Consider the following 55,078-nt stretch of genomic DNA (forward strand, 5'->3'; position numbering starts at 1 on the left):
ACCCGGACCTCGCCGCCACGCGCCCCTACTGGGACCAGCACCTCGCCTCCGAGAACCCCGCCGTCTACCGCGCCGAACACCTCGACGCCCTCCCCCTCACCCTCACCCAGTCAGGCCCCGCGACTCCCGCCGGGTCTGGCTGCGCTTGAGTCGCCTGCCGGCGATGCGCCGGTCGTGCCGGCTGTCGCGCGCGACCCTGCCGTCAGATCCGCGACGGGGTGCGGGTCGTCCACGCGCCGGGCCAGGAAGCGCGTCACCGCGTCCACGTGCCGTCGGCAGAACTCCTCGAAGAGTGCGGGATCCCGGGCCGTCGCGGCGGGCCGCCCGTATCCGTTCCGCTCGGTGTCTCCTTCGTCCGGCTCGGCCTGCTCACCGGCTCTTCACCGTTACGTGGGCCGGGCGGCGGGAAGCGTGACGGGTGAACCTCAGGGGCGGTGCGTCCGTGGGAACGGATACCGGAAGCCGATCGGCCACACACCCCGCAACAGGTCTAAACCATTTTTACGACGGCCCTTGTCAGCAGGGGTCGCCGTCTGATGAGCTGTGGCCTGGGACACAACGGACACCCTGGGAATGGGAGAAGCGTCGTGAGCAACGAAAGCCTGGCCAACCTCTTGAAGGAGGAGCGACGTTTCGCGCCGCCGGCTGACCTGGCCGCGAGCGCCAACGTCACGGCGGAGGCGTACGAGCAGGCCAAGGCTGACCGGCTCGGTTTCTGGGCCGAGCAGGCCCGCCGCCTGACCTGGGCCACGGAGCCGACCGAGACGCTGGACTGGTCGAACCCGCCGTTCGCCAAGTGGTTCAAGGACGGCAAGCTGAACGTCGCGTACAACTGCGTCGACCGGCACGTCGAGGCGGGCAACGGCGACCGGGTCGCGATCCACTTCGAGGGCGAGCCGGGCGACAGCCGCGCCATCACCTACGCCGAGCTGAAGGACGAGGTCAGCCGGGCCGCGAACGCGCTGACCGAGCTGGGCGTGCAGGCCGGTGACCGGGTCGCCGTCTACCTGCCGATGATCCCCGAGGCCGTCGTCTCGATGCTGGCCTGCGCCCGCATCGGCGCCGCGCACTCCGTGGTCTTCGGCGGCTTCTCCGCCGACGCCATCGCCAAGCGCATCGAGGACGCCGACGCCAAGGTCGTCATCACAGCCGACGGCGGCTACCGCCGCGGCAAGCCCTCCGCCCTCAAGCCCGCCGTCGACGACGCCCTCACCCGCGTATCCGGCGTGGAGAAGGTTCTCGTCGTCCGGCGCACCGAGCAGGACGTGGCGTGGACCGAGGGCCGCGACGTGTGGTGGCACGACGTCGTCGCCCAGCAGTCGGCCGAGCACACCCCGCAGGCGTTCGACGCCGAGCAGCCGCTCTTCATCCTCTACACGTCGGGCACGACGGGTAAGCCGAAGGGCATCCTGCACACCTCCGGCGGCTACCTCACCCAGGCCAGCTACACCCACCACGCGGTCTTCGACCTCAAGCCGGAGAGCGACGTCTACTGGTGCACCGCCGACATCGGCTGGGTCACCGGGCACTCGTACATCACGTACGGGCCGCTCTCGAACGGTGCGACGCAGGTCATCTACGAGGGCACCCCGGACACCCCGCACCAGGGCCGGTTCTGGGAGATCGTGCAGAAGTACGGCGTCACGATCCTCTACACGGCGCCGACCGCGATCCGTACGTTCATGAAGTGGGGCGACGACATCCCCGCGAAGTTCGACCTGTCCAGCCTGCGGGTGCTCGGCTCGGTCGGTGAGCCGATCAACCCCGAGGCCTGGATGTGGTACCGGAAGAACATCGGCGCCGACAAGTGCCCCGTCGTGGACACCTGGTGGCAGACCGAGACCGGCGCGATCATGATCTCGCCGCTGCCGGGCGTCACCGAGGCCAAGCCGGGCTCCGCCCAGCGCGCGCTGCCCGGCATCTCCGCGACCGTCCTGGACGACGAGGCCAACGAGGTGCCGAACGGCGGGGGCGGCTATCTGGCCCTCACCGAACCGTGGCCGTCGATGCTGCGCACCATCTGGGGCGACGACCAGCGGTTCATCGACACGTACTGGTCCCGCTTCGAGGGCAAGTACTTCGCCGGTGACGGTGCCAAGAAGGACGAGGACGGCGACATCTGGCTGCTCGGCCGGGTCGACGACGTCATGCTCGTCTCCGGGCACAACATCTCGACGACCGAGGTCGAGTCGGCGCTCGTCGCCCACCCGGCGGTCGCCGAGGCGGCGGTGGTCGGCGCGGCCGACGAGACGACCGGTCAGGCGATCGTCGCCTTCGTGATCCTGCGCGGCAGCGCGAACGCGGACGACGAGAACCTGGTGGCCGACCTGCGCAACCACGTGGGCGCCGTGCTCGGCCCGATCGCCAAGCCCAAGCGGGTCCTGCCGGTCGCCGAGCTGCCCAAGACCCGGTCCGGCAAGATCATGCGCCGACTGCTCCGCGATGTCGCGGAGAACCGGGAGCTGGGTGACGTGACCACGCTCACCGACTCCTCCGTCATGGACCTCATCCAGACGAAGCTGCCGGCCGCGCCCAGCGAGGACTGACCCCCCGCGAACACTGGGGAACGGGCATCCGGCGAGCGCGCCGGGTGCCCGTTTCGTGCGTATCGTGATGATCGCCAAGTGACGTCCCGCACGCACCCTGTAGGGTCTAGGTCAAAGTCAAGGTCACGTCAAAGCCGTGACAGGGATCCGCAGTGATCCACAGGGTGCGCCGGGAAGTCTGGTCGGCAGAGCAGTCAGCCGTACCCGACCGGAGGTCCCTCGCGTGAGCGCGCCCAGCAAGAACGACCACAAAGCACTCGGCCGTCTCTCCCTGCCCGAGCGCAATTTCGTGGCCGACGCCCTGCGTACGGAGACCGTCGGCGGCGTGCTCCTGCTCATCGCCGCGATCACCGCACTGGTCTGGGCGAACGTCCCGGCCCTCAGCCACAGCTACGAGACCGTCAGCGACTTCCACATAGGCCCCGCCGCGCTCGGCCTGAACCTCTCCGTCGAGCACTGGGCCGCGGACGGTTTCCTCGCCCTGTTCTTCTTCGTCGCCGGTATCGAGCTCAAGCGCGAACTCGTCGCCGGTGACCTGCGCGACCCCAAGGCCGCCGCGCTCCCGGTCGTCGCCGCGCTCTGCGGCATGGCCGTCCCCGCCCTCGTGTACGTCGCCGAGAACACGATCTTCGGCGGGTCCATGGACGGCTGGGCCGTGCCCACCGCCACCGACATCGCGTTCGCGCTCGCGGTCCTCGCCGTCATCGGTACGTCGCTGCCGAGCGCCCTGCGCGCCTTCCTGCTGACGCTCGCCGTCGTCGACGACCTCTTCGCGATCCTGATCATCGCGATCTTCTTCACCAGCGAGATCAACTTCGCCGCGCTCGCCGGGTCCGTCGTCGGCCTCGCCGTCTTCTGGCTGCTGCTCAGGAAGCGCGTACGCGGCTGGTACATCTACGTGCCGCTCGCCCTCGTCATCTGGGGGCTCATGTACAACAGCGGCATCCACGCCACCATCGCCGGTGTCGCCATGGGCCTGATGCTGCGCTGCACCAAGGAGGACGGCGAGGAGCACTCCCCCGGCGAGCACATCGAGCACCTCGTACGTCCGGTCTCGGCCGGGCTCGCGGTGCCGCTGTTCGCGCTGTTCAGCGCCGGGGTCGCGGTGTCGGGCGGCGCGGTGGGCGACGTGTTCACCAAGCCGGAGACGCTCGGTGTCGTGCTGGGACTCGTCGTCGGCAAGGCCGTTGGCATCTTCGGCGGTACGTGGCTGACGGCACGGTTCACCAAGGCCTCCCTGTCGGAGGAGCTGGCCTGGCCGGACGTCTTCGCGGTCGCCTCGCTCGCCGGCATCGGCTTCACGGTCTCGCTGCTCATCGGCGAACTCGCCTTCACCGGCGACGCCCTGATGACCGACGAGATCAAGGCCTCGGTCCTGATGGGCTCCCTGATCGCGGCCGTGTTCAGCAGCGTCCTGCTGAAGATCCGGAACGCCAAGTACCGCGCGCTGTGGGAGGAAGAGGAGCGCGACGACGACGCCGACGGCATTCCGGACGTCTACGAGAAGGACAAGCCGGAGTACCACCTGCGGATGGCCGCGATCTACGAGAAGAAGGCCGCGGAGCACCGCAGGCTTGCCGAAGTGGCGGCCGGGGCAGGCGACGAGGACGAGCGTCCGGCATGATCTGACACCCAGACATTTACAGAAGAAGACAGAAGACGAGGGAGTACGCGATGAGCGCACCCGACGGCAGCCCGGTCGGCGCCGAACGCAGCATCGGCCAGCTGTTCGCCTCGGCGACGACCGAGATGTCCGCGCTGGTGCACGACGAGATCGCCCTGGCGAAGGCGCAGCTGAAACAGGACGTGAAGCGCGGGGCGACCAGTGGTGGCCTGTTCACGGTGGGCGCCGCCGTGCTCGTCTTCTCGCTGCCCATGCTCAGCTTCGCCCTGGCGTACGGCATCCAGGCCTGGACCGGCGGGCACAACGGCGAGGGCGGCTGGAACCTCGGCTGGTGCTTCCTGCTCTCCTTCGCGGCGAACGTGCTGCTCGCGCTGCTGCTGTTCGCCGTCGGCGCCGTCTTCGCGAAGAAGGCCAAGAAGGGCAAGGGCCCGCAGAAGGTCGCGGCGTCGTTCAAGGAGTCGGCCGGCGTACTCCAGAACGCCAAGCCGCACCCCCGGCCGGTGACGGCGGGCGACCGTGTCCCCGAGAGCATCGAGGCTGTGGCACGCTCGTCCTCATGACGGACCCCGCCACCCCATCGGCCCAGCCGCCCGCCTCTCTCGTACGACTCGACGTCCCCGGCGGGATCGAGGTGCTCCACCGGGACGTCGCGGCGAACGGGGCGCGGTTCCACATCGCCGAGCTGGGTGACGGGCCGCTGGTCCTGCTCCTGCACGGGTTCCCGCAGTTCTGGTGGTCGTGGCGGCATCAGCTCGTGGCGCTCGCCGACGCGGGGTTCCGGGCGGTCGCGATGGACCTGCGCGGGGTGGGCGGCAGTGACCGTACGCCGCGCGGTTACGACCCGGCGAACCTCGCGCTCGACGTCACCGGCGTGATCCGCTCGCTCGGCGAGCCCGACGCGGCGCTCGTCGGGCACGATCTGGGCGGGTATCTCGCCTGGACGGCGGCCGTGATGCGGCCGAAGCTGGTGCGCCGGCTCGCGGTGTCCTCGATGCCGCACCCGCGGCGCTGGCGCTCGGCGATGGTGGCGGACTACCGGCAGTCGCGCTCGGGGTCGTTCGTCTGGGGCCTTCAGCGGCCCTGGCTGCCGGAGCGTCAACTGGTCGCCGACGACGGCGCGTTGGTCGGCAAGCTGATCCGCGACTGGTCGGGGCCGCAGCAGCCCGACGACAAGGCCGTGGAGACGTACCAGCGCGCGATGTGCATCCCGTCGACGGCGCACTGCTCGGTCGAGCCGTACCGGTGGATGGTGCGCTCGCTGGCGCGCCCCGACGGGATCCAGTTCAACCGGCGGATGAAGCGGCCCGTACGGGTGCCGACGCTGCATCTGCACGGGGCGCTCGACCCGGTGATGCGCACGCGCAGCGCGGCGGGATCCGGCGAGTACGTCGAAGCTCCGTACCGCTGGCGGCTGTTCGAGGGCCTCGGCCACTTCCCGCACGAAGAAGACCCGGCGGCCTTCTCCAGCGAGCTCGTCAACTGGCTGAAGGACCCCGAGCCCGATCGGTGAAGCCCGGCACCGGCCGGCGAAGACACCGCCCCCGGCCGGGGGTCCGGGGGTTGCCCCCGGGCAGACACAGTCCGCACGAAGAAGACCCGGCGGCCTTCTCCAGCGAACTCGTCAACTGGCTGAAGGACCCCGAGCCCGATCGGTGACCGCTTTCGCGGGCGCTGTGTGACGGGTCGTGAGCACCCGGTATGCGGGCGGGAACGTCTGTCCTACGAACAGCCAAATGCCCGGCGCATAGGCCAATTTGAGGGCTGTGAGGGCGGTTACCGACCATGGGGCACGGGCACACGTCGGGGTATGGGCTGGACGCACGACTACAGTGACGCAGCACGCAACCGCCGCCCCGCGATGACGCTGGGCTCACCCCAGAGGGGGGCGCCGCAGGAGACTGTGGCGCACGATCCCCGGCTGGGCATTCCGCGGATCCTGCGGCGCCGGGCCCGGTGGGTCTCGGCGCGGATCCGGCACACGGGCCGCGAGTGACCTAGGGGCCGGCCCTCACAGCGCGCAGGCGTCGGTGTCCACCTGCTGGACCGCCGAACGGCCCTGCGCGATGTCGGGGCGGATCTCGTCCTCGGACAGGGCGTAACCGGTGTCCGCGTCATCGAGGGACTTGGCGAAGACCACGCCGTACACCTTGCCCTCGGGCGTCAGGAGCGGGCCTCCCGAGTTGCCCTGACGGACCGTCGCGTACAGCGAGTACACGTCGCGCTTGACCGTGCCGCGGTGGTAGATGTCCGGGCCGTTGGCCGTGATGCGGCCGCGGACGCGCGCGGGCCGCACGTCGTACGCGCCGTTCTCCGGGAAGCCCGCGACGATCGCGCCGCCGCCGCGCTGCGCGTCGGTGGACGTGAACTGGAGCGGGGGTGCCTTCAGCGACGGCACGTCCAGGACGGCGATGTCGCGCTTCCAGTCGTAGAGGACGACCTTCGCGTCGTACCTGACGCCCTCGCCGCCTATCTGCACGGTGGGTTCGTCGACGCCGCCGACCACGTGGGCGTTCGTCATGACGCGGCGGTCGGCGAAGACGAAGCCGGTGCCTTCGAGGACCTTGCCGCAACGGGGCGCCTGGCCCACGACCTTGACGATGGAACGCTTGGCGTTCAGCGCCACCCGGCTGTGGGCCAGGGCCGGGTCGGGCGGCCTGACCTCGGTGATCGGCTCGTTCGCGAACGGGCTGAAGACCTGCGGGAACCCGTTCTGCGCGAGCGTGGAGGAGAAGTCGGCGAACCAGGTGTCCGCCTGGGTGGGCAGCGCCCGGGAGACGCCGAGCAGCACCTTGGAGCTGCGGACCTCCTTGCCGAGCGTGGGCAGGGTGGTGCCGGCGAGCGCGGAACCTATCAGCCAGGCGACCAGCAGCATCGCCGCTACGTTGACCAGGGCGCCGCCCGTCGCGTCGAGCGCGCGGGCCGGTGACCAGGTGATGTATCTGCGCAGTTTGTTGCCGAGGTGGGTGGTGAAGGCCTGGCCGACCGAGGCGCAGATGATCACTACGACCACCGCGACGACCGCGGCCGTCGTCGTGACCTCCGCGTCGCTGGTGACGGCGCCCCAGATGACGGGCAGCGTGTAGACCGCGACGAGGCCGCCGCCGAGGAAACCGATCACCGACAGGACGCCGACGACGAACCCCTGGCGGTAGCCGACGACCGCGAACCACACGGCGGCCGCGAGCAGCAGGATGTCCAGCACGTTCACCGATTCATGCCTCGCCTTGTGTCTCGCTGCCCTGTATCTCGCCGCTGCGCGTCGTGCCGCGGTGCGCCGTCCTGCCGCTTTGTGTCCCGATCACCCTGTCATGCGCGCCAGTCGAGTGGGACCGTCTTCGCTCGGTCCCAGGGCCTCTCCCACCCCGCGAAGTGCAGCAGCCGGTCGATCACGCCCGCCGTGAAACCCCACACCAGAGCCGATTCCACGAGGAACGCGGGGCCTTGGTGGCCGCTGGGATGCACCGTCGTCGCCCTGTTCGCCGGGTCCGTGAGATCCGCCACGGGGACCGTGAAGACGCGGGCCGTCTCCGCCGGGTCGACCGCGGCGACGGGTGTCGGCACCCGCCACCATCCCAGTACGGGCGTCACGACGAATCCGCTCACCGGGATGTACAGCTTGGGCAGCACTCCGAAGAGCTGGACGCCGCGCGGGTCGAGGCCCGTCTCCTCCCATGCCTCCCGCAGCGCGGCCCGCAGCGGGCCCTCGGTGCGCGGGTCGCCGTCCTCCGGGTCGAGGGCGCCACCGGGGAACGACGGCTGGCCCGCGTGCGATCTCAGCTGGCCGGAGCGCTCCATGAGCAGCAGCTCGGGGCCGCGCTCGCCCTCGCCGAACAGGATCAGTACCGCGGACTGCCGGCCCGCGCCGTCCTTCGGCGGCAGGAAGCGGCTGAGCTGCTCCCCGCGCACCGTGGCGGCGGCACGGGCGACGGGGTCGAGCCAGCCGGGCAGGCCGTCGGTGCGCAGCGTGACGTCCGGGACCGCGGGGGCCCGCTCACCGCCGCCGGCGCCGCCCTGCTCGCCGTACCCGCTGCCGATCTCGCTCACGTGCTTCATCGCCGCCCCGTCCCCTGTCGTGATGGGCCCAACGCCCGACCGTCCCCCGTTCGTTCCCCCGTCACTCGATCGTGCCGCCCAGGGGCGGGGCCGGGATGCCGCCCGCGTCCAGGTAGGACTGCGGGGGGTTGAGGCGCTGGCCGGGGAAGCCGCCCTTCTCGTACTTGAGGAGCTTCTTGGCCTTCTCCGGGTCCGTCTCGCCCTCGCCGTACGCCGGGCAGAGCGGGGCGATGGGGCAGGCGCCGCAGGCGGGTCTGCGGGCGTGGCAGATGCGGCGGCCGTGGAAGATCACGTTGTGGCTGAGCTGGGTCCAGTCGCTCTTGGGGAACAGCTCGCCGACGGCCTTCTCGACCTTGTCCGGGTCGGTCTCCTCGGTCCACTTCCAGCGGCGCACCAGGCGCCCGAAGTGGGTGTCGACGGTGATGCCGGGCCGCCCGAACGCGTTCCCCAACACCACGAAGGCCGTCTTGCGGCCCACGCCGGGCAGCTTGACCAGGTCCTCGAGGCGGCCGGGGACCTCGCCCCCGAAGTCCTCGCTCAGGGCCTTGGCCAGGCCCATGATCGACCGCGTCTTGGCGCGGAAGAAGCCGGTGGGCCTGATCAGCTCCTCGACCTCCTCCGGGTTCGCCGCGGCGAGGTCCTCGGGGGTCGGGTACTTGGCGAACAGGCCCGGCGTCGTCTGATTGACCCTCAGGTCGGTCGTCTGGGCGGACATCACCGTGGCGACCAGGAGCTGGAAGGGGTTCTCGAAGTCCAGCTCCGGGTGCGCGTACGGGTACGCCTCCGCGAGCTCACGGTTGATCTTCCGCGCGCGGCGGACCAGCGCGGTGCGGGACTCGGGCTTGGCGGCGGCCTTCTTCTTCGGTGGCATCGGTGAGTTCGGTGGCATCGACTAGGCGGCCTTCCCCTGTGCGGAACGCTGTACGGAACCCGGAACGGCGCACAGCGGGGGCACCCACCTGCCGTGTTCGCCCACAGCGGAATCGCGGTCGGCTGACATGGTCTCGGCCTCCTCCGCCTGCGCTCTCACCGGCTTTTTGAACACCCGGCCAGCCTAGAGCCCGGCACTGACATCCGCCCCGGAGCAGTCGGATCGGCCCCCGATTGGCCCCCTCCCCCTCGGGTTGTGACGCGGGTGCGGCAGACTTGTGTCCGAGTGACTGATCACACTGTTTGGACCGTCCGGCAAAATGGGGAACGGGAAATACCTCTCCGAGGCGTTTCCCGGCAGTCCCCCCACAGTGCAGGCGACATAGGAGAGAAACTCGTGGACGACGTTCTGCGGCGCGCCCCGCTCTTCGCGGCGCTCGATGACGAGCAGGCCGCGGAGCTCCGCGCCTCCATGAGTGAGGTGACCCTCGCGCGCGGTGACGCCCTGTTCCACGAGGGCGACCCCGGAGACCGCTTGTACGTGGTCACCGAGGGCAAGGTGAAGCTTCACCGCACCTCCCCCGACGGCCGGGAGAACATGCTGGCCGTGCTCGGCCCCGGCGAGCTGATCGGCGAACTGTCGCTGTTCGACCCGGGCCCGCGCACCGCGACCGCGTCGGCGCTCACCGAGGTGAAGCTGCTCGGTCTCGGCCACGGCGACCTCCAGCCCTGGCTCAACGCACGCCCCGAGGTGGCCGCCGCCCTGCTGCGCGCCGTGGCCCGGCGCCTGCGCAAGACGAACGACCAGATGTCCGACCTGGTCTTCTCCGACGTGCCGGGCCGCGTGGCCCGCGCGCTGCTCGACCTGTCGCGCCGCTTCGGTGTGCAGTCCGAGGAGGGCATCCACGTCGTGCACGACCTCACGCAGGAAGAGCTGGCCCAGTTGGTCGGCGCCTCCCGCGAGACCGTGAACAAGGCCCTTGCCGACTTCGCGGGCCGCGGCTGGCTGCGTCTGGAGGCCCGCGCGGTGATCCTCCTGGACGTGGAGCGCCTCGCGAAGCGTTCGCGCTGACACACGGCCGCACAGCGCCGTACGAAGCTCCACGGAGTTCCACGGAGAGGGGCCCCGCCGCATCGCGCGGCCGGGCCCCTTCCGTGTGTCCGGGCCCGGACACACGGAAAGTGCGTGCCGTCCCCGCCGCTTCCCTGCACAGTTGCCTCATGGCCGACCTGACCCGCGGACTCGACGCCCAGGGACACCTCGCGCGCGAAGGCGCCCTGGCACGGATCGAGGCCCCGTTCCGGCCCGTCGTGGCCGCCGCCCGCGACCGGCTGCTCGACGTGTTCGGGGCGCGCATGACGAGCGCGTACCTGTACGGGTCCGTGCCGCGCGGCACCGCGCGCCCCGGCCGCTCCGACCTCGACCTGCTGCTGGCCCTGCGCGACGAGCCCACCGACGCCGACCGGGCCGACGCCCGCATGCTCGACGAGTCCCTGGACAAGGAGTTCGCCCAGATCGACGGCGCGGGCACGCTGCTGTTCAGCCGCGCGCGGCTGCTGAGCGACCTGGAGACGTACGACCTGGGCTGGTTCGTGGCCTGTCTGTGCACGCCGCTGCTCGGCGAGGACCTGGCCGAGTTCCTGCCCCGCTACCGGCCCACGTCGCTGCTCGCGCGCGAGACCAACGGCGACCTCGCCCTGTTCCTGCCCCGCTGGCGCACCCGGATCGCCGAGGCGGCCCCCGGGGAGCTGCCGGGCCTCCAGCGCGGCATGGCACGCCACCTCGTCCGTACGGGCTTCACGCTGGTGATGCCCCGCTGGAACGGGTGGACGAGCGACCTCGGCGAGATGGCGGAGATCTTCGGCACGTACTACCCGCGGTGGGCGGGGCCGATGCGGGCCGCGGCCGACGACGCGCGCGAGCCGACCGGGGACCTCGCGGCGCTGGGGACGTACACGGAGGAGATCGGGCCCTGGCTCGCGGACGAGTACGCGCGCGTGCACGGCATCAAGGCCCCGCGGCCCTGACCGGCCACCAAGACACTCGACGGCACACCACACACAGGGGGATCCCACTCATGGCGCAGTCCGACACCGACCTTGCCGTGCGCTTCGAAGCGGAGCGCGGCCGGCTGCGGGCCGTGGCGTACCGGATGCTGGGCTCGTTCAGCGAGGCCGAGGACGCCGTCCAGGAGAGCTGGCTGCGCTTGCAGCGGGCCGACGCCGATGACGTACGGAATCTGGGCGGCTGGCTGACGACCGTCGTGGGGCGGATCTGCCTCGACATGCTGCGCACGCGCACGTCGCGCCGGGAGGATCCGCTCGACGCCGGTGAGGCGGGCGCCGTCGAGACGCGCGTGCCCGATCCCGTCGTCAGGCCCGCCGACCCCGTGCACGAGGCCGAGCTCGCCGACTCGGTGGGGCTCGCGCTGCTCGTCGTCCTGGACACGCTGGCACCGGCCGAGCGGCTCGCGTTCGTGCTGCACGACATGTTCGCGGTGCCGTTCGAGGAGCTCGCGCCGATCGTGGAGCGCACCCCGGCGGCGACCCGGCAGCTGGCCAGCCGGGCGCGGCGCCGGGTCTCGGGGGCGGACGTGCCGCCCGACACCGACATCGCCCGCCAGCGCGTGGTCGTCGACGCCTGGCTGGCCGCGACGCGTGCCGGTGACTTCGAGGCGCTGCTCGAACTCCTCGACCCGGACGTGCTGTTGCGGGTCGACGCGGGTCCGGGCACGGCGTCGAAGCTGGTCCGCGGCGCCCTGGAGGTGGCCGGTCAGGCCGCGCTGTACGGGCGTACGGCTCCGGTGTCGCACCCGGCGTTCGTCGGCAACGGCATGGGCATCGTGGCGGCGCCGGGCGGCAAGGTCTTCTCGGTCCTCGCCTTCACGTTCCGCGCCGGCAAGGTCGTCGGGGTCGACATCATCGCCGACCCCGAGCGCCTCGCCGGCCTCGGCATCGAGTGGCCGCAGGACACCGACCAGGCCTAGATCAGGCCGTGTTCGCGCAGGTAGTCGAGCTGGGCCCGGACGGACAGCTCGGCCGCAGGCCACAGCGTGCGGTCGACGTCCGCGTAGACATGGGCGACGACCTCGGACGCCTGCGCGTACCCGTTCTCGACGGCCGTCTCGACCTGCGCGAGGCGGTTGGCGCGGTGCGCGAGGTAGAACTCGACGGCGCCCTGCGCGTCGTCGAGGACCGGGCCGTGGCCGGGAAGCACCGTGTGCACGCCGTCGTCGACGGTCAGGGAGCGCAGCCTGCGCAGCGAGTCGAGGTAGTCGCCGAGCCGGCCGTCGGGGTGCGCGACGACCGTCGTGCCGCGGCCGAGGATCGTGTCGCCGGTCAACACGGCCCGGTCGGCGGGGAGATGGAAGCAGAGCGAGTCGGCGGTGTGCCCGGGGGTCGGGACGACGCGCAGCTCCAGGCCGCCCGTCCTGACCACGTCACCGGCGGCGAGCCCCTCGTCGCCGAGGCGCAGCGCCGGGTCGAGCGCGCGCACCTTCGTGCCGGTCAGCTCGGCGAATCTGCCCGCGCCCTCGGCGTGGTCGGGGTGGCCGTGCGTGAGGAGGGTGAGCGCGACGCGGCGGCCCGCCTTCTCCACGACGGAGATCACGTTCTTGAGGTGGTCGTCGTCGAGCGGGCCCGGGTCGACGACGACGGCGAGGTCGCTGTCGGGCTCGGCGACGATCCAGGTGTTGGTGCCGTCGAGGGTCATCGCGGACGCGTTGGGCGCGAGGACGTTGACGGCGCGGGCGGTGGCGGGGCCCGAGAGCACCCCGCCGCGTGGCTGCCCCGGCAGGGCGGCTGCTTCGGTCATGGCCTCTTCCCCGTGGAGATGTGCTTGGTGAACTCGTCGTGCCCCGGCCAGGACAGCACCAACTCGCCGTCCTCCAGGCGCGCCTGGGCCAGTACGGGGGTCAGGTCGCGCTCCGTCGCACCGGCGAGCGCGCCGGCCGTGTCCTCGTACGCCGCGAGGGTGCGCAGGGTCGCGATGGTGGGCGGCATCATCGTCAACTCGCCCTGGTCGTACGCCGATGCGGCCCGCCCGGGGGCGATCCACACGGTGCGGTCGGCCTCGGAGGAGTCGTCGCTGGTGCGCTGCCCGGCCGGGAGCGCGGCGGCGAAGAACCAGGTGTCGTAGCGGCGCGGTTCGAACTCCGGGGTGATCCAGCGGGCCCAGGCGCCCAGCAGGTCGGAGCGCAGGACGAGCCCGCGGCGGTCCAGGAACTCGGCGAAGGACAGGTCGCGGCCGATCAGCGCCTGCCGGTCCGCGGCCCAGTCGGCCCCGGTGGTGTCCTCGACGACGGTGTCGGGGGTCGGCCCGGCGAGCAGCACGCCCGCCTCCTCGAACGTCTCGCGCACGGCGGCGCAGACGATCGCCTGGGCCTCCTTCTCGGGAACCCCGAGCCGCTCGCCCCACGCGGCGCGCGACGGGCCCGCCCAGCGGACCTGCCGGTCGTCGTCGCGGGGGTCGACGCCGCCGCCGGGATATGCGTACGCACCGGCCGCGAAGGCCATCGACGTCCGTCTGCGGAGCATGTGCACCTCGATGCCGGCGGGGCCGCCCGGATCGGCGTCCCGCAGCAGCATCACGGTCGCGGCGCGCCTCGGCGTCGCGGGCGTGAGCGTGCCGTCGGCGAGGGCACGGATGCGTTCCGGCCACTCGGGGGGATACCACTGCCCGTTTGCCATGGCCGGAGGCTAACCGGTGGCGGGCGGATGTTCGAGACCCACCCGCCACCTCGTACGACGTACGACGACGTCCTAGGCCTCGGTGAGCTCCACCTGGAACTCGACCTCGACCGGTGCGTCCAGCGGCAGCACCGCGACGCCGACCGCGCTGCGGGCGTGCACGCCCTTCTCGCCGAGGACCTCGCCGAGCAGCTCGCTCGCGCCGTTGATCACGCCGGGCTGCCCGGTGAAGTCGGGCGCCGACGCGACGAAGCCGACGACCTTCACGACGCGCGCGATGCGGTCCAGGTCACCGGCGACCGACTTGACCGCCGCCAGCGCGTTCAGGGCGCAGGTGCGGGCCAGGTCCTTGGCCTCCTCGGCGGTGACCTCGGCGCCGACCTTGCCGGTCACCGGCAGCGCGCCGTCGACCATGGGCAGCTGCCCGGCCGTGAACACGTACGGTCCCGACTGCACGGCCGGCTGGTACGCGGCGACCGGCGGCACGACGGGCGGCAGCGTCAGGCCGAGCTCGGCCAGCCGCGCCTCTACGGCGCTCACGCCTGCTTCTCGCGCTTCAGGTACGCCACCAGCTGCTCCGGGTTGTTCGGTCCCGGCACGACCTGGACGAGCTCCCAGCCGTCCTCGCCCCACGTGTCCAGGATCTGCTTCGTCGCGTGCACGAGGAGCGGCACGGTCGCGTATTCCCACTTCTTAGCCATGGGGCCGACTGTAGCCGCCGAACTGGGGGGCGTCGTTCCGGAGGCTCCTGCGTGATCCGGCGGCCGACTGGTTAGGCTCGAATACGTGAGCAGGCTCCAGGTCGTCAGCGGCAAGGGCGGTACCGGAAAGACCACGGTCGCCGCCGCACTCGCGCTCGCCCTCGCGACAGAGGGCAAGCGCACTCTCCTGGTGGAGGTGGAGGGCAGGCAGGGCATCGCACAGCTCTTTGAGACCGAGGCACTTCCCTACGAGGAGCGGAAGATCGCCGTCGCGCCCGGGGGCGGCGAGGTGTACGCGCTCGCCATCGACCCCGAACTGGCGCTTCTGGACTACCTCCAGATGTTCTACAAGCTGGGCGGCGCGGGCCGCGCCCTGAAGAAGCTGGGCGCGATCGACTTCGCCACCACCATCGCGCCGGGCCTCAGGGACGTGCTCCTGACGGGCAAGGCGTGCGAGGCGGTGCGCCGCAAGGACAAGCAGGGGCGGTACGCGTACGACTACGTCGTCATGGACGCCCCGCCCACCGGGCGCATCACCCGCTTCCTGAACGTGAACGACGAGGTCGCGGGGCTCGCGAAGATGGGGCCGATACACAACCAGGCCCAGGCCGTGATGCGCGTCCTCAAGTCCCGTGAGACAGCGGTGCACTTGGTGACGCTGCTGGAGGAGATGCCCGTACAGGAGACGCTCGACGGCGTGGCCGAACTGCGCGCGGCGAAGCTCCCCGTGGGACGGATCATGGTGAACATGGTGCGGCCCGCGCTCCTCGGGGAACCCGCCCTGGCGCTCAGCGGTGACCGTTCCGTGCGGCCCGCGGTCACCGAGGCGCTGACCGCCGCCGGACTCGGCAGCGCCAAGCGGCTCGTGGGGCCGCTGCTCGCCCAGGCCGGGGAGTACGCGGAGCGGTACGCGCTCGAGCGCGCCCAGCGCGACCTGCTCACCGAGGCGGAGCTGCCGCTGCACGAACTGCCGCTGCTCACCGAGGGGTTGGACATCTCCGGGCTCTACACGCTCGCCAAGGAACTGCGACGGCAAGGGATCTAGGGGCTCATATCCATGACGGGACGCTCCATGACGGGACGCCATCGATGACGCTGAATCCTGCGCGCACACTCGACATCGACCCGCTGCTCGACGACCCGGCCACCCGCATCGTGGTGTGCTGCGGTTCGGGCGGCGTCGGCAAGACCACCACCGCCGCGGCGCTCGGGCTGCGGGCCGCCGAGCGCGGCCGCAAGGTCGTCGTCCTGACCATCGACCCGGCCCGCAGGCTGGCGCAGTCGATGGGCATCGACTCGCTCGACAACGTGCCCCGGCAGGTCAAGGGGGCCCGGGGCGACGGCGAACTGCACGCCATGATGCTCGACATGAAGCGCACCTTCGACGAGATCGTCGAGGCGCACGCGGACGCAGAGCGGGCCAGGGCGATCCTCGACAACCCCTTCTACCAGTCGCTCTCTGCGGGCTTCGCGGGCACGCAGGAGTACATGGCGATGGAGAAGCTGGGCCAGCTGCGCTCGCGCGACGAGTGGGACCTGATCGTCGTCGACACCCCGCCGTCGCGCTCCGCGCTCGACTTCCTGGACGCGCCGCAGCGGCTCGGCTCGTTCCTCGACGGGAAGCTGATCCGGCTCCTGATGGCGCCGGCGAAGATCGGCGGGCGTGCGGGGATGAAGTTCCTGAACGTCGGCATGTCGATGATGACCGGCACGCTCGGCAAGCTCCTCGGCGGTCAACTCCTGCGCGACGTGCAGACGTTCGTGGCCGCGATGGACACGACGTTCGGCGGTTTCCGTACCCGGGCCGACGCCACGTACAAGCTGCTTCAGGCGCCCGGCACCGCGTTCCTCGTGGTCGCCGCGCCCGAGCGGGACGCGCTGCGCGAGGCCGCGTACTTCGTGGAACGCCTCGCCGCCGAGCGGATGCCCCTGGCCGGCCTCGTCCTGAACCGGGTGCACGGCAGCGGCGCGGGACGCCTGTCGGCCGAGCGCGCCCTGGCCGCCGCAGAAAATCTTGACGAACGCCGCATTGTGGATCAGGCGGCCGGGAAGGAAGAGGTTCGTACCTCTCCCGAGGATCCCGAGGCTCACCCCGAGACCGCTCCCGCGCCAGGCTCCCCCGCCCCAGCGGAGGCCCCGTCCGACCCCACGATCGAACAGCTGACGGCAGGACTGCTGCGCCTGCACGCCGAACGCATGCATGTGGTCGCGCGCGAACAGCGCACGCGTGACCGCTTCACCGCGCTGCACCCCGAAGTGGCCGTGACCGAGATCGCGGCCCTGCCCGGCGACGTACACGACCTGGCAGGCCTCAGGGACATCGGAGAGCGGCTCGCGGCCGGTGGCACTCCGGCCGGAGCAGTGTGAGCCGTACGTACGTCGGCGAGTGACGCGGGCCGTCGGCTATCCGACGGCCGCGAACCTCTCGTACGTCTCGTCGTTCTCCAGCTCCGCGGGCAGCAGGCCCGCGCCGCGCTCGTACTCCGTACGTGCCGTCTCAAGGAGGCTGCGCCACGAGGTGACGGTGGGACGCCTGCGCAGCAATGCGCGGCGCTCCCGCTCCGTCATGCCACCCCACACGCCGAACTCGACGCGATTGTCCAGCGCGTCGGCGAGGCACTCGGTCCGCACGGGGCATCCCGTGCACACCGCCTTCGCGCGGTTCTGCGCCGCTCCTTGAACGAACAGTTCATCCGGATCGGTAGTGCGGCAGGCGGCCTGCGCACTCCAGTCGACTACCCAGCCCATACCGGCGCCGTCCTCTCCCGAATCGAGGCTCCCCCACGGCGGCAGCGGCATATTCACCGCCGCCAGTTGAGGACGTTACGGAAGGTGGGCACAGCGCAACACCCCCTTCGGGCCCAATCTTGAATGGCCCGAACGGACTATGCGTAAGCGGCAGATCACCCGACGGAGTGACCGAGGGACATGCGTAATAACCCCGGCAAACCAGGACAGTTCACTTGCGCCACATCGGACGTCGGGTGACACACGAGGCGGTTTCGGGCACCCCTCAAGGCCTTCGCGGAGGGCTCGCGGAGGTGTACGGGAATGACTACAAGAGGCACTTCTACGAGCTGAGAAAAATGCCGGGAACGTTTCGGGGCCGTCCCACGTCTTGATACGAGACCGCACTGCTGTGACAGTTGAGTGCAGCTTAGGCCAAGGCATATACGCCTGTCCGGAGAATCAGAACGTAGGCTGCCCTGCATGGGAAAGAAGCGCTCGGCCGGTAGCGGCGGCGGGATGTCGCCGGCCCAACAGGCCGCCAAGTTCCTCGGTGTCAGCGTGCTCGCAGGAGCCGTGCTCGCCGGCATCGCGCTGCCCGCAGCGGGCGCGCTCGGCCTCGCGGCCAAGGGTTCCGTCGAGGGGTTCGACGAGATCCCCGCCAACTTGAAGACACCGCCGCTCAGTCAGCGGACCACGATCCTGGACAACCAGGGCGGGAAGATCGCGACGGTCTACTCGCGCGACCGCACCGTCGTGAAGCTGGACCAGATCTCCCCGTACATGCAGAAGGCGATCGTCGCGATCGAGGACTCGCGCTTCTTCGAGCACGGGGCCGTCGACGCGAAGGGCATCCTGCGCGCCATCAACGCCAACGCGCGCGGCGGCGGGGTCTCCCAGGGCGCCTCGACGCTCACCCAGCAGTACGTGAAGAACGTCTTCATGGAAGAGGCGGGCGACGACCCGACCAAGCTGGCGCAGGCGACGCAGCAGACGATCGGCCGCAAGGTCCGCGAGCTGAAGTACGCGATCCAGGTCGAGGACGAGCTCGGCAAGAAGAAGATCCTCGCCAACTACCTGAACATCACGTACTTCGGGCAGCAGGCGTACGGCATCGAGGCCGCGTCCCAGCGCTACTTCTCCAAGCACGCCAAGGACCTGACCGTCGCGGAGTCGGCGATGCTCGCCGGCATCGTCCAGTCGCCGAGCCGCTACGACCCCGTCAACGACGAGGCCGAGGCGAAGAAGCGGCGCAACGTGGTGCTCCAGCGCATGGCCGACGTGCACGACATCTCGCAGGCCGAGGCCGACAAGGCCAAGGCGTCCGACCTCGGCCTCAAGGTCAGCAGGCCGCAGAACGGGTGCATCACGGCGGTCAAGGGCGCCGCCTTCTTCTGCGACTACGTGCGCGAGGTCTTCATGGAGGACCCGGTCTTCGGCAAGACCAAGGAGGAGCGCGCCAAGATCTGGAACCGCGGCGGTCTGACGGTGAAGACCACCCTCGACCCGCAGTCCCAGGAGTCGGTGCAGGCGGCCATCAAGGAGAACGTCTACAGGACGGACAAGGTCGCCACCGCGGTCACCCTCGTCGAACCGGGCACCGGCAAGATCCTCGGCATGGGCCAGTCGAAGCCGTACGGCACCGACAACTCCAAGAACGAGACGGTGCTCAACTACTCGGTCAACGCCAAGTACAACGGCTCCGGTTACGGCTTCCCGACGGGTTCGACGTTCAAGCCGTTCCTGGCGGCGGCGGCCCTGGAGGGCGGCACGCCCGTGACGCAGGAGTACCCGGCGCCGTACCAGATGCCGTACCCGAGCAGCGTGCAGACGTGCAGCGGCAAGCCGTGGGTCAACAGCGGCGGCTACAAGGTGGAGAACGAGAACGAGTCGGAGGTCGGCCCCTATCGCCTCAAGGAGGCGATGGAGAAGTCCATCAACACGTACTTCGTGCAGATGCTCGGCGACACCGGCATGTGCCCGGTCGTGAAGATGACCGACAAGCTGGGCGTGGTGCAGGGCAACGGCACGAAGGTCGACGAGGTGCCGTCGTCGATGACCCTCGGTTCGACGGGTCTGTCGCCGCTGACGATGGCGTCCGCGTACGCCGCGTTCGCCAACGAGGGCACGTACTGCACCCCGGTCGCCATCGACTCGATCACCGGCCCGAACGGCAAGGCGATCGACGTCCCCAAGACGCAGTGCTCGCGTGCCATGTCGACGGAGACCGCCGACAAGATCAACACCCTGCTCAGCGGCGTGACCGACTCCGGTACGGGTCAGCAGGCCGGTCTGCAGAGCCGGGCCAACGCCGGTAAGACGGGTACGACCGACGCCCGTAAGAACGCGTGGTTCGTGGGCTACACGCCGAACCTGGCCGGCGCGGTCTGGGTCGGCAGCGCCTCGCAGGCCGTCGAGATGACCGACATCACCATCGGCGGCCGCTACCACGCGCAGGTCTACGGCGCCGACACCCCGGGCCCGATCTGGCGGTCCGCCATGACCGGCGCCCTGGAGGGCAGGCCCGCGCCGGGCTTCAACCTCGTCAACATCCCGAACCCGGACAAGGACAAGGACCGGGACAAGGACAAGGGCCACGGCGACGGCGGTCAGGACGACGGCAACAACGGGGACGACGGCGGCGGGGACGGCGGCGACGACCCGACACCCGACATCTCCCTGCCGGGCGACCTGATCGGCGGCAACGGCAACGGGGGGAACGGGCACGGCGGTTGGGGCCGCTAGGCACCCATCGCGAGCAGCAGTGAGGGGCGCCCCCGGTCATCCGGGGGCGCCCCTCATCCGTTCTCCGAGCCGTCAGCCCGCGAGCAGGCGCTTCACCGTCGCGGCGACGCGGCCGCCCTCGGCGCGGCCCGCGATCTTCGGGTTCGCGATCTTCATGACCTGGCCCATCGCGCGGGGGCCCTCGGCGCCGGACGCCTTCGCCTCCTCGACGGCCTGCGCCACGATCTGCTCCAGCTCGGCGTCGCTGAGCGGCTGCGGCAGGTAGACGGCGAGCAGCTCGCCCTCCGCCAGCTCGCGGGCGGCGGACTCGGCACGCCCGCCCTTCTCGAAGGCCTCGGCCGCCTCGCGGCGCTTCTTCGCCTCCTTGGCGATCACCTTCTGCACCTCGTCGTCGGAGAGTTCGCGCTTCTCCTTGCCCGCGACCTCCTGGTTCGTGATCGCGGAGAGGGTCAGCCGGAGCGTCGAGGAGCGCAGCTCATCGCGCTCCCGGATGGCGGCGTTGAGGTCTTCGTGCAGCTTCGACTTGAGCGTGGTCATGCCTTGATTGTCGCAGGTACGGGGGCGGCGGCGCCCGCCGATTTCCGGGGCGGTGCCGGTCTGACACGATGGGAGACATGCACGCGCGATACGGGATTCCCCTGAAGGTCTCAGCAGGCATCGCGGCGTTGGGCGCCGCCGGCATCGCCTACGCGGCGGGTTTCGAGGCCCGCTCCTTCCGGTTGCGGCGGGTGACGGTCCCGGTCCTGCCGGCCGGCATGCGCCCGCTTCGCATCCTCCAGGTCTCCGACATCCACATGGTCGGCGGGCAGCGCAAGAAGCAGCGCTGGCTGCGTTCGCTGGCGGGCCTGCGCCCCGACTTCGTCATCAACACGGGCGACAACCTGTCCGACCCGGAGGGCGTCCCCGAGGTCCTCGACGCGCTCGGCCCGCTGATGGAGTTCCCGGGCGCGTACGTCTTCGGCTCCAACGACTACTACGGGCCCCGCTTCAGCAACCCCGCCCGCTACCTGGTGCAGAAGGCGTCGGGCAAGCACGGTCTGAACGGCAACGCGGGCGCCGTCGGCGTCGTCCACAACCCGTGGGAAGGCCTGCGCGACGGCTTCGACGAGGCGGGCTGGCTGAACCTCACCAACACCCGGGGCGCGCTGAAGGTCGCCGGCATGGAGATCGGCCTGACCGGTCTGGACGACCCGCACATCAAGCGCGACCGCTACGAGGAGGTCGCGGGCGGCCCGGCGGACGGCCCCGACTTCTCGATGGGCGTCGTGCACGCCCCGTACCTGCGCGCCCTCGACGCCTTCACGGCCGACGGCTACCCGCTGATCCTCGCCGGGCACACGCACGGCGGCCAGCTCTGCATCCCCTTCTACGGCGCGCTCGTCACCAACTGCGACCTGGACACGGACCGCGTGAAGGGCCTGTCCACGCACCAGTCCGGGGGCAACACGTCCTACCTGCACGTCTCGGCCGGCTGCGGCGCGAACCGCTACACGCCGGTCCGCTTCGCCTGCCCGCCGGAGGCCTCGCTCCTCACCCTCACCCCGGGCAGCTGATCCGTTCCCGATTTACGGTGAAGGGCATGATCACGCCCGATGCCGCCCGTGCCAGTGCCGCCTCCGTCCCGGCGGAGGCGGTGGTCCCTCCGGTCCGCCGCCCGGTGGCCGCCGCCTTCCGCGCGCTCGTCGCGCTGGCGGCGCTCACCGGCATCGTCATCGACCTGTCGATCAGCGACAGCGCGCTGCGCGTCCTGAGCTACTTCACGATCCAGTCCAACCTGCTGATCGCGGTCGTCTTCGCCCTCTCCGCCTGGCGCGCCTGGGCGGCCCACCCGCCGCTGCCGCCCCTGGTGACCGGCGGCGTCCTCCTCTTCATCTCCATCACGGGCCTCGTCTACCACTTCGTCCTGGCGAACGACTCCAGCGGTTTCTCCATGACGGACGACCCGGATCACGCGATGACCGGCTGGCGCCAGATCTCCAACCAGCTCCTGCACACGGTCACACCCATCGGCGCCGTCCTGGACTGGCTCCTGCTCACCCGCCCCGGCGCCCTCCGTGTCCGCCACGCCGCGATCTGGCTGACGTACCCCCTGGCGTACTTCGGCTTCGCGCTCGTCCGCGGGGCGATCATGACGCCGGGCACCCCGGCCCGCTACCCGTACCCGTTCCTGGACGTCGACGTCCACGGCTACGCGGGCGTCCTCGGCAACGCCGTGGTCTTCGGCCTGGCCTTCTACCTGCTGGCCCTGTGCCTGGTCGGCCTGGACCGGATCAGGCCCCGGATCCGGGGCCGCGAAAACCGGATTTCGTCTCAGGGCGCCGGTCCGCTAAAGTAATCGATGTCGCCGCGACCTGCTGAAGAGCAGAGAGCGGAGCAACGACATCGGGGTGTAGCGCAGCTTGGCAGCGCGCTTCGTTCGGGACGAAGAGGTCGTGGGTTCAAATCCCGCCACCCCGACAGCTGAAACACCAGGTCAGGCCCGGTACTGAGAAATCAGTGCCGGGCCTGAGCTGTTGTGTGGGAGCCCCGCGATCTCCAGGAGCTTGCCCGTGCGGCAGCGAGTCACTTTACGTAGGCACGCCGCCCGCCCACCCGGCATCTCGCACCCTCACCGGGCGGCCCCGGTTCCGCTAGGCTCGCGATGTGACGGCCGACCAGTCCCCCGAGGACCAATACGCCATCGTCGCTGTCGCCGCATCCGCCGGCGGCGTGCAGGGACTGATCGCGCTGCTGGGAGGCCTGGGCCCGAGCCTGCCTGTGCCGGTCCTTGTCGTCCAGCACCTCGACCCCCGCCATCGGACGGTGATCGCCGACGTCCTCTCCCGCCGCACGGACCTTCTGGTCAAGCTCGCCGAGAACGAGGACCGGGTGGTGCCCGGGACGGTCTACATCGCCCCTCCGGACCGTCACCTCCTCGTCGGCCCCGACGGCGTCCTGGCCCTGTCGCGCACCGAGCTCGTCCACTTCGTGCGCCCCTCCGCCGACCTGCTCTTCGAATCGGTCGCCGCCTCCTACGGACCGCGGGCGATCGCCTGTGTGCTCACCGGCACCGGCAGCGACGGCGCGATGGGGCTTGACGCGGTCAAGTCCCGCGGCGGCACCGTGCTCGCCCAGGACCCGCTGACGGCGGAGTTCAAGGGGATGCCCCAGGCGGCGGTGGACACGGGAGCCGTCGACTTCGTGCTACCCCTTGAGGAGATCCCCGCGGTCATCCGGGGACTTGTCGAGGCCAAGAGGCAGTGATGGGCGAATCGCAGGAAACCGAATCCGAAGAGGCGCTGGAAGAACTGCTCGTCTTCCTCAGGGATTCCCGCGGTTTCGACTTCACGGGGTACAAGCGATCCACTCTGGGCCGGCGCATCCACAAGCGCATGACCGACGTGGGCGTGGACTCCTACACGGACTACCGGGACCTCCTGGAGACCAGTGCCGACGAATTCGGTGCGCTCTTCAACACAATCCTGATCAATGTCACGTCCTTCTTCCGCGACCCGGACGCGTGGAGCTTCCTCCAGCAGGAAGTCGTCCCCGACCTCCTCGCGAGCCTTGCCCCGGATCAGGAGATCAGGGTGTGGAGCGCCGGCTGCTCCAGCGGCGAGGAGGCGTACTCGCTGGTCATCATGTTCGCGGAGGCGCTCGGCGTCGAGGAGTGCCTGCGCCGCGTCAAGATCTACGCCACCGACATCGACGAGGAGGCACTGCGCGAGGCCCGGTCGGGGCTGTACCCGGCGAAGTCCCTGGAACCGCTCGCCGCCGAGCTGCGCGACAAGTACTTCGAGCAGAACGGGCAGAACGGCACTCAGTTCGGCTTCCGCCCCGACCTGCGCCGCCGGGTGATCTTCGGGCGGCACGACATCACCCAGGACGCCCCGATCTCCCGGCTCGACCTGCTGGTCTGCCGCAACACGCTGATGTACTTCAACGTCGAGGCCCAGACCCAGATCGTCGACCGCTTCCACTTCGCCCTTCGCAAGGGTGCCTACCTCTTCCTCGGCAAGGCCGAGATGCTGCTGAACGACGCCGACCGCTTCGATGTGCTGAGCATGCGGCAGCGGATCTTCCGGCGCCGCGCAGGTGACGCGGGGCTGCCCTACCACCCCGCTCCCGTGAAGGTCAGAGCCGGATCGGGCGTCGAACTGCACTCGGTCGCACGTACCCGGCAGTTGCGTGACCTCGCCCTCGACGCCGGCCCCACCCCGTCGATCGCCGTCGACGGCGACGGCACCGTCGTGGTGGTCAACAGTCAGGCGCGGACCCAGTTCGGCCTGACCGCAAGCGACATCGGCCGCCCTTTCCAGGACCTGGAGATCTCCTACCGGCCGGTCGAACTACGGTCGCTGATCGACCAGTCCACGCACGAGCGCCGAACCCTCCGGGTGAACAGGGCCGCGCGGCGGACGGGCGAGGACATCCAGTACTACGACATCCTCATCCAGCCGCTCGCCGCGCCCAGCGGTCTGCACGTGGCCACCCTGATCTCCTTCACCGACGTCACGGTGCCCACCCAGTTGCAGGCCGAGGTCAAACGGGTGCGCGAGGACCTGGAGACGGCGTACGAGGAACTCCAGTCCACGAACGAGGAACTGGAGACCACCAACGAGGAACTCCAGTCCAGCATCGAGGAGTTGGAGACGACCAACGAGGAACTCCAGTCCACGAACGAGGAACTGGAGACCACCAACGAGGAACTCCAGTCCGGCAACGAGGAACTGGAGACCATGAACGACGAGCTGCGTATCCGCGGCGAGGAGCTGGACGAGGCCAAGGCTTTCCTGGAAGCCGTGCTGACCAGCATCGCGGCGGGCGTGGTGGTCCTGGACAGCGGCCTGAAGGTCCGGAGCTGGAACCGGGGCGCCGTCGACATGTGGGGTCTGCGCGCGGACGAGGTGCTCGACAAGCCGTTCTTCGAGCTGGACTTCGGCCTGCCCACCGATGTGCTGCAACCCGTCGTGCAGAGGTGTCTGGAGACCCGCGAGCGCTCCGGACCGGTCGGCGTCGAGGCCCTCAGCCGCATCGGCCGGCCCCTCACCTGCGACGTGTTCAGCTCGCCGTTCAACGGCCACCACGGAGGCGTCGTCCTGATGATGGAGGAAAGCCGCAACGACGACTCCGACTGACCGGTCACGGCGTACGCTTCGGGCATGAACCCGCAGAGGCGCGAGGAAGCCCTCGAGCTGGCAGCGGCTGCACAACGCCGCGCCGACCGGGCACGGGAACGCGCGGACCGGGCACAGGCGGCCGCCGATCGGCACGAAGAGTTGGCACAGGAGCCGGGGCGCGAGTTCCACTCGCACATCGCGGCGACGCATCGCAGGTCGGCCGCGTGTCACCATTCCTCGGCCCGGCTCCAGGAGGCGTTCGCCCACCGGACAGCGGAGTGGGCCGAGACGCGGGGCACGCCGCCCCGGTTCATGACCGGCGTCGCTGAGGCGTGCGGGACAAGCAGCGCGGCGCTCATCCTGGTCGGCTCCGGCCTCGACCAGCTCGCGGTGGCCGCGTCGGACGAGCGCTCCTGCGCCGCTCAGGACCTGGAGTACGTGCTCGGCGAGGGGCCTGCCCGGGACGCGGTGTCGGACCACGGCCTGATCCTCGCGTCGGGGGCGGCGATCAGGACACGGTGGCCCGCCTACGGTCCCGCCCTGGCCCCCTTGGGCATCGCCTCGGTGGCCGCCGTTCCCCTGGACACCGACGGCGGCTGCATCGGAGCCCTGACGGTGTTCGACCCACGCCCCGGCCGCCGGGACTACGGCGACCTCGCCGAGGTCGCCGAGGCCCTTACGCGGATCATGCTGATGGGCCCAGACGCCGACCCGGAGCTCTACGGCGGAACCGATCACCGGGATCTCGTGCACCAGGCGGCCGGGGTGCTCTCCGTCCGGGAAGGCTGCCCTGTCGGCGACGCCCTGGCCCTCATCAAGGCCCGCGCGTTCGCGGAGGAGCTGTCCACCGAGGTGATTGCGCGGCGGATCCTGCACGCAGACCACTGACCCGGCTGAGGAAGAAGCGTCATGACGTCACAACAGCAGCTGGCCGACGCGTTCGTGGCACTGGCCGGCGGCACGGCGGACGGCCCGGACGTACCCGGCACCCTCGCGGTCCTCGTCGCTCGCAGCCCGACCCTGCTCGGCATCCGCGCGGCGGGGGTGGTGTTCGCCCCTCACGAGCGTGCGGAGGTCCAGGTCACGGGCTCCGACCCCGAGGTGTCGCGCCTGGAGCACGATGCGTCCGACCTGCGCGAAGGGCCTGGCCACGACTGCCACCGCGGCAGCCTGCCGCCGGCCCAGGCCGCCCTCGACAGCCGCCCGGCCAGGCAGCGTTGGCCTCACTACGCCCCACGGGCACTGAAGCTGGGCTACGCACGTGTGGCGGCCCTCCCCCTGCGGAGCCCTTCCCGGATCACCGGCGCGCTGATCCTGCTGTCCGGTCGCCGCAGTCCGATTCCCCCGGACGTGCTGGCACTCGGCCAGTCCATGGCCGACTTCACCGCCGTCACCCTGGAACGAGCCGACGAGGCCGACCGCAGCCGGGCCCTGACCGCACAGCTTGAACTGGCCCTGACCAGCCGTGTCGTCATCGAGCAGGCCAAGGGCATCCTGGCAACCCGCCTGTCCCTGACCATGGACGACGCCTTCGCTCTGCTGCGCGGCCACGCACGCTCACACCAACGGCCGGTGCACGACGTGGCATGCGAGATCATCGAGGGGCGCGCCGATCCCGAACTGATCGATCCCACATAGAACCGCTGACCAGCGGATACGTCATCCGCGCAGGTAGGATCAGCGACACCAGGTCAGGCCCGGTACTGAGAAATCAGTGCCGGGCCTGAGCTGTTTACCGGTACCAGTCGCCGTCGCCCGCGAGGGCGCGGTGCAGGTAGTCCTCCAGGTCGCGGGCGGCCCACAGTCGGCTGTCGTTCTCGTGGTTCCAGGCGAAGATGTCCGGGCGCTCGGGGGTGAGGACGAAGGCGAACTGGTCGCCGCCGCCGTTGTCGCCGAAGAACAGCAGCGGGTCGAAGGGCATGTACAGGCCGGGGAACGAATCGGGGGACCAGAACAGGAGGTTCTGGTCCACGATCCGGTCGAGGGGCCATACGACGTCGGTCCCGTACTCGCCGATCAGCCCGTCGGTCTCCCGGAGCAGAGCGGTCAGCTGTGCCGGCAGGCCTCGGCCGAGGCGCCGCTCCGCCCGGCCGGCGCCGTCGCGTCGACGGGCGCGCGGAACTCGACCTCGGGCAGGGCTGCGGCAGCGGCTTCTTTCCACATGGGCGCAGCTTAGGACGGAGGAGGGCTGGGAGTGGACGCGTCCGCCTTGACGACGTAGACCTCCCAGCGTTCCTGGCCGGGGGCGCCTACCCAGACCTTGTCCTGGAGGGCGTAGCAGCAGGTGGTGTCGTGCTGCTCGGTGGTCGTCAGGCCCGCTTCGGCGAGGCGGGCGGTCGCCTCGTGGACCTGTTCGGTCGAGTCGACCTCGACGCCCAGGTGGTCCAGGCGGGTCGGCTCCTCGGCCGTGCCTTCGATCAGGACGAGCTTGAGCGGGGGCTCGGCGATGGCGAAGTTGGCGTAGCCGTCGCGGAGTTTGGCCGGTTCGGTGCCGAAGAGTTTGGTGTAGAAGGCTATGGATGTCTTCAAGTCCGGGACGCGGAGGGCTAGTTGGACGCGGGACATGGCGTGCCTCCTGTGGGGTGAGTGAGTGAGTGCGTCGTGCTTGGTCAGCAGCCCCCTGTCGTGGTCGGGGTTCCGGTGCCGAGCTGGATGAGGGGCTGGGCGGCGGGGGTCGAGCAGCAGCCGCCGGCGGCCTCGTTCTGGTCCGGCTCGTCGAACAGGCCCGCGCCGCCGCAGACGCCGGTTTCGGGGAGGGTGAGTTCGACGCGGTCGGCGGAGTCGGTGTCGCCGGCGAGCGCGGCGACGACCGAGCGGACCTGCTCGTAGCCGGTGAGGGCGAGGAAGGTGGGGGCGCGGCCGTACGCCTTCATGCCGACGAGGTAGAAGTCCCTTTCGGGGTGGGACAGTTCGCGGTGGCCGTGGGGGTAGACCGTGCCGCAGGAGTGCTGGTTGGGGTCGATGAGGGGGGCCAGGGCGACGGGGGCCTGGAGGCGCTCGTCGAGGTTCAGGCGGAGCTCGGAGAGGAAGGACAGGTCGGGGCGGAAGCCCGTGAGGACGATGACCTCGTCGACCGGGTCCAGGCGGCGGCCGTCCTCGGCGACCAGGATCGGCCGGCCTTCGGGGTCGCGCTCGATCGTTTCGGTGCGGAATCCGGTGACCGCGTCGGCGTGGCCCGCGTCGACCGCGGCCTTGGCGGCCAGGCCGAGCGCGCCGCGTGCGGGCAGCTGGTCGGACTCGCCGCCGCCGAAGGTGGAGCCGGAGATGCCACGGCGCAGGATCCATACGGCGTGGGTGTCCGGGGTGTTCTCGGCTACGTCGGCGAGGGCGGCCAGCGCGGTGAAGGCCGAGGCGCCCGAACCGATGACGGCGGTGCGCTTGCCCGCGTAGCGGGCTCGTACGGATGCCTGCTTGAAGTCCGGGATCTGGTACGCGATGCGGGCGGCCGCCGTCTTCTCGCCGAGTGCGGGGAGGCCGTCGGCGCCTGCCGGGGACGGGGTGGACCAGGTGCCCGAGGCGTCGATGACGGCGCGGGCGAAGAGGCGCTCCTCGCGGCCGTCGGCGTACGTGACGTGGACGGTGAAGGGCCGGCTCTCGCGGTCGGCGTCGACGATGCGGTCGCGGCCGGCGCGGGAGACGCCGGTGACGGTGGCGCCGGTGCGGACCGTGTCGCCGAGGACGTCGGCCAGCGGCTGGAGGTAGCGCTCGGCCCAGTCGCCGCCGGTGGGGTAGGTCGCCGGGTCCGGGCGGGTCCAGCCGGTGGGGGCGAGGAGCTTCTCGGCCGCCGGGTCGACGACCTCGCCCCAGGTGGAGAAGAGGCGGACGTGCGACCACGCGCGCACCGCCGCCGCGGCCCGCGGCCCGGCTTCCAGGACCAGCGGGTCGATGCCCTGTTCGACCAGGTGGGCGGCGGCGGCCAGACCGACGGGGCCGGCCCCGATCACGACTACGGGCAGGCGGTCGGTGGCGGTGGCGGTGGCGTGCACGGCGGTTCCCCTTTGCTTCGACGTTTGTCGATGGCTTGTGCGGCCAGCCTCGCACCTGATTCGACAGACGTCAACATAGACGTTTGTCGAATTCAGGCCCGGGCTCGTCTGATTCGATGTGTGTCAACATAGACGTATGTCGAATACGAAGGTGCTGCCGCTCATCGAACCCGCCTCCCAGGGCGCGGCCCCGTGCTGCCCGCCGCTGACGGAGCGGCCGTTCAGCGCCGACGAGGCCGAGACGGCGGCCCGGATGTTCAAGGCGCTCGGCGATCCGGTGCGGCTGCGGCTGTTCTCGCTCGTCGCCTCGCACGAGGGCGGGGAGGCGTGCGTGTGCGACATCTCCGACGTCGGGGTGTCGCAGCCGACCGTCTCCCACCACCTGAAGAAGCTCAAGGACGCCGGGCTGCTCACCTCCGAGCGGCGCGGGACCTGGGTCTACTACCGGGTCGAGCCGTCCGTGCTCGCCGCCATGGGTCAGCTGCTGACCCTGCGCCCCGCCGCCTGATTCTTCTCGCGCCGGGCCAGCGCCACGTAGACGAGTCCGATCAGGACGGGCACCTCGATGAGCGGACCGACGACGCCCGCGAGGGCCTGGCCCGAGGTGACCCCGAAGGTGGCGACGCAGACGGCGATGGCCAGTTCGAAGTTGTTGCCCGCGGCCGTGAAGGCGAGCGTGGCGGTGCGGTCGTAGGCCAGTCCGATCGCCTTGCCCAGCAGGAAGCTCCCGAAGAACATCACCGCGAAGTAGACGAGCAGCGGGAGCGCGATGCGGACGACGTCGACCGGCTGCGAGGTGATCGCGTCTCCCTGGAGCGCGAAGAGGACGACGATCGTGAAGAGCAGGCCGTACAGCGCCCACGGGCCGATCTTCGGCAGGAAGGCGGACTCGTACCTCTCGCGGCCCGTCTTCTTCTCTCCGACGCGGCGGGTGAGGAAGCCGGCGAGCAGCGGGACGCCGAGGAACACGATCACGTTGAGGGCGATGTGCCAGACCGGCACGTCCAGGCCCTGGCCGTCGCCGAGGCCCAGCCACTGCGGCAGCAGGTCCAGGTAGAACCAGCCGAGCAGGCTGAACGCGATGACCTGGAAGACCGAGTTGAGGGCGACCAGGACGGCTGCCGCCTCGCGGTCGCCGCACGCCAGGTCGTTCCAGATGATCACCATCGCGATGCAGCGGGCGAGCCCGACGATGATCAGGCCCGTGCGGTACTCGGGCAGGCCGGGCAGGAAGATCCAGGCCAGCGCGAACATCACGGCGGGGCCGACGAGCCAGTTGACGACCAGCGACGACACCATGAGCTTCTTGTCGCCGGTGACCGTGTCCAGGCGGTCGTAGCGGACCTTGGCGAGGACCGGGTACATCATCACGAGCAGGCCGAGCGCGATCGGCAGCGAGATGCCGCCGATCTCGACCTTGGCGAGCGCGTCGTCCAGGCCGGGGATCAGACGGCCCAGACCGAGCCCTGCGGCCATCGCCAGCAGGATCCACACGGCGAGGTAGCGGTCGAGGGTCGACAGCTTGGCGACGATCGTGCCGCCGACGGCCCCCTCCGTCGCCGTCTCCCTGGATCCGGGTTCGGTCGTGGTCATCAGCAGGCTCGCTTCCGGCCGGTCTCGGCGGTCGTACGGGCGGTCTCGGCGAGCTCGGTGAACCGGCCGGCCAGGGCGGCGATGACGTCCGGCCTGAGGCGGTAGTAGGTGAACCGGCCGCACGGCTCGGTCTCCACGATCCCGGCGTCGCGCAGCACCTTGAGGTGGTTGGAGAGGTTGGTCTGCCTGGCCCCCGTCTCCTCGACGAGGTGCGTGGTGCAGAGGGTCTCGTGGGCGAGCAGGTCGACGATCCGCAGCCTGAGCGGGTCGGCGAGGACGCGGATCAGATCAGCGTCGGCTGACGTCATCATGGGCTGATATTTTCACATCACCCTGCACTGATACCAGTCGGCGCTGATGAGTGGTCCGCGGCCCCTCCCCCGCCGTCACCACCACCACCGGCCACTCGCGAAGGAAGACCCTATGCCCACGTCCCCGCTCGCATCCGTTCTGTTCGTCTGCGTCCACAACGCGGGCCGCTCGCAGATGGCCGCCGGTTTCCTCCGCCACCTCGCGGGCGACCGCGTCGAGGTCCGCTCCGCGGGCTCGCTCCCCGCCGACCAGGTCAACCCGGCCGCCGTCGAGGCCATGGCCGAAGTCGGCATCGACCTCACCACGGCCACCCCGAAGGTGCTCACCCCCGAGGCCGTCCAGGCGTCGGACTACGTCATCACCATGGGCTGCGGCGACGTCTGCCCGGTCTTCCCCGGCACGACGTACCTCGACTGGCAGCTCGACGACCCGGCCGGGCAGGGCGTCGACGCGGTGCGCCCGATCCGCGACGAGATCCGGTCGCGGGTCGAGGAGCTGGTCGCGGAGATCACCCGCGCGTAGCCACCGGCCTTGTCGCGGGTGGGTGTCAGGCGGTGAGTTCGCCGCTGAGCTTCTCGTGGAGGTGCGCGCTGGGCCGGTTCAAGCCGATGATCTCGACGTGCTTGCCGCGCTGGGCGTACTTGGTCTCGATCGCGTCCAGGGCCGCCACGGAGGAGGCGTCCCAGATGTGGGTGGCGGTCAGGTCGATGACGACCTTGTCCGGGTCGCCGGCGTAGTCGAACCGCGTGACCAGGTCGTTGGAGGAGGCGAAGAAGAGCTCGCCGGTGACGGAGTAGACGACCTGGCCGCCGTCCGGGTCGACGACGGCGGTGACCTCGGCCAGGTGGGCGACGCGCTGGGCGAAGACGACCATCGCGGTGACCGAGCCGACGACGACGCCGATGGCGAGGTTCGAGGTGGCGACCACGACCGCGACCGTGACGACCATGACCGTGATCTCGCCCGCGGGCATCCGCTTCAGCGTCCTGGGGGCGATGGAGTGCCAGTCGAACGTCGCGAAGCAGACCATCACCATCACGGCGACGAGCGCGGCCATCGGGATCTGCGAGACCACCGGCCCGAACACGACACACAGCACCAGCAGGAAGACGCCCGCCAGGAACGTGGACAGGCGGGTACGGGCGCCCGACACCTTTACGTTGATCATGGTCTGGCCGATCATGGCGCAGCCGCCCATGCCGCCGAGGAAACCGGTGACGATGTTGGCGATGCCCTGGCCGACGGACTCGCGGGTCTTGTTCGAGCGGGTGTCGGTGATGTCGTCGACGAGCTTCGCCGTCATCAGCGACTCCATCAGGCCGACCAGCGCCATCGCGAGCGCGTACGGGGCGACGGTGATCAGGGTGTCGAGCGTGAACGGCACGTCGGGCAGGCCCGGCACCGGCAGCGACGAAGGGAGTTCGCCCTTGTCGCCGACGGTCGGGACGGCGATCCCGGCGGCGACCGTGAGCACGGTCAGGACGGTGATCGAGACCAGCGGCGCCGGGATCGCCCTGGTGACCTTCGGGAAGAACACCATCAGGGCCAGGCCCGCCGCGATCAGCGGGTAGACCGGCCAGGGCACGTCCGTCATCTCCGGCACCTGCGCCATGAAGATCAGGATCGCGAGCGCGTTGACGAAGCCGACCATCACGCTGCGCGGCACGAACCGCATCAGCTTCGCGACGCCGAGCGCGCCGAGGACGATCTGGAAGACGCCGGCGAGGATCACGCAGGCGACGAGGTAGCCGAACCCGTGCTCACGGTTGAGCGGCGCGATCACGAGGGCGACGGCGCCGGTGGCGGCGGAGATCATCGCCCGCCGCCCGCCCACGACGGAGATGGTCACCGCCATGGTGAACGCGGCGAACAGACCGATCTGCGGGTCGACCCCGGCGATGACCGAGAACGAGATCGCCTCGGGGATCAGGGCGAGCCCGACGACGAGTCCCGCGAGGATCTCGGTGCGCCACACCTTGGGGTCGCGGATCCAGTCGGGCTTGAGGCCGCGCAGCCGGTCGGCGAGCGTGAGCGCCGGAACGGGGGCGGAGGCAGGGGCGGGAGCAGACAAGAGAAGCGGTACCTGTCGTCGTCGGGCACGTGCGGACGGGCCGACGTGGTCCCGCACCATGGAGTGCCGGACGACGGCTCGACCGTCCCGGCACCCGGCAACTCTACCCTGACGTTAGGGTAGGGATCGAAGCGGTCCCCCGGCAGGCGGCGGGACGCGGGACAGGCGACACGGAAGGCAGGCGCGTGAGCGGCGAGCACATGCAGATCGGCGAGGTCGCCGCACGGACCGAGCTGTCGCTGCGCACCATCCGGCACTACGAGGAGACCGGCCTGGTCATCCCCTCCGCCCGCTCCCAGGGCGGCTTCCGGCTCTACACCGAGGCCGACGTCGCCCGCCTCATGGTCATCCGCCGCATGAAGCCGCTCGGCTTCACCCTCGACGAGATGCGCGACCTGCTCGCCGCAACCGACCGGCTCGACGCGGCCGGCGACGACCTCGGCACCGAGGAGCGGGAGCGACTCCTCGACCGTGTACGCCACTTCGAGCAGGCCGCCCAGGAGCGCGTCGCCCACCTGCGCACCCAGCTCGCCCGCGCCGAGGAGTTCGCCGCCACGCTCGCCGGGCACCTGCCCCGCCCCGCTCAACACCCTTGACCGAAAAGGGAGTTAAGGGAGCATCAAACCGCTGGTCGCAGCCCATACTGGACGCTGCGGGGGCCAGGTCGGGCCCGAGCCGCGCGATGCAGGGGAGGTATCCGGTGGGCGCCATCAGGACGAGGCCGTACAGGCCCGAGGTGCGGCTGCGGTGGGACCCGAGCCCGTGGGGGGAGCCCGCGCGGCACCTCGACATCGTCGCCGCCACGTACACGGCGGACGCTCCGCACGGCGCCCCCGTGTACATCGTGCATTCCGAGAGCCGATCCCCTGACGGCACCATCAGCATGCCGCGGCACAGCGAGACCGGGCTCGGCCTCGGGTTCGTCGAGGTGATGGACCTCGAACTGGACCGCCTCGCCCCCTCGTACGCCCGGGTGGTGGTGGGCGTGATGATCCATCAGGAGGCGGGCCCCCGGACCTTCGGCGACATCGCCCACGCGGGCGTGGTGGTCGTCGAGCACTACGCCGAGCTGCTTGCCGACGACTTCACACAGGTCGCGGGGGCGACCGCCGCCACCGTCGCCGAGTTCGTCCGCGACGGTGCCGGGCGGTGGGAGATGCACGAGCTGATACGCGGGTTCGACAGCGGCCCGGCGGCCTTTCCGTACGAGATGGGCAGCGCCGCTCGCGGCTGATCCTTCGCGCAACCCCGTCACTGGTGCGGCGCCCCCCGGCGCACGGACGCCCCATCGCCGCCGCCCGTCACCCGGCGCCGCACTCCCCCACCTCGAACCAGACCGTCTTGCCGCCGCCCGGCAGCGGTTCGGCGCCCCAGTCCCGGGCGACCGCGCCGACGAGGACGAGCCCCCGGCCCGCCTCGCCGCCGCTCGCGTCGACTACGCAGGGCAACCGGTCGGACCCGTCCGACACCTCGACCCGAACCCCCTTGCCCTCCGGGAGGAGTACGAACAGCACCGAACAGCGTCGGCCCGGCACATGGCGTACGACGTTCGACACGAGCTCCGTGAGCGCGAGGCGGGCGTCGTCGGCGAGGTGGGCCAGGCCCCAGTTGTCGAGGTACAGGTCCAGGATCCGGCGCAGATGTCTCGCCGAGTGGGCGCCCACCGCGAACCCTGCGCGGTAGAGGAGGGGGGTGGAGTTTCCGTGATTCATGTCACCAGCGTGCGAACGGGTGGCTACTCTCGGCTACTGAACGAGACTGACTCTGCGGGGAGTTGGAGGCACCATCACCATGCCGAACATCCGTGACCTCGACCCGACCGCTTCCCCTCTCGACTACTTCGGCGCGGAGCTGCGCCGGTTGCGCGAGGCCGCGGGCATGAACCAGGGGCAGCTCGGCTCCTGCATCTTCTGCACGGGCTCCCTGGTGGGCCAGATCGAGACGGCCCGGAAGCTTCCGACGCGGGAGTTCGCGGAGCGGGCGGACGCGGCGCTGGGTTCCGACGGGGCGCTGTCGCGGCTCGTCGGGCTTGTTCTGCGGAGCCAATTGCCTACGTGGTTCCAGGCCTACGCGGAGATGGAGGCTCGGGCCGTCCACATCAGCACGTTCCAGGCGCAGGTCGTGTACGGGCTGCTCCAGACCGAGGAGTACGCACGCGCCGTGCTGGACACCGGCGTACCCGAGAAGGTGGATCAACTCCTCGCCGCCCGGATGGAGCGCCAGCGCATCCTGAAACGGGCCCAGCCGCCCTTGATGTGCGTGATCCTCGACGAGGCCGTACTGCGACGCCCCATCGGCGGCCCGGACGTCATGCGGGACCAACTCGCCCACCTGTTGGACGTGATGGGCCATCGGTGGCTGACCCTTCAGGTGCTACCGCGCGCCGCAGGTCAACACGTGGGCCTCGCAGGCTCGTTCAACGCCCTGCGCTTCGACGACGGGCCCGACATCGTCTACACCGAGGATGTGATCTCCGGACACATGACCGCCAACCCGGAGACTCTCAGGGAGAGTTCACTCCGTTACGCTCGCTTGCAGGCCACCGCCCTCTCCGTGGAGAAATCGGCGGCACTGATCGCGCACGTGATGGAGGAACTCAGTGGAGCACAACCAGCAGCTGACGGGCGCGACGTGGCGTAAGTCGAGCTACAGCGGCAACACCGGCGGAGACTGCGTCGAAGTCGCCGACCTCACCGCCCGCGTAGCCCTCCGCGACTCCAAGAACCCCGACGGCGGCGCCTTCACCGTCGCTCCGGGCGCGTTCGCGTCGTTCATCCGTCAATTGGCGTCCGGTCACCTGTATGACGAACGCGTTTCTGGGTAGACGCGCTGTGCGAGGCAGCTCCTGATGTCGACATCAGGGCTGCCTGCCCGCTCCCAGGGCGCACGCCGACCCCGCAAGGGGCGCCCGTGGTCGAGGCGGTGGGCCGTGCCCTCGGGGGGTAGCGACGGGCACGGCCCCAAGCCTTCGGCCGCCGGCGTCACGCGGCCGCCTTCAGCTCCTCCGCCGTCACCTTGGGCCGTGCGTCCGGCTCCGCCTTGCGGGCGCCGCGGTTCACGGCGCCCAGGCTGGCCACGATGACGCAGGCGAGGCCCGCGTACTGGAGCAGGTCGCCGGGCTGGCCGAGGAGCAGGACGCCGATGAGCGTGGCGATGCCGGGCTCGAAGCTCATCAGCGTGCCGAACGCGGCCGTCGACAGGCGGCGCAGCACGGCGAGTTCGAGGATGTACGGCAGGATCGGCAGCAGCAGGGCAGCGCCGAACGACCCCAGCAGGATGTGCGGTTCGAGCATGTGCCCCGCCGCCTGCGGCAGCCCGAAGGGAGCGGCGCACAGCGTCGCGACGGTCAGGGAGACGGCCAGTCCCTCGACGCCTTCGAAACGGTCGCCGACCTTCTGCGTGAAGACGACGTACCCGCCCAGGCACGCGCCCGCGAGGCAGCCGAAGAGCAGGCCGACGAGTTCCGCGTCGCCCTCCCACGGCCGGGTCAGGGCCAGCACTCCGGCGGCGGCGAGCACGGGCCACACCAGGTCGGAGCGCCGGCCGCGCAGTCCGGCCACCGCCACGGCGAGCGGCCCCATGAACTCCAGCGCGCTGGCGACGCCCAGGGGAATCCTGTCGATCGCGAGGAAGTAGGAGACGGTCAGCGCCGCGCTCAGCAGGCCGAGCACGCAGGCCACGGACAGATCCTCGCGGGAGCGGCCGCGCAGGGTGGGGCGGGCCCACAGGAGCAGGACGAGCGAGGCCCACAGCAGGCGCAGGAACGCGGTGCCCATGGGGCCCGTCTCGTCGAACATCCAGGTGGACACGCCCGCGCCCAACTGCACGCTCGCCATGGAGAGCACGGCGAGCGCCGCGGGCCCAGCGGTCCCCGTCCTGATCTTCCCGGCCTTCCCGGTCGTGCCGGTCGTCAACTGGTCCATGTCACCTGTCACTTCTTCCGTCGCGTCCGGCCCTCCGGGTGCGGGGACCTTTATCTGCCACGAAAGAAATTAGGTACGTGTCCGCCCCGTCCGGCCGCGATTCCCCTGGCCTGATGCGGCCGCTGCCTCTTCCGGCCATCGGCAAGTCATTCAGGACAGGACAGGACCGCAGCAGAATGTGTGCATGGCGGCGGGTAATTACCGAAGATTTTTCGTCCGCGACGCGATGGCGTGAGCCGGTTGACGGGGAATAGCGCACACAGTGACGCGCTTCGTTTTCATGCCTGCCTTCTTTTCGAGCACGGTGCGCCGTCCCCTGTTCATCCGCGCGAACTCGCCGAGACCGTGCAGCTCTTCCTGATCGACGAGTTGGAGCGGTGGTCCGACGATCTGCTGCGCCAGCTGGTCGACGTGGCCGGTGTCCGGTCACCGCGCCGGCCCCAGGACGCCGGGCCTCCCTCCGGGACGGCGGCCCGCCTCCTCACCACCGCGCCCTACGAGGTGCGCGAAGGGCTCTCCCCGCACACGCTCGCCCCCGACCGGGCGGCCGCCGCCTTCGTGCGTACGGTCGTCGAAGCACGGCACGACCTGCGGCGGATCGCCTCGGCGCGGCTGCTGGGGCGCGCGGCACGGCGTGGCCGGCTCCTCGCCCATCTGGAGCTCCTGGCCACCCTCGCCGTCGTGATCAGACCGGTCATGCCGGGCTGGTCCGCCCTGATCGCCGGGCATCTCGGCATGCCGCACGACGCGCACTGGCCGCCGGCCGGCGACGGACGCAGGCTCCTGGTCCCCGGCACCCCGCTGCGGCCCGGCCTTCCCGGGTATTTCCTCGTACCGCCCTTGCCGGCGTCGCCGCCCGTGCACTGACCCATTCCGAATTCCGGACCCCGGAATCCGGCGTTCCCGCCGGTGTCCTAAGCGGGCCAATGTAATTTGCGGACGCCTCGATCCCCTTCTTCCCCGGAGCGGGGTCGGCAAAGATCTCTCCCGGCGGCAGGAAAGGCCGTCAAGAATCCGAGAGACCAAGGAAAAAACCATGCGCTTCATCCGTCGGGCCGCCCTTTCGCTGACGACCGCTCTCGCCGTCGTGACCCTGGGCGCCGGTGTCGGCACCGCCGCCACGGCCACCGCCGACGCCCCGGTGACCGTGTCCCCGGACGTCACCGAGTGGTGATGCGGGCTCTGCCCGCGGGCCGCCATCTCTCACCGACCGAAGGATGACCATGTCCACCCAATGGGCCGTACAGAAGGGCCGATACCAGCCCTACCGCTTCGACAAGGAGATCCAGGAACGCATACGTGAGTTGAACCGCCTCGACAACTGGCACGGGGTCGTGGCCTTCGCGTCGGACGTCTTCTGGATCGCGACCGCGATCTGGCTCAGCTGCGGTGTCTCGTACTGGCTCTACCCCGTCACCGTGGTGATGGTGGGGTCCCGGATGCGCGCCCTGGCGACCCTGCTGCACGAGAGCGCCCACGGCATCCTCGCCCGCAACCGGGCGCTGAACCTGGTGCTCGGCACGGCGCTGTCCGCGTACCCGATCTTCCAGACGCACTACACGTACAAGAAGACCCATGTCGCGACCCACCACCCGAAGCTGGGCCGGCCGGACGTCGATCCGGATCTGATCTTCTTCATCGAACAGGGCGTGTACGAGGAGGGGTTGAGCGAGCGGCAGCGCTGGACGAAGCTCGTGGTGCTGCCGGCGCTCGGCGCCCGCACGCTGGCCGTCGTGAAGTATCTGCTGGTCAACCGGCTGGGCGGGGCCAAGGACACGGAGGAGGCGGAGGTGCGTCCCGACCACCGGGTCAAGGCCCGGCGGGACAAGGTCGCGTTCGCGCTCTTCTGGGCGGCCGCGCTGGGGCTGCTCGCCGCGGGCGGACTCCTCGGCGCCTTCGTGCTGTTCTGGATCGTGCCCTTCCTCACCACGTTCCAGATCATCAGCTGGTACATCGAGCTGTCGGAGCACACCCCGCTCGTCCGCGACCACCGCGTGAACCTCTACATGACCCGCAACCGCAAGAGCCGCGGCCTGGAGCGGTTCCTGACCGCGATGCACCGGGAGAACTTCCACCTGGACCACCACCTGGACACGCGCACCCCGTACTGGAACATGCGCAAGGTGCACCAACTGCGCCTGGCGGACCCGGAGTACGCCCGCTGGGACGCACAGGCAGGCGGCCTGTTCACCAAGGGCCCGCAGGGTCAGGACTCCGCCATCCGGCAGGTCGTGCGCGGCCTGGGCGAGCGGCCCGCGCGAGCGGCGGCCGGGCCCGTGACGCCGGACGCGCTGCTCGAAACGGTGGCCTAGGCCCCGGCGTCCGACGGCACCCACATGATCCGGGGAGGCATCGCCTGCCCGGATCACTGCGTGAGACAACCTTGCATGCGTATACGAGCCCTGACATACAGTTACCCGGCATTGCTTGATGATCATCAGGGGGACTCGATGTTGGGGCTGGATGGTCTGGAGGAGTCGGTCTACCGGCAGATCCTCAGAACCTCGGGGCAACGCGTGCGTGAACTGACCGCCACGCTCGACGCCGAGGAGTCCGCGGTCCGCGAAGCCATCGGCCGCCTCGCCGACATGGCACTCATCCGCCGCTCGTGGGAGGACGCCGACCTCGTCCTGCCCATCAGCCCGGAGGTCGCGGTGGGGGCGCTCCTGGCCGGCCAGGAGGAACGGCTGCTGCGCGAGCGGCAGGAACTGGAGCGGCGGCGGGCCACCCTGGCCCAGCTGGTCTCCGAGTACGCGACGGTCGGCTTCGTGCCCGGGGACAACGGGGTGCAGCGCCTCAAGGGCATCGACGCGGTACGCACCAGGATCGAGGAGCTCGTCTGCCGCAGCACGGAGGAGATCGTCTCCTTCAACCCGGGGACGTACGAGGCCCAGGCCCTGGAGGCCGGCCGCTCCACCGACCGCTCCGCCCTGGAGCGCGGCGTCGTGCTGCGCGGCCTGTACCTGGACAGCGTCCGCAACCACCCGCCCATGCGGGAGCACGCGCGCTGGCTCACCGAGAGCGGCGCGGAGGTGCGGACCATCCCGGTGCTTCCGCTGCCCCTGCTCATCTTCGACCGGGAGACCGCGCTGCTGCCCGTGAACCCCGTCGACCGCGGCGCGGGCGCCCTGGTCGTCACCGGCAGCGGCATGCTCTGCGCCCTGCTCGCCCTCTTCGAGCGGTACTGGGAGGAAGCCACCCCGTTCGGCGAGGACCGCCAGGACGCCCTGGACGGCGAACTGTCCGCCGGGGACCGCGAGTTGCTCCGCCTGCTCGGCAAGGGGCTGACGGACGAGGCCGCGGGCCGGCAGCTGGGGGTGTCGCAGCGCACCGTCCGGCGCCGGATCTCCGACCTCACCGACCAGCTCGGGGCCGGCAGCCGTTTCCAGATGGGCGTCCTGGCGGGCCGGCGCGGCTGGCTATGAGGGGGCCCGTGCCGTGAACCGGAAGTCCGGGACGCGCAGCGGGGGCATGGCCGTGCGCGGGAAGAGCAGGCCGCACTCGCGGCCCGGCGCCCGCTCGGTACGGCCCGCCTCGACGGCCCTGGCCAGGAGCGAGACCGGCGACTCGGCGAAGCGGAAATCGTTCACGTAGGCGCTGACGCGGCCGTCCTCCACCAGGTGGACGCCGTCGCGGGTCAGCCCGGTGAGGGACAGCGTGCCGGCGTCGGTGGGACGGATGTACCACAGGCAGGTGATGAGCAGAGCGTGTCGCGTGGAGCGGATCATCTCGGCCAGCGAGCGGTCCGTGCCCCCGTCGAGGATCAGGTTGCCGACCGCCGGGCGGACCGGGACGCCGAGGCGGTCGGCGTCGGCGCGCGAGGCCGGCAGGGCGGTGAGCGTGCCGCCGCGCATCCAGTGGGTCGCCGACAGCGGCAGCCCGTTGTCCGCGGTGTCCGCACCCGACGGCACGGCTTCGCCGAACGCGTCGGACACGGCGCCCCGGGAGAGGACGAACGGGCAGCATTCCAGGCCGGGTTCACGCGGGTCGCCGCGCAGATTCAGCGGGAGGGCGGCGAGGGTGTCCCCGATCCGGGTGCCACCGCCCGGCCGCGCGAAGACACTGCGGCCGTCGGCGGCGTCCGCGGCCCCGGCGGCCCGGTGGACGGCGGTCATCAGATCGGCCACGGCCGCCGGGGCGAGGATCACCTCGTAGCGTCCGGGCGGCAGTTCGCGGTAGGGCAGCGGCCTGCGCAGCAGTCCGGTGGTGGCGGACCGCACCGCCGCGGCATCGATGTCGCGGAACGTGTCGGCGACCGCACCGGCCCAGGCCGTACGGGACTCGTCCGGGGCGCGGGCGCTGAGGTCCAGGGTGCTCGTCGGACGGTGGTGCCTCAGCCGTACACCGGCCGAGGTGCCGAGCCAGCTCGTGACGGTGCGGTGCTGCGCGAAGCCGTGCGACACGGCGCGGGGGTCTTCTTCCGCCGGCCGCACGAACTGCCGTACGCCTGCGGTGAGTTCGTCCTGAGCGGGAGCCGCCGCGGGCTGCGGCCCCTCGGTGTCGAAGCCGTCGCCTTCGGTGTCCGCCGGGCGGACCGGCTCAAGGCGCGCGGGCGTCCCCCCGGCGCGGTCGGCGAGCTCCCGCGACGCCCGCACCAGGTCGGCCAGAGCGCGTACGTCCGCCGCGTCGTCGACGGTCGCGGAGACCGCCGCGTCACCGCCCCGGCCACCGGACACCACCGTGACCCGCCGGGTGCGGCTCGCACCGGCCGCGGTCACGTCGTCGCCCGCCCAGCGCAGCCATGCCGCGTCGGTGTCGTCGACGATCACGGCGCAGTGCGGTGCCCGGGACAGGGCGAGCGCCCGCTCGACGATCTCCTGCGGCGTCCGCGCCGTGGCCTTCGCGCTCAACGTCGGTTCTCCTCGCGGGTGTTGAGGACGCCGACGCCGCGGAAGAGCGCCGACGGGCTGCCGTGCCCTGCGGGCGCGATCTGGACCGGCCGGCCCTTGCCGCAGTGGAACGCCCCGCACAGCAGGTACGTCCGCGGACCTCCGACCGCCTCCAGGGACCGCCAGAAGTCCGTCGTCGTCGACTGGTAGGCGGCGTCCCTGACCTGGCCGACGATCCGGCCCGCACGGATACGGTGGAACCGCTGTCCGGTGAACTGGAAGTTCTGCCGCCGGGTGTCGATGGACCAGGAGCCGTCGCCCACCACGTACAGGCCGTCGCGGACCCGGGAGACGAGCTCCTGCGTGTCCGGTCCCCCGGCGGCGGGGCGCAGGGAGACGTTGGGCATCCGCTGGAGCGGCTGCTGGTCGAAGCCGCCCCCGAAGGAGCAGCCGTTGGAGCGCGGGTAGCCGGCGCGGGCCGCCCCCGCGCGGTCCACCTGGAACCCGGTCAGGACGCCGTCGCGCACCAGGTCCCAGCGCTGCGCGGCGACCCCTTCGGCGTCGTAACCGATGGTGGCCAGGGCGTGCGGGGCCGTCCGGTCGGCGGTGACGTTCATGGCGGGCGAGCCGTAGCGCAGGGTGCCCAGCCGGTCGGGGGTGGCGAACGAGGTGCCCGCGAAGGACGCCTCGTGGCCCAGGGCCCGGTCCAGTTCGGTGGCGTGCCCGACGGTCTCGTGCAGCGTCAGCCACAGGTTCGTGGGGTCGATCACCAGGTCGTAGACGCCCGGCTCGACGGTCGGCGCGGCCGCCTTCTGCGCCAACAGCTCCGGAAGCCCGGCCAGTTCACCGTCCCAGTCCCAGCCGGTGCCGGTCAGGTACTCCCAGCCCCGGCCCGCCGACGGCGCCGTGGTGCGCAGGGTCACCGGGGCAGCGGTGCGCGGGTCGACGGTGCGGGCGGTGAACTCCGGCAGGACCCGGACCCGTTCCTGAAGGATGCGGTTGCCCGCCAGGTCCGCGAGGAACGTGCGCTCCCTGACCGCCTGGACGAAGGCGTCCGCGTGCCGGACCCCGGGGGCGGCGAGCAGCCGCGCGCTGTACTCCGCGAGCAGCGCCGTCCGGTCCCGCTCGGGCACGTCGAACGGGTCCGTCACGTACCCGGACAGCCACGTCCGCTCGCCGTGCACCGGCTCGGGCACGGTCTCGATCCGGCGGCGGGCGAGCGGCCTGGCGGCTTCGGCGACCCGCACCGCCTCATCAACCGCGGCGACGGCCGCGTCGACGCCGGAGGCGGTGCGGGCCGCGAAGCCGCGCACCCCGTCGCGCAGCACGCGTACGGAGAAGCCGGCCGTCACCGTGTCGGACGCCCCGGCGGGCCGGGCGTCGCGCAGCCGCCAGGAGGCGTCGCGCACCTGCTCGGCGCGGAACTCGGCGCTGTGGACGCCCAGTTCGGCGGCGCGTTGCAGAGCGGCGTCGGCGAGGCGGCCCTGTTCGGCGTGCGCCGGCCGCGGACCGGTCTCCGGGTGGACGGCCATCAGGTGGTCGCCGTGGGTTCCGGCCGCGCGGACCGCAGTTCCCCGGCGCCGTCACCGGGCGGGGTCCGCTCCGCCGCGGCGGCACGCAGCGCACCCGTCATGAGGACCGCCACGGCCAGGGCGCAGCCCGAGAGCAGCCACCACAGGAGGTCCGCGCCGCGGTCGAGGGTGCTGGTCACGAGCAGCGGCGTCAGCGCGTTGGCCAGGCCGATGAACAACTGGTTGAAGGCCAGGTACGCGCCGCGCCGCTCCTGCGGGGCCAGCGCCGTGAGCAGCGTCAGAAGGGCCTGCGAGGCCACCAGTTCACCGACGGTGTAGACCGCCATGGCGGCCACCAGGGCGACGGTGCGGGCGGTCGGCGCGAGATGTCCCGCGGCGGCGAGCGCCCCGGGCAGCGCGATGTGCAGCAGCGCCCCGGCCCCGACGAGGACCGCGGGCCGTACCCGCTCCACCCGGTGGGCGAGCGGCACCTGGAACACGGCGAGGAGCACGGTGTTCAGGGTGAACAGGACGCTCGCCGTCCACGCGGGCGCCCCGACCCCGCGCACCAGGTGCACCGGCAGGGCCGTCTCGATGCTCACCGCGATGATCCACAGCCCGGCGCCGGCGGCGACCACCCGGCAGAACGGGCCGCTGCGCCAGGGCCGGGCCCGCTCCCGCGCCGCCGCCCCGGCCACGGGCGCGGCGGGGCGGAGCGCCGGCAGGGTGGCGTAGAGCAGCGCGGCGACCGCGATGCACACGGCGTTGCCCGCTCCGACGCCGCGCAGCACCTCGGGCGACGCCGACGCGACGAAGCCCGCGGCGAGGGCGCCGACCCCGAACCCGGCGTTGAACAGGGCACGCGACAGGGCCATCCAGCGGCCGGCGGCGTCGCCCTCCTCCCGCTCCGCGAGGACCTTGGCGAGGGCCGGGGTGGCCGCCTGCTCGGTGCGCATGGTCAGCGCGACGAGCACGCTCAGGACCACGAAGGGCCCGAGCGAGTCCACCAGCAGATACCCGGCGAACGCGGCGGCCCGCACCGTCGTGCTGACGAGCAGCACCTGCCGGGGCCCGAAGCGGTCGATGAGCCGGCCCACGTACGGCAGCAGCGGCAGCGCGAGCAGCGCGGACACCGTGAGGGCGGCGCCGATCCCGGTCAGCGACGTGTCGAGGACGGACTGGAAGAACAGCAGCGAGAAGGGGTAATAGATGCCCATTCCCACGGAGTTGGCGAAGGTGGCCCCCGCGAAGGAGGGCACCGAGCGGCCCTTCGGCAGCGCCTCGCGCAGCGACCTCAGCACGGTGCGGCCGTGGTCGAGGGCGTCAGCATGAGCGCCGCGGTCTCCGCCCAGCGGGCCGCCTCGGCGGGCGTGTCGGAGCGGACCACGAGGTGGCCGAGGACGTCGGCGTTGCTGCGGGCCCGGCGCACCTCGGCGCCCGGGGCGGCGTACAGGTCGACGGCGAGCACCCCCGGCAGCCGGCGCACCAGATCCGCCCCGTCGAAGCCGCGCAGGACCCCGCTGTCGGGGGCCGTCAGATAGCGGGACGCGGCGGCCGCGGTGCGGGTGCGGGTCAGGTCGGGTTCCTGCCCGACGTGCAGCCGCACGGTCTCGCGCAGCAGGTCGAGTCCGGTGGCCTCCTGGACGATCCGGCCGATCTGGGCGCCGCCGAGACGGGCGTTGATCTCCACCAGGCGGGGCCCGTCCGCGGTGACCTTGATCTCCACGTGCGCGGCGCCGAAGTCGTGGCCGATCGCCTTGAGCGCGTCGAGCGCCGCCCCCGCCGCCATGTCCCGTACGGCATCCGGGAGTTGGGTGGGGAAGGTCTCGCCGGTCTCGACGAAGTAGGGGTGCGCGGTCAGGGCCTTGTCGGTCACCCCGACGACCTGGGGGCCCCGGCCGGTGGTGAGGATCTCGACGCTGAGCTCGTAGCCGGTCAGGTACTCCTCCACGAGGACACCGCCGGGCTTGGGCATGCCGCGCATGTCGACCGGGGACGCGGTCAGCTCGTCGAAGTGCGCGGCCACGTCGTCGGCGTCGCGGCACAGCCGGACACCGATGCTCGCGGCCTCGGTGAGCGGTTTGACGACACAGGGGAATCCGATGGAGCGCGCGGCGTCGACCGCGTCCGTGCGGGTCGTGGCGCGGTGGAACTCCGGTGCGGGGACGTCGTGTTCGGCGCACACCTCACGGGTGCGCAGCTTGTTGCGGGCGATGTGCGCGGCGCGCGGGTCGAGTCCGGGCAGACCGAGGTCGCGGGCGGTCTCGGCGACCACGGGTACGTAGTAGTCGATGACCGCGAGGACTCCGGCGAGCTCGCCGGAGTCGGCGTACGGGCGCAGCGCCCGGGTCACGGACGCGCTGTCGCGGGTGTCGGCGGGCACGATCGCGTGGACGGTCCGCTCGATGAGGTCGCGGGCCGCCTGCGAGGTCGCGTACCGCGAGAGGTCGTCGGTGACGAGGAGCGGCCGCAGCCCCGACTCGCGTGCCTTCAGGAGGGGTTGGAGACCGTAGTCGCCGCGCCCGGTCTCGACGATCGCGAGCACGGGCCCGCCGGTGGGGGTGTCAGCCATGGGTGGTCCTCGAAGGTCGTGCCAGGGGCAGCAGATAGGAGTACTGGGACTCGGCCGTGCAGCCGCGCGAGAGCTTGGCCTCCTCGCTGCCCAGGCCGTAGTGGATGGCCTCGACGCCGTGCCGGGCCGCCGCTTCCACGGGGAAGTAGTAGACGGTCTCGAAGTACAGCGGCAGCCGGTCCTGGTAGGCGTAGTCGAAGCCGCCCTGGCGCGCGTACCAGTGGTTCTCGAACCGCAGCAGGGTCGCGAAGCCGCGCACCTCCCCGTCCCCGACGGCCAGCGACACCTGGGCGTCGGTGCCGAACGCCGCGAGCATCTCGTGCAGGACCTGCTCGGTCTGCCCCGCCGTCCACTCGATGCCGTACTTCGCCATCAGCTGGGCCTCCAACTCGCCGAGGCGCGGCACGAGTTCCGCGCTCAGCGGCTCGATGCGCAGCTCGATGCCGGCTTCCCGGATGCGGCGCCGCTCGGTGAGGATGCGGCGCCGGCGGCGCGCGGACACCAGCGTCAGATAGTCCTCGAAGCCGCCCTCGCCGACGCGCAGCGAGCTGTAGCGGCCCGACTCGTGGCTCAGATAGCCGCGATCGGCCAGGACCTGGCGCAGCAGGGTGTCGCTCTCCTCCACGAAGGGGTACGCCACCGACGCCGCGCCCTGCTCGGCGGCCTGCCGCTCCGCCTCGGCGACCAGGGCCTCCACCTCGGCGCGCCCCGTGTCCGGCAGCCTCGGCACCCGGCTGCGGCCCATGTGCCGGCCGCCGCACACCAGGGTCGGCAGCAGGCTCTCGGACGGGCTCGCCGGCAGCCGCCCGAGGATCTCCTCGGCGCCTTCGCGGCCGTCCTTGGCGCTGAACTCCAGGAGGGTGTCCGGGCGTCCGAGCACCCAGGGGGCGTCGGCGCCGGCCAGCGCGGTGGCGAGCGCGGCGACGGACCGGCCGCCCTCCTCGTCGAGCATCAGGTAGCGCATCGGGCAGCCCGCGGTGCGCTCGGCGACCGCGAGCCACCGCTCGCCGAGGTAGAGGTCCTCGGGCCGCAGCAGCGCCGCCCATCGGGGGTGGGGGAGGTCCGTCGCCCGCGAGAACGTGCGCACGGTGGTCCGCTCAGTGCTCATGCCGGTGATCCTTCCGAGCGGGGCGGGAGGCGTACAGACCCGGCCGTTGACCGGATGGGGCCACGGCCGGGCCAGGCCATCGCGCGCCGGCGGTCAGGCGTACGTGAAGACGCATCCCGTACGCACCTGGGGGTTGGCCCCGTAGTTGATGACGGCGCTGTGGGCGACGGGGGCCGCGCGCACGTCGGTGCCCGCGTAGCCGTCCGGGGTGAAGAACATGCCCCACACCGCGTGCCAGTCCTCGGCCCTGCCGCTGTCGGGGCAGACCACGGGTTCGGCGGCGGGCACGACCCGGTGCTGCACCACGTAGTGCCGTTCCGGGCTCTCCTCCAGGACGGTCCGCCACTCCCGGTCGTCGAGCCGCCAGCCCGCCACGATGCCCTTGCCGCCGAAGTCCCGCAGCGGCTTGAGAATGAGGTCGGCGCGGTGCTCCCGGCAGTACGCCACGGACCCGGGCGTCAGCAGGAACGTCGAGGGCAGCACACGGTCGACGACGGCCGCCTCGGCCGCGGTGAGGGTGGGACGCAGGGCCGGGTCGGACAGCAGGGCGAGGGTGCCCTTGTTGGAGAAGAGGGAGCCGTTGATGGGGGACCACAGCAGCAGCCGCTCCTCCTCGTGGGCGCGGAAGAGGAGGTCCGCGCGGTCCCGGCTGCGCCGGTCCCAGCACACGTCGTCGACGTTGAAGAAGCGCAGCGCCACGTCGACGGGGGCGCCGTGCAGCAGGACGCGGCCGTCGCGCTCCTCGACGTCGTCGAGTTCGCCGAGTGCGAAGGGCAGGCCGAGGCGCGCCATCATCTCGGTGAAGCCGCGCAGCAGATGCCCGTACGCGGCCAGGCCGCCCCGCCCGCAGATCACGGCGTGCCGCGGGGCGTCGCCGTCGGGGCCGCCGAGCCCGGCGGGGCGTGCCGCGGCGAGCGCCGCGCGCAGCCGCTCCCCGGTGTGGACGTGACCGAGCCCGTTCTCCCGCGCGAAGGCCCGGAAGGCCGGCACGTCCTCCAGGGCCCGCTGCATCTCGCCGCGGTCGGCCCCGCCGAGATTGCTGGCCATGTTGATCTCCAGGAGCCGGAACCCCGTGCCGTCGTGGTAGACGTCGGCACGCCCGTACCGCACCAGGGAGCCGACGGCGAACCGGCGCAGCACGGCGGCCCGTTCGGGCTCGATGCCGAGGTGATCGCAGTAGCGGGCCAGGTCGCCGCCGAAGAGGCGCCGCGGTACCGACTCCAGGAGCGTGACGAAGGCGTCGAGGTCGGCGGCGAAGGCGCGCACCTCCGACTCCGGTGCGAACAGCGGCCGTTGCAGCATGCGCTCGCCCCAGCAGTGGGCGAACACCGGCGGGTACGCGGCGTCGCGCACCGCCGTGCGCAGGGCGCTGCCGGGGGTCAGGCACTCCCGTACGAAGCGTTCGGTGACCTCGTCCCGCCGCCGGGTGTCGACGGGCGGGGTGGCGGGCCGGGGTGTCGTCGTGGTCACAGCCGCACGGCCTTCGCGGCCGTGGCCCACGGTTCGGCCTCCAGGTGCGTCAGGTCGGGACTCGCGCCGAGTTCACCGGCCGCGGCGGCGACCAGCCGCAGGAAGGGCAGCACGGTGACGAACGGCCGCGCCAGCTCGGGTACGGGGGCGAACGGCAGGTCGGTGCCGGGGTCGCTCCCGCTGATCAGGACCGGCGCGCCCAGGGCGCCGAGGTAGCCGGCGAGGTCGTCGGTGCGGCCGCCGTCGGAGGCCGTGGGCCGGATCAGGCAGCCGACGGTCGAGGACGAGAACACGGCCGGGGTGCCGTGCAGCGCGAACTCGGTGTGCAGCCCCTCCGTCCAGCGGTACGTGCCCTCCTTGATCTTCAGCGCCGCCTCGTCGGCGGTGATCGCGTCGAGGCCGCCGCCCGCCACGAGGACCGGGTGGGGCGCCGAGTGCACCAGGGCGTCCACGGCACGCGGCGCGACGTCCAGGTCGAGGGTGCGGCGCATCGCGTCGGGCGCGGCACGCAGCGCCGCCGTCAGCTCCCCGGACCGCTCGGGCCCGACGAACGCGGCGGCGAGCCGGCCGAGCACGGCCAGGGAGGCGAGGTAGGAGACGCTGTGGGTGCTGGCGCGCTCCTGCTCGCAGGTGCGCAGCACGGTCGTGGCCTCGGGCAGCGCGCTGCCGCGGCCGGTGACGCACACGGTGGTCGCGCCGGCCTCCCGCGCGGCGCGCAGCACCTCGTTGGGGTAGCGCTTGGTGCCGCGGTGGCTGACGACCACGACCTGGTCGCGGGAGGTGAGGGACTCGGTCAGCGCGAGGTCGTGGGCGTCGAGGGCGGCGGGGCGCAGCCGTCCGCCGCTCAGCCGGCGGATCCAGGTGGCCGCGACACGGCAGGCGTGCAGCGAGGTGCCGATGCCGGTCAGGACCAGGGGCCTGTCGGGGTCGAGGGCGGGGATGTCCCCCGCGGCCGGGCCGTTCCCGACGAGCTCCTCGACGGCGGACGGCGCCTGGGCGACGTGCCGGCTGAATTCAGTGCTGCTCAACGTGGTCTCTCCCCTGGAAGGTCACCGGTACCCGGGCTGCCGGGCGATGCGTCTGCGATCCTGCGCGGCCAGGCGGCACCGCGTCCACGGCGGGCGCTGGCCGGAGTCGGCCGTGGCCGCGGCGGGCCGCGGCGTCGGCGAGGGCCCCGGCCACGGCGTCGGCCTCCCGGGTGAAGTCCGTCCAGGCGCCGGGGCGTCCGCTGCCGACCTGGGTGAACCAGCGGACGTTCTCCAGCGGGACGCCGGTGACGCACACGTCGTCGACGATCCGGCCGCGCGCGTCCAGCGGCCGGTACGGCGCGTCGGTCGCGGCGAGGCCGCCGGTGTCGAACACCTCCCCGTCCCAGGTGTTGCGGTAGCTGGTGACCGTGCCCTGCCCGAGGAGGTCCTGGACGAGCAGGGAGGAGTCACGGCGCACGTCCGGCACCGGGATCCGGGCGTCGATCAGCGCGTCGAGGAGCACCGGCGGCCCGGCGACCAGCGGTGAGGACGCCGTGAACCGGCCGGTCTCCTCGTCGGCCGCGAAGCGGGCCTCGGGCCCCACGATCACCAGGACGCCCGCCCGGATCAGCGCGAGCACCTGCCGCACCCTGAACACCGGTGGTCCACTGGAGAGTTGGGCGCACAGCGGGGCGAAATCGCCGAGGAAGTCCCGGCGGTGGGAGTCCGGGGTGAGCCCGCAGCGGTCGACGGCGGCCCTGAGCACGTGCCGCAGCACCCTCAGCATCTCCACGGCGGCCTTGTGCGGGTCGGCGACGTTGCCGCGTACGGCGCGTTCCAGGTCGGTGCGGAGGTGCTCGGTCAGCGCCTGCTGAAAGGAGTCCCGGTCGGGGAAGCGGACCGCGCGGAAGGGGCGGGCCCAGGCGGCCAGGTCCACGGGGACGGCGTCCGTCAGACCGTGGGCGACGGCCACCTCCGTCACGACACGGTCCGGGGCGCTGTCGGCGCCGGGCGCCGCCCGTTCCTCGTGCAGGGCCGCCCGGACGGCGGCCTCGGTGTAGGCCCACGCCGCTCCGGCGCCCCGCAGCCGGCGCAGCGCCGTCGCGTGGTGCACCAGGCCCATCTCCGCGCGCAGCCACGGCAGCACCTGCCGCGCGAAGTCGATCCTGCCGCCCGCGGCCCGCAGCGCGGTGATCCGTTCCAGGGTGAAGAGGCGGGGCGTGTACGCGTACTCGGGCGGCTTCTGGTTCACGCCGCGGGCCGGGATCGGCACACCGCTGCGCGAACCGGCCACGAGGAGCGGTTCGTCGCCGCCGGGCACGTAGCGCAGCCCGTCCCCGTCGGGTTCGAAGCGCCCGCCGCGTCCCTCGGTGAGCAGGCTGACGATGTCGTAGAAGGCCATGCCCAGGCCGATGACACCGACGGCCGCCCCGGCGGGCACGGTGTCGAGCGGCAGGTCGGCGGCGCTGTCCCCGGCGATGTGCACGAGGCCCTTCTCCCGTGCGAACGCGGCGAGTTCACGCTCCGACCGCTGCGGGCGCGGCCTGCTGTGGCCGGTGGCCAGGAGCACCTGGTCGGCGGCGAGGAAGCGGCCGCCCGCCAGTGCCAGCGTCCAGCCGCCGCCCGCCCGCCGGCGCATCCGTTCGACGCGGTCGCGGACCGGGTGCAGGGCGGTGCCGGGCGGCATGCCGCGCCGCACGGCGTCGAGGACGAACTCCAGGTAGCGCCCGTACCGGGCCCGTCCCGCGTATGCGTGCGGGCCGCTCCCCGTACCGGGTTCGGCGGCGGCCCACCACTGGGCCAGGGACGGTCCCGCGCCCGGCCGGGGCGGCGCCGCCGGGTCGCCGGCGTCGGGCGGCCCGGAGAACATGGTCACGTCGGCGGCCGGGGTGTTCATCAGGAGCAGGGGCGACTGGTCCGTGCGCCAGATGCGGCCGGAGCCGGGGGTGTGGTCGTCGATGGCGTAGACCGCGACGGGCCGGGGCAGCGGCCGGCCGGCCAGGCGGCAGGCCAGCCGCTCAAGGGCGGCGAGACCACGCGGTCCCGTCCCGACGACGGCGATGACGTACGGACTGCGCGCATCGGCCGAACGGGCGGGCGCCGTGGGTGTGGTGGGGCTCATGGGTGGTGGGTCCTCGGGTGGAAGGGGCGGCATGACGGCGGCGGAGCCCGGGTCCGGCACGGGCTCTCAGCCGAGCGACTGCATGAACGGGGCGTAGGGGAGGGCGCGTCGGCCGGCCGGCAGGGGGCGGCCGCGCACCATGAACGTGCAGCGGCCCGTCTCGCGCAGCCCGTGCCGGACCGCCCAGGCGCGCACCGTGGCGTCCTCGCCGACCGGGCACTCCAGGCGGACCGGCCGCCCGGCGTGCCGGGCCGTCTCGTCGACCAGGGCGCACAGGGTGGCGGGGTCCGGTGCGACGACCGGGCCGACGGCCGTGCGCCCCGCGTTGTCCCAGGCCGCCGCGTAGCCGGTGACACGGCCGTCGGGCTCCCGCAGCACCCGGACCTCCTGGGCGAACTTCGGCAGCCTCCGCAGCAGCCGGCCGCGGTCCAGGCCCAGCGCCGCGGCGTCCGGGCCGTACAGCAGACGGGCGTCCGCGGGGGCGAGCAGCTCGGTGCGCGGCGGAGCGCCCGCGGGGCCGGACGGCTCGAACACGCCGAGGTGCGTGGCGACTTCATGGGTGGCCGCGAAGCCGAGCTTCTCGTAGAGCGGGCGTCCCGCGTCGGTGGCGTAGAGGAAGACGGACTCCACCTCCCGCGCGGCGTCGAGGAGATGCTCCATCAGCGCCCTGCCGATGCCGCGCCCGCCGTGGTCCGCGCGCACCAGCATCAGACCGACGACCCCGGCCCGGGTCCCGAACCGGGTCAGGACGACCGCACCGACCAGAGCGCCGCCGGGTGCGACCCACCCGTACCCCTCGCCGACCTCCAGGAGCAGCCGCCACCGGGCCTCCTCCGCGGGCCAGCCGCGGTCGGTGGCAAGGGCCAGACAGGCCGGCACGTCCGACGGGCCGAGGCGCCGTATCCCGCTACTCATCTCGTTCCTCCGCTCGGTGTCTGCGACGCCGTCGACCCTGCCAGCCGGGGCCCCCGCCGCACCCCTGCGGCGGATGGCCACGACGGGTCACGGCAGCAATGGGACGCCGCTTCCCCTTGGCGGACACGGGAGTTGAGCGGACATGCTCGGTGGCGTGATGACGCGAACGTTCGACCGCGACCAGATGACTTGGTCCTACGAGATGCACCTTCAGTCGCTGCTGAGCGCGCAGGACATCCCCGGGCTGCCCTTCGGCTCCGTCTTCGGGAGTGTCCCGGCGGGAACCACGTCGAAGAGGCACGCCCACCAGGACGGCGAGATCTTCTTCGTCCTCGACGGCGAGGCGGTGGTGGTGCTCGGCGACGAGGAACGCACCCTGCGCAAGGGGGAGTCCGTCTACCTCACGCCGTTCTCCTTCCACGAGATCCGCAACGAGTCGGCCGAGCCCTTCGACCTGATCTCGGTCTACTGGGACGACGCGGCGGCCGCCGCCCGCGCCCTGTCCGAGCTGCCCGCGCGGAGCCAACTCCCCCAGAACGTCCGGGTGTTCTGCCCGCCGCCCACCCCCAACGGCGGCCTCCACCTGGGCCATCTGGCCGGCCCCTACGTCCGCGCCGACCTGTTCACCCGCGCCCTGCGCTCCATGGGACGCTCCGCCCGGTACGTCACCGGCACCGACGACCACCAGTCCTACGTGGCCACGGCCGGACGCCTGACGGACCGCTGCCCGGCGAGCGTGGCCAAGGAGGCGGGCGACGGCATCGTGCGCACGCTGCACAGCGCCGGCGTGCACACCGACCGGCTCACCCGGCCGCTCGCCGACCCGGACCACGTCCCCACCATGGCCGCCTGGTTCGAGCGGCTGCTCGCCTCGCCCGCCGTGACGCGCCGCACCGAGCGGACCGCGTACTGCGCCGGCTGCGACCTGTCGCTGTTCCAGGCGTTCGCGCGGGGCACGTGCGCCGGGTGCGCGGCCGACAGCGACGGCGAGATCTGCGAGGCGTGCGCCCACCCCAACCAGGCCCGCGACCTCCAGGACGTCCGCTGCCGCGTCTGCCACTCCCCCGCCACCACCCGCGAGGAGACCGCGCTCTGGCTCGACCTGGCCCAGTTCGCCGAGGAGCTGCGCGCACGCCTGAAGAAGACCCAGCTCTCCGCCGACCTGCGGGCCGTGGTCGAACGGCTCCTCGACGCGCCGGGCGGGCTCGCGCCGTACCGTCTGACGCGCACCGGCACATGGGGCAGCGCCGTCGGCGAGGACCCCGCCCAGCGCCTCGACCCCTGGGTCGACCTGGCGTTCACCTTCCTGGAGGCGTCCCGCGCCGAGACCGAGCAGCACGGCCCCGCCGACAACGCGCTCTTCCTCGGCCTCGACAACGGCTACTACTACGCGGTCCTGCTGCCCGCTCTGGCCCTGGCGGCCGACGCCGGGGAGCACCTGCCGACGATGTACGTCACCAACCGGTTCCTCCAGCTGAGCGGGCGCAAGTTCTCCACCAGCCGCGGCCACGCCGTCTGGGCCGACGAGGCCCTGGCGCGCGGCGAGCGCGACGCGGTCCGGGCGAGCCTGCTGCGCGCGGCACCCGAGGGCCGGGAGACCGACATGTCCTGGGAGGTGGCCTCGGGCAGCGGCGACGACCCGCTGTACGGCGCGGCCCGCGACTGGCTGTCCGGCTTCGCGCGGCTGCGTGAGCGGCACGGGGACACCGTCCCCGGCACCGGAGCCTGGACGGTCGCGCAGCGCGAGTTCTACCGCCAACTCGGTTCGGTCACCGAGCAGTTGGACGGGCTGCTGCTGCCCGACGCCTTCTCGGCCCGCGGTTACGTACGGCTCCTGGACACGTTCGTCGAGCGCGCCGAGGAGTTCCGGGCGACCCAGGAGCCGCTGCGCGCCGTCGCCTCGCAGAGCGAGGAGACGCGCACCAGCCTGGCCCTGGAGTACCTCGCCGCGAAGGTGTTCGCCGCCCTGGCCTGGCCGGTCCTGCCCGACCTCGCGACGTCCCTGCACGCGTGGCTCGGCCTGTCCGGGGAGCCCGTGCGCGAGTCCGTCTGGACCTTCCTGCCCTCGGGCACCGCCCCCGCCACCGCCTCTCCCCTGCACCCGAAGTCGGAGAAGAACGCATGACCCACTGCCACGACGTCATCGGCATCGGTTTCGGACCGGCCAACCTGTCCCTCGCCATCGCGCTGGAGGAGGAGGACGCCGGACTCGACATGCTGTTCCTGGAGTCCGCCGCGGCCGGCACCCCCTGGCAGAGCGGAATGATGCTGCCGGGCTCCGACATCCAGAACCACCCGGTGCGGGACCTGGTGTCCCTGCGCAATCCGCGCAGCCGCTACAGCTTCATCAACTACCTGTTCGAGAACGGCCGGCTGCTCGACCATCTCAACCTCCCGGCGGAGTTCCCGCTGCGCAAGGAGTACGCCCAGTACATCGCGTGGGCCGCCGGGCACTTCGCCCGGTACGTGGAGTACGGGACCCATGTCACCGAGGTCGGCGTCGAGCACGGCGCGGGGGGTGCGGACGGGCCCGTGTACCGGGTGACGGACTCCACCGGGCGTGATCGCTACGCGCGCGCCCTCGTGGTCGGCACGGGCCGCCCGCCCCACGTCCCGTCCCCCTTCGACACCGTCATGGACGACC

Annotated in this window: 55 protein-coding genes, 1 tRNA gene and 1 pseudogene (1 of these 57 cut by a window edge); 30 read left to right on the top strand and 27 right to left on the bottom strand. The window is 71.8% G+C overall.

Annotated features, from left to right (window positions below; translation table 11 throughout):
• Nucleotides 1-197 precede the first annotated feature (197 nt).
• Nucleotides 198-326: pseudogene (locus AB0L37_RS00005) on the bottom strand (RNA polymerase subunit sigma); the annotation flags it as partial.
• Between the two features lie 210 nt (nt 327-536).
• On the opposite strand from AB0L37_RS00005, the gene acs reads away from it, so the two are divergent.
• The 5 genes from acs (at nt 537) to AB0L37_RS00030 (ending at nt 6,163) form a co-directional block, all read left to right on the top strand.
• Entirely contained in the window at nt 537-2,546 is a 2,010-nt protein-coding gene (gene acs, locus AB0L37_RS00010; RefSeq protein WP_365497494.1) for an acetate--CoA ligase, read from the top strand.
• A 223-nt stretch (nt 2,547-2,769) separates the two neighbouring features.
• Nucleotides 2,770-4,170: a Na+/H+ antiporter NhaA gene (gene nhaA, locus AB0L37_RS00015; protein WP_365497497.1), complete on the top strand. Its 1,401-nt coding sequence runs from the start codon at nt 2,770-2,772 to the stop codon at nt 4,168-4,170.
• A gap of 50 nt (nt 4,171-4,220) precedes the next feature.
• Nucleotides 4,221-4,730, top strand: coding sequence for a phage holin family protein (locus AB0L37_RS00020; RefSeq protein ID WP_365497500.1), 510 nt, complete (start codon nt 4,221-4,223; stop codon nt 4,728-4,730).
• Nucleotides 4,727-5,680 carry an alpha/beta hydrolase gene (locus tag AB0L37_RS00025; protein WP_365497503.1) on the top strand — a complete coding sequence of 318 codons (954 nt, stop codon included), beginning with the start codon at nt 4,727-4,729 and terminating at the stop codon, nt 5,678-5,680. Before AB0L37_RS00020 ends, AB0L37_RS00025 begins: the two co-directional genes overlap by 4 nt.
• A gap of 297 nt (nt 5,681-5,977) precedes the next feature.
• Nucleotides 5,978-6,163 (top strand): hypothetical protein, encoded by a 186-nt coding sequence (locus AB0L37_RS00030; RefSeq protein WP_365497506.1) that lies wholly within the window; start codon nt 5,978-5,980, stop codon nt 6,161-6,163.
• A gap of 15 nt (nt 6,164-6,178) precedes the next feature.
• Here the strand turns inward: AB0L37_RS00030 and AB0L37_RS00035 are convergent, their stop codons facing one another.
• From AB0L37_RS00035 to nth, 3 genes are all read right to left on the bottom strand, one after another.
• Complete coding sequence (locus AB0L37_RS00035) at nt 6,179-7,378, bottom strand: MarP family serine protease (protein ID WP_365497508.1); 1,200 nt, start codon at nt 7,376-7,378, stop codon at nt 6,179-6,181.
• 98 nt (nt 7,379-7,476) lie between these two features.
• Nucleotides 7,477-8,223 carry a CoA pyrophosphatase gene (locus AB0L37_RS00040; RefSeq protein WP_365497511.1) on the bottom strand — a complete coding sequence of 249 codons (747 nt, stop codon included), beginning with the start codon at nt 8,221-8,223 and terminating at the stop codon, nt 7,477-7,479.
• A gap of 61 nt (nt 8,224-8,284) precedes the next feature.
• Nucleotides 8,285-9,094: an endonuclease III gene (gene nth, locus AB0L37_RS00045; RefSeq protein WP_365497514.1), complete on the bottom strand. Its 810-nt coding sequence runs from the start codon at nt 9,092-9,094 to the stop codon at nt 8,285-8,287.
• Between the two features lie 396 nt (nt 9,095-9,490).
• Between nth and AB0L37_RS00050 the strand changes: the two genes are divergently transcribed.
• From AB0L37_RS00050 to AB0L37_RS00060, 3 genes are all read left to right on the top strand, one after another.
• Nucleotides 9,491-10,165: a Crp/Fnr family transcriptional regulator gene (locus AB0L37_RS00050; protein WP_016642758.1), complete on the top strand. Its 675-nt coding sequence runs from the start codon at nt 9,491-9,493 to the stop codon at nt 10,163-10,165.
• Nucleotides 10,166-10,314: 149 nt separating this feature from the next.
• A complete protein-coding gene (locus tag AB0L37_RS00055) occupies nt 10,315-11,121 on the top strand; it encodes a nucleotidyltransferase domain-containing protein (protein ID WP_365497517.1) in 807 nt (268 codons plus the stop codon).
• Nucleotides 11,122-11,171: 50 nt separating this feature from the next.
• Nucleotides 11,172-12,080: a sigma-70 family RNA polymerase sigma factor gene (locus tag AB0L37_RS00060; protein ID WP_365497520.1), complete on the top strand. Its 909-nt coding sequence runs from the start codon at nt 11,172-11,174 to the stop codon at nt 12,078-12,080.
• On the opposite strand, the gene AB0L37_RS00065 is transcribed toward AB0L37_RS00060, so the two are convergent.
• The 4 genes from AB0L37_RS00065 to AB0L37_RS00080 all read right to left on the bottom strand — a co-directional run bounded on the left by AB0L37_RS00065 (nt 12,077) and on the right by AB0L37_RS00080 (nt 14,483).
• Nucleotides 12,077-12,907, bottom strand: coding sequence for an MBL fold metallo-hydrolase (locus AB0L37_RS00065; RefSeq protein WP_365497523.1), 831 nt, complete (start codon nt 12,905-12,907; stop codon nt 12,077-12,079). The two genes, AB0L37_RS00060 and AB0L37_RS00065, sit on opposite strands and share 4 nt — an antisense overlap.
• Nucleotides 12,904-13,782 carry an NUDIX hydrolase gene (locus tag AB0L37_RS00070; RefSeq protein ID WP_365497526.1) on the bottom strand — a complete coding sequence of 293 codons (879 nt, stop codon included), beginning with the start codon at nt 13,780-13,782 and terminating at the stop codon, nt 12,904-12,906. Before AB0L37_RS00070 ends, AB0L37_RS00065 begins: the two co-directional genes overlap by 4 nt.
• Before the next feature lie 72 nt (nt 13,783-13,854).
• Nucleotides 13,855-14,322 (bottom strand): RidA family protein, encoded by a 468-nt coding sequence (locus AB0L37_RS00075; RefSeq protein ID WP_365497529.1) that lies wholly within the window; start codon nt 14,320-14,322, stop codon nt 13,855-13,857.
• On the bottom strand, nt 14,319-14,483 hold the full coding sequence (locus AB0L37_RS00080) for a DUF4177 domain-containing protein (RefSeq protein WP_073494871.1): 165 nt from the start codon (nt 14,481-14,483) through the stop codon (nt 14,319-14,321). The genes AB0L37_RS00075 and AB0L37_RS00080 overlap by 4 nt, the downstream gene beginning before the upstream one ends.
• An 85-nt stretch (nt 14,484-14,568) precedes the next feature.
• Between AB0L37_RS00080 and AB0L37_RS00085 the strand changes: the two genes are divergently transcribed.
• The gene (locus AB0L37_RS00085) at nt 14,569-15,528 is read left to right on the top strand and encodes an ArsA-related P-loop ATPase (protein WP_365497532.1); all 960 of its coding nucleotides are present in this window, start codon (nt 14,569-14,571) and stop codon (nt 15,526-15,528) included.
• Between the two features lie 44 nt (nt 15,529-15,572).
• Nucleotides 15,573-16,850, top strand: a complete 1,278-nt coding sequence (locus AB0L37_RS00090; protein WP_365497535.1) for an ArsA family ATPase — start codon at nt 15,573-15,575, stop codon at nt 16,848-16,850.
• 36 nt (nt 16,851-16,886) lie between these two features.
• Here AB0L37_RS00090 and AB0L37_RS00095 read toward each other — a convergent pair whose 3' ends face one another.
• Entirely contained in the window at nt 16,887-17,231 is a 345-nt protein-coding gene (locus tag AB0L37_RS00095) for a WhiB family transcriptional regulator (RefSeq protein ID WP_365497538.1), read from the bottom strand.
• A gap of 462 nt (nt 17,232-17,693) precedes the next feature.
• On the opposite strand from AB0L37_RS00095, the gene AB0L37_RS00100 reads away from it, so the two are divergent.
• Nucleotides 17,694-19,955, top strand: coding sequence for a transglycosylase domain-containing protein (locus tag AB0L37_RS00100; RefSeq protein WP_365497540.1), 2,262 nt, complete (start codon nt 17,694-17,696; stop codon nt 19,953-19,955).
• A 72-nt stretch (nt 19,956-20,027) separates the two neighbouring features.
• On the opposite strand, the gene AB0L37_RS00105 is transcribed toward AB0L37_RS00100, so the two are convergent.
• Nucleotides 20,028-20,492, bottom strand: a complete 465-nt coding sequence (locus AB0L37_RS00105) for a GatB/YqeY domain-containing protein (RefSeq protein WP_338698774.1) — start codon at nt 20,490-20,492, stop codon at nt 20,028-20,030.
• Between the two features lie 77 nt (nt 20,493-20,569).
• Here AB0L37_RS00105 and AB0L37_RS00110 point away from each other — a divergent pair, with 77 nt between their 5' ends.
• From AB0L37_RS00110 to AB0L37_RS00140, 7 genes are all read left to right on the top strand, one after another.
• Nucleotides 20,570-21,508, top strand: coding sequence for a metallophosphoesterase (locus tag AB0L37_RS00110; RefSeq protein WP_365497543.1), 939 nt, complete (start codon nt 20,570-20,572; stop codon nt 21,506-21,508).
• A gap of 26 nt (nt 21,509-21,534) precedes the next feature.
• A complete protein-coding gene (locus AB0L37_RS00115) occupies nt 21,535-22,290 on the top strand; it encodes a Pr6Pr family membrane protein (RefSeq protein WP_365497546.1) in 756 nt (251 codons plus the stop codon).
• A gap of 48 nt (nt 22,291-22,338) precedes the next feature.
• A tRNA-Pro gene (locus AB0L37_RS00120) sits at nt 22,339-22,412 on the top strand.
• 186 nt (nt 22,413-22,598) lie between these two features.
• Entirely contained in the window at nt 22,599-23,198 is a 600-nt protein-coding gene (locus tag AB0L37_RS00125) for a chemotaxis protein CheB (RefSeq protein ID WP_365497549.1), read from the top strand.
• Nucleotides 23,198-25,072: a CheR family methyltransferase gene (locus AB0L37_RS00130; protein ID WP_365497552.1), complete on the top strand. Its 1,875-nt coding sequence runs from the start codon at nt 23,198-23,200 to the stop codon at nt 25,070-25,072. The genes AB0L37_RS00125 and AB0L37_RS00130 overlap by 1 nt, the downstream gene beginning before the upstream one ends.
• Before the next feature lie 24 nt (nt 25,073-25,096).
• Nucleotides 25,097-25,942, top strand: a complete 846-nt coding sequence (locus AB0L37_RS00135; RefSeq protein WP_365497555.1) for a GAF and ANTAR domain-containing protein — start codon at nt 25,097-25,099, stop codon at nt 25,940-25,942.
• A 21-nt stretch (nt 25,943-25,963) separates the two neighbouring features.
• On the top strand, nt 25,964-26,692 hold the full coding sequence (locus AB0L37_RS00140) for an ANTAR domain-containing protein (protein WP_365497558.1): 729 nt from the start codon (nt 25,964-25,966) through the stop codon (nt 26,690-26,692).
• Between the two features lie 94 nt (nt 26,693-26,786).
• Here AB0L37_RS00140 and AB0L37_RS00145 read toward each other — a convergent pair whose 3' ends face one another.
• The 3 genes from AB0L37_RS00145 to AB0L37_RS00155 all read right to left on the bottom strand — a co-directional run bounded on the left by AB0L37_RS00145 (nt 26,787) and on the right by AB0L37_RS00155 (nt 29,040).
• Nucleotides 26,787-27,116, bottom strand: a complete 330-nt coding sequence (locus AB0L37_RS00145; RefSeq protein ID WP_365499140.1) for an SMI1/KNR4 family protein — start codon at nt 27,114-27,116, stop codon at nt 26,787-26,789.
• 110 nt (nt 27,117-27,226) lie between these two features.
• Entirely contained in the window at nt 27,227-27,619 is a 393-nt protein-coding gene (locus AB0L37_RS00150; protein WP_365497561.1) for an ArsI/CadI family heavy metal resistance metalloenzyme, read from the bottom strand.
• A 44-nt stretch (nt 27,620-27,663) separates the two neighbouring features.
• Complete coding sequence (locus AB0L37_RS00155; RefSeq protein WP_365497564.1) at nt 27,664-29,040, bottom strand: NAD(P)-binding domain-containing protein; 1,377 nt, start codon at nt 29,038-29,040, stop codon at nt 27,664-27,666.
• Between the two features lie 136 nt (nt 29,041-29,176).
• Between AB0L37_RS00155 and AB0L37_RS00160 the strand changes: the two genes are divergently transcribed.
• Nucleotides 29,177-29,548: a metalloregulator ArsR/SmtB family transcription factor gene (locus tag AB0L37_RS00160; RefSeq protein WP_365497567.1), complete on the top strand. Its 372-nt coding sequence runs from the start codon at nt 29,177-29,179 to the stop codon at nt 29,546-29,548.
• On the opposite strand, the gene arsB is transcribed toward AB0L37_RS00160, so the two are convergent.
• Together arsB and AB0L37_RS00170 are read right to left on the bottom strand one after the other, a co-directional pair.
• Complete coding sequence (gene arsB, locus AB0L37_RS00165) at nt 29,518-30,633, bottom strand: ACR3 family arsenite efflux transporter (RefSeq protein WP_365497570.1); 1,116 nt, start codon at nt 30,631-30,633, stop codon at nt 29,518-29,520. The genes AB0L37_RS00160 and arsB overlap by 31 nt on opposite strands.
• Nucleotides 30,633-30,944: a metalloregulator ArsR/SmtB family transcription factor gene (locus AB0L37_RS00170; RefSeq protein ID WP_365497573.1), complete on the bottom strand. Its 312-nt coding sequence runs from the start codon at nt 30,942-30,944 to the stop codon at nt 30,633-30,635. Before AB0L37_RS00170 ends, arsB begins: the two co-directional genes overlap by 1 nt.
• 112 nt (nt 30,945-31,056) lie before the next feature.
• Here AB0L37_RS00170 and AB0L37_RS00175 point away from each other — a divergent pair, with 112 nt between their 5' ends.
• The gene (locus tag AB0L37_RS00175) at nt 31,057-31,467 is read left to right on the top strand and encodes an arsenate reductase ArsC (RefSeq protein ID WP_365497576.1); all 411 of its coding nucleotides are present in this window, start codon (nt 31,057-31,059) and stop codon (nt 31,465-31,467) included.
• Nucleotides 31,468-31,492: 25 nt separating this feature from the next.
• On the opposite strand, the gene AB0L37_RS00180 is transcribed toward AB0L37_RS00175, so the two are convergent.
• Nucleotides 31,493-33,076, bottom strand: a complete 1,584-nt coding sequence (locus AB0L37_RS00180) for a SulP family inorganic anion transporter (RefSeq protein ID WP_365497579.1) — start codon at nt 33,074-33,076, stop codon at nt 31,493-31,495.
• 125 nt (nt 33,077-33,201) lie between these two features.
• On the opposite strand from AB0L37_RS00180, the gene AB0L37_RS00185 reads away from it, so the two are divergent.
• Both AB0L37_RS00185 and AB0L37_RS00190 read left to right on the top strand, forming a co-directional pair.
• Nucleotides 33,202-33,612 (top strand): MerR family transcriptional regulator, encoded by a 411-nt coding sequence (locus AB0L37_RS00185; RefSeq protein WP_365497582.1) that lies wholly within the window; start codon nt 33,202-33,204, stop codon nt 33,610-33,612.
• A gap of 104 nt (nt 33,613-33,716) precedes the next feature.
• The gene (locus AB0L37_RS00190; RefSeq protein ID WP_365497585.1) at nt 33,717-34,250 is read left to right on the top strand and encodes a TerD family protein; all 534 of its coding nucleotides are present in this window, start codon (nt 33,717-33,719) and stop codon (nt 34,248-34,250) included.
• A gap of 67 nt (nt 34,251-34,317) precedes the next feature.
• Here the strand turns inward: AB0L37_RS00190 and AB0L37_RS00195 are convergent, their stop codons facing one another.
• On the bottom strand, nt 34,318-34,728 hold the full coding sequence (locus tag AB0L37_RS00195) for an ATP-binding protein (RefSeq protein ID WP_365497588.1): 411 nt from the start codon (nt 34,726-34,728) through the stop codon (nt 34,318-34,320).
• Between the two features lie 79 nt (nt 34,729-34,807).
• Here AB0L37_RS00195 and AB0L37_RS00200 point away from each other — a divergent pair, with 79 nt between their 5' ends.
• Both AB0L37_RS00200 and AB0L37_RS00205 read left to right on the top strand, forming a co-directional pair.
• Nucleotides 34,808-35,656 carry a helix-turn-helix transcriptional regulator gene (locus AB0L37_RS00200; RefSeq protein ID WP_365497591.1) on the top strand — a complete coding sequence of 283 codons (849 nt, stop codon included), beginning with the start codon at nt 34,808-34,810 and terminating at the stop codon, nt 35,654-35,656.
• The gene (locus AB0L37_RS00205; RefSeq protein ID WP_365497594.1) at nt 35,616-35,840 is read left to right on the top strand and encodes a DUF397 domain-containing protein; all 225 of its coding nucleotides are present in this window, start codon (nt 35,616-35,618) and stop codon (nt 35,838-35,840) included. Before AB0L37_RS00200 ends, AB0L37_RS00205 begins: the two co-directional genes overlap by 41 nt.
• A gap of 157 nt (nt 35,841-35,997) precedes the next feature.
• On the opposite strand, the gene AB0L37_RS00210 is transcribed toward AB0L37_RS00205, so the two are convergent.
• The gene (locus tag AB0L37_RS00210) at nt 35,998-36,939 is read right to left on the bottom strand and encodes an EamA family transporter (protein ID WP_365497597.1); all 942 of its coding nucleotides are present in this window, start codon (nt 36,937-36,939) and stop codon (nt 35,998-36,000) included.
• 345 nt (nt 36,940-37,284) lie between these two features.
• Between AB0L37_RS00210 and AB0L37_RS00215 the strand changes: the two genes are divergently transcribed.
• The 4 genes from AB0L37_RS00215 (at nt 37,285) to AB0L37_RS00230 (ending at nt 40,364) form a co-directional block, all read left to right on the top strand.
• Complete coding sequence (locus AB0L37_RS00215) at nt 37,285-37,806, top strand: hypothetical protein (RefSeq protein WP_365497600.1); 522 nt, start codon at nt 37,285-37,287, stop codon at nt 37,804-37,806.
• A gap of 169 nt (nt 37,807-37,975) precedes the next feature.
• On the top strand, nt 37,976-38,113 hold the full coding sequence (locus AB0L37_RS00220) for a hypothetical protein (RefSeq protein WP_365497603.1): 138 nt from the start codon (nt 37,976-37,978) through the stop codon (nt 38,111-38,113).
• 49 nt (nt 38,114-38,162) lie between these two features.
• Entirely contained in the window at nt 38,163-39,251 is a 1,089-nt protein-coding gene (locus AB0L37_RS00225; RefSeq protein WP_365497606.1) for a fatty acid desaturase family protein, read from the top strand.
• A gap of 138 nt (nt 39,252-39,389) precedes the next feature.
• Nucleotides 39,390-40,364 carry a helix-turn-helix transcriptional regulator gene (locus AB0L37_RS00230; RefSeq protein ID WP_365497609.1) on the top strand — a complete coding sequence of 325 codons (975 nt, stop codon included), beginning with the start codon at nt 39,390-39,392 and terminating at the stop codon, nt 40,362-40,364.
• On the opposite strand, the gene AB0L37_RS00235 is transcribed toward AB0L37_RS00230, so the two are convergent.
• The 9 genes from AB0L37_RS00235 to AB0L37_RS00275 form a co-directional block, all read right to left on the bottom strand.
• Nucleotides 40,359-41,789, bottom strand: a complete 1,431-nt coding sequence (locus AB0L37_RS00235) for a metallopeptidase TldD-related protein (RefSeq protein WP_365497612.1) — start codon at nt 41,787-41,789, stop codon at nt 40,359-40,361. The genes AB0L37_RS00230 and AB0L37_RS00235 overlap by 6 nt on opposite strands.
• Nucleotides 41,786-43,300, bottom strand: coding sequence for a TldD/PmbA family protein (locus tag AB0L37_RS00240; RefSeq protein ID WP_365497615.1), 1,515 nt, complete (start codon nt 43,298-43,300; stop codon nt 41,786-41,788). Before AB0L37_RS00240 ends, AB0L37_RS00235 begins: the two co-directional genes overlap by 4 nt.
• Nucleotides 43,300-44,580 carry an MFS transporter gene (locus AB0L37_RS00245; RefSeq protein ID WP_365497618.1) on the bottom strand — a complete coding sequence of 427 codons (1,281 nt, stop codon included), beginning with the start codon at nt 44,578-44,580 and terminating at the stop codon, nt 43,300-43,302. The genes AB0L37_RS00240 and AB0L37_RS00245 overlap by 1 nt, the downstream gene beginning before the upstream one ends.
• The gene (locus AB0L37_RS00250) at nt 44,574-45,851 is read right to left on the bottom strand and encodes an ATP-grasp domain-containing protein (protein WP_365497621.1); all 1,278 of its coding nucleotides are present in this window, start codon (nt 45,849-45,851) and stop codon (nt 44,574-44,576) included. The genes AB0L37_RS00245 and AB0L37_RS00250 overlap by 7 nt, the downstream gene beginning before the upstream one ends.
• Nucleotides 45,844-46,959 carry a GNAT family N-acetyltransferase gene (locus tag AB0L37_RS00255; protein ID WP_365497624.1) on the bottom strand — a complete coding sequence of 372 codons (1,116 nt, stop codon included), beginning with the start codon at nt 46,957-46,959 and terminating at the stop codon, nt 45,844-45,846. Before AB0L37_RS00255 ends, AB0L37_RS00250 begins: the two co-directional genes overlap by 8 nt.
• 93 nt (nt 46,960-47,052) lie before the next feature.
• Nucleotides 47,053-48,429 (bottom strand): hypothetical protein, encoded by a 1,377-nt coding sequence (locus tag AB0L37_RS00260; RefSeq protein ID WP_365497627.1) that lies wholly within the window; start codon nt 48,427-48,429, stop codon nt 47,053-47,055.
• Nucleotides 48,426-49,457, bottom strand: coding sequence for an SIS domain-containing protein (locus tag AB0L37_RS00265; protein WP_365497629.1), 1,032 nt, complete (start codon nt 49,455-49,457; stop codon nt 48,426-48,428). Before AB0L37_RS00265 ends, AB0L37_RS00260 begins: the two co-directional genes overlap by 4 nt.
• Nucleotides 49,444-51,519 carry an FAD/NAD(P)-binding protein gene (locus AB0L37_RS00270; RefSeq protein WP_365497632.1) on the bottom strand — a complete coding sequence of 692 codons (2,076 nt, stop codon included), beginning with the start codon at nt 51,517-51,519 and terminating at the stop codon, nt 49,444-49,446. Before AB0L37_RS00270 ends, AB0L37_RS00265 begins: the two co-directional genes overlap by 14 nt.
• A 66-nt stretch (nt 51,520-51,585) precedes the next feature.
• Nucleotides 51,586-52,434, bottom strand: coding sequence for a GNAT family N-acetyltransferase (locus tag AB0L37_RS00275; protein WP_365497634.1), 849 nt, complete (start codon nt 52,432-52,434; stop codon nt 51,586-51,588).
• A gap of 157 nt (nt 52,435-52,591) precedes the next feature.
• Here AB0L37_RS00275 and AB0L37_RS00280 point away from each other — a divergent pair, with 157 nt between their 5' ends.
• Nucleotides 52,592-54,559, top strand: a complete 1,968-nt coding sequence (locus tag AB0L37_RS00280; RefSeq protein WP_365499143.1) for a class I tRNA ligase family protein — start codon at nt 52,592-52,594, stop codon at nt 54,557-54,559.
• Nucleotides 54,556-55,078, top strand: the start of a protein-coding gene (locus tag AB0L37_RS00285) for a SidA/IucD/PvdA family monooxygenase (RefSeq protein WP_365497637.1). It continues 764 nt past the right edge of the window; 523 of the gene's 1,287 nt are visible here — the first part of the coding sequence; its start codon is at nt 54,556-54,558; its stop codon lies off the right edge, out of view. The genes AB0L37_RS00280 and AB0L37_RS00285 overlap by 4 nt, the downstream gene beginning before the upstream one ends.

Origin of the sequence: Streptomyces sp. NPDC052225 (assembly GCF_040679615.1) — a bacterium.
Lineage (GTDB): Bacteria > Actinomycetota > Actinomycetes > Streptomycetales > Streptomycetaceae > Streptomyces.

What these genes read in the sequence shown, in the direction of transcription:
- AB0L37_RS00080 (WP_073494871.1), bottom strand. Translation starts at nt 14,483, where the DNA reads ATGGCTAAGAAGTGGGAATACGCGACCGTGCCGCTCCTCGTGCACGCG.
- AB0L37_RS00130 (WP_365497552.1), top strand. Translation starts at nt 23,198, where the DNA reads ATGGGCGAATCGCAGGAAACCGAATCCGAAGAGGCGCTGGAAGAACTG.
- AB0L37_RS00115 (WP_365497546.1), top strand. Translation starts at nt 21,535, where the DNA reads ATGATCACGCCCGATGCCGCCCGTGCCAGTGCCGCCTCCGTCCCGGCG.
- acs (WP_365497494.1), top strand. Translation starts at nt 537, where the DNA reads ATGAGCTGTGGCCTGGGACACAACGGACACCCTGGGAATGGGAGAAGC.
- AB0L37_RS00060 (WP_365497520.1), top strand. Translation starts at nt 11,172, where the DNA reads ATGGCGCAGTCCGACACCGACCTTGCCGTGCGCTTCGAAGCGGAGCGC.
- AB0L37_RS00065 (WP_365497523.1), bottom strand. Translation starts at nt 12,907, where the DNA reads ATGACCGAAGCAGCCGCCCTGCCGGGGCAGCCACGCGGCGGGGTGCTC.
- AB0L37_RS00270 (WP_365497632.1), bottom strand. Translation starts at nt 51,519, where the DNA reads ATGAGCCCCACCACACCCACGGCGCCCGCCCGTTCGGCCGATGCGCGC.
- AB0L37_RS00175 (WP_365497576.1), top strand. Translation starts at nt 31,057, where the DNA reads ATGCCCACGTCCCCGCTCGCATCCGTTCTGTTCGTCTGCGTCCACAAC.
- AB0L37_RS00200 (WP_365497591.1), top strand. Translation starts at nt 34,808, where the DNA reads ATGCCGAACATCCGTGACCTCGACCCGACCGCTTCCCCTCTCGACTAC.
- arsB (WP_365497570.1), bottom strand. Translation starts at nt 30,633, where the DNA reads ATGACCACGACCGAACCCGGATCCAGGGAGACGGCGACGGAGGGGGCC.
- AB0L37_RS00055 (WP_365497517.1), top strand. Translation starts at nt 10,315, where the DNA reads ATGGCCGACCTGACCCGCGGACTCGACGCCCAGGGACACCTCGCGCGC.
- AB0L37_RS00135 (WP_365497555.1), top strand. Translation starts at nt 25,097, where the DNA reads ATGAACCCGCAGAGGCGCGAGGAAGCCCTCGAGCTGGCAGCGGCTGCA.
- AB0L37_RS00105 (WP_338698774.1), bottom strand. Translation starts at nt 20,492, where the DNA reads ATGACCACGCTCAAGTCGAAGCTGCACGAAGACCTCAACGCCGCCATC.
- AB0L37_RS00220 (WP_365497603.1), top strand. Translation starts at nt 37,976, where the DNA reads ATGCGCTTCATCCGTCGGGCCGCCCTTTCGCTGACGACCGCTCTCGCC.
- AB0L37_RS00140 (WP_365497558.1), top strand. Translation starts at nt 25,964, where the DNA reads ATGACGTCACAACAGCAGCTGGCCGACGCGTTCGTGGCACTGGCCGGC.
- AB0L37_RS00030 (WP_365497506.1), top strand. Translation starts at nt 5,978, where the DNA reads ATGGGCTGGACGCACGACTACAGTGACGCAGCACGCAACCGCCGCCCC.
- AB0L37_RS00240 (WP_365497615.1), bottom strand. Translation starts at nt 43,300, where the DNA reads ATGGCCGTCCACCCGGAGACCGGTCCGCGGCCGGCGCACGCCGAACAG.
- AB0L37_RS00280 (WP_365499143.1), top strand. Translation starts at nt 52,592, where the DNA reads ATGACGCGAACGTTCGACCGCGACCAGATGACTTGGTCCTACGAGATG.
- AB0L37_RS00150 (WP_365497561.1), bottom strand. Translation starts at nt 27,619, where the DNA reads ATGTCCCGCGTCCAACTAGCCCTCCGCGTCCCGGACTTGAAGACATCC.
- AB0L37_RS00195 (WP_365497588.1), bottom strand. Translation starts at nt 34,728, where the DNA reads ATGAATCACGGAAACTCCACCCCCCTCCTCTACCGCGCAGGGTTCGCG.
- AB0L37_RS00095 (WP_365497538.1), bottom strand. Translation starts at nt 17,231, where the DNA reads ATGGGCTGGGTAGTCGACTGGAGTGCGCAGGCCGCCTGCCGCACTACC.
- AB0L37_RS00255 (WP_365497624.1), bottom strand. Translation starts at nt 46,959, where the DNA reads ATGAGCACTGAGCGGACCACCGTGCGCACGTTCTCGCGGGCGACGGAC.
- AB0L37_RS00170 (WP_365497573.1), bottom strand. Translation starts at nt 30,944, where the DNA reads ATGATGACGTCAGCCGACGCTGATCTGATCCGCGTCCTCGCCGACCCG.
- AB0L37_RS00040 (WP_365497511.1), bottom strand. Translation starts at nt 8,223, where the DNA reads ATGAAGCACGTGAGCGAGATCGGCAGCGGGTACGGCGAGCAGGGCGGC.
- nth (WP_365497514.1), bottom strand. Translation starts at nt 9,094, where the DNA reads ATGCCACCGAAGAAGAAGGCCGCCGCCAAGCCCGAGTCCCGCACCGCG.
- AB0L37_RS00225 (WP_365497606.1), top strand. Translation starts at nt 38,163, where the DNA reads ATGTCCACCCAATGGGCCGTACAGAAGGGCCGATACCAGCCCTACCGC.
- AB0L37_RS00090 (WP_365497535.1), top strand. Translation starts at nt 15,573, where the DNA reads ATGACGCTGAATCCTGCGCGCACACTCGACATCGACCCGCTGCTCGAC.
- AB0L37_RS00110 (WP_365497543.1), top strand. Translation starts at nt 20,570, where the DNA reads ATGCACGCGCGATACGGGATTCCCCTGAAGGTCTCAGCAGGCATCGCG.
- AB0L37_RS00160 (WP_365497567.1), top strand. Translation starts at nt 29,177, where the DNA reads ATGTCGAATACGAAGGTGCTGCCGCTCATCGAACCCGCCTCCCAGGGC.
- AB0L37_RS00070 (WP_365497526.1), bottom strand. Translation starts at nt 13,782, where the DNA reads ATGGCAAACGGGCAGTGGTATCCCCCCGAGTGGCCGGAACGCATCCGT.
- AB0L37_RS00250 (WP_365497621.1), bottom strand. Translation starts at nt 45,851, where the DNA reads ATGGCTGACACCCCCACCGGCGGGCCCGTGCTCGCGATCGTCGAGACC.
- AB0L37_RS00025 (WP_365497503.1), top strand. Translation starts at nt 4,727, where the DNA reads ATGACGGACCCCGCCACCCCATCGGCCCAGCCGCCCGCCTCTCTCGTA.
- AB0L37_RS00020 (WP_365497500.1), top strand. Translation starts at nt 4,221, where the DNA reads ATGAGCGCACCCGACGGCAGCCCGGTCGGCGCCGAACGCAGCATCGGC.
- AB0L37_RS00275 (WP_365497634.1), bottom strand. Translation starts at nt 52,434, where the DNA reads ATGAGTAGCGGGATACGGCGCCTCGGCCCGTCGGACGTGCCGGCCTGT.
- AB0L37_RS00180 (WP_365497579.1), bottom strand. Translation starts at nt 33,076, where the DNA reads ATGGTGCGGGACCACGTCGGCCCGTCCGCACGTGCCCGACGACGACAG.
- AB0L37_RS00100 (WP_365497540.1), top strand. Translation starts at nt 17,694, where the DNA reads ATGGGAAAGAAGCGCTCGGCCGGTAGCGGCGGCGGGATGTCGCCGGCC.
- AB0L37_RS00230 (WP_365497609.1), top strand. Translation starts at nt 39,390, where the DNA reads ATGTTGGGGCTGGATGGTCTGGAGGAGTCGGTCTACCGGCAGATCCTC.
- AB0L37_RS00210 (WP_365497597.1), bottom strand. Translation starts at nt 36,939, where the DNA reads ATGGACCAGTTGACGACCGGCACGACCGGGAAGGCCGGGAAGATCAGG.